This window comes from Dehalococcoidia bacterium, from assembly GCA_040902535.1.
Taxonomy (GTDB): Bacteria; Chloroflexota; Dehalococcoidia; order DSTF01; family JACRBR01; genus JBBDXD01.
This window is the reverse complement of sequence record JBBDXD010000015.1, coordinates 61171-114660: the sequence shown is the minus strand read 5'-3', so window position 1 is coordinate 114660 and position 53490 is coordinate 61171. Positions and strand designations below refer to the sequence as shown.

The 53490-nt window shown below is 66.3% G+C and carries 53 protein-coding genes; 22 read left to right on the top strand and 31 right to left on the bottom strand.

Annotated elements, in window-relative coordinates:
- Positions 1-103: 103 nt before the first annotated feature.
- The 3 genes from WEB52_07690 to coaE all read right to left on the bottom strand — a co-directional run bounded on the left by WEB52_07690 (position 104) and on the right by coaE (position 2379).
- Entirely contained in the window at positions 104-739 is a 636-nt protein-coding gene (locus tag WEB52_07690; protein ID MEX2226313.1) for a peptidylprolyl isomerase, read from the bottom strand.
- A gap of 123 nt (positions 740-862) precedes the next feature.
- Positions 863-1768 carry a CbbQ/NirQ/NorQ/GpvN family protein gene (locus WEB52_07685; GenBank protein MEX2226312.1) on the bottom strand — a complete coding sequence of 302 codons (906 nt, stop codon included), beginning with the start codon at positions 1766-1768 and terminating at the stop codon, positions 863-865.
- Positions 1765-2379, bottom strand: coding sequence for a dephospho-CoA kinase (gene coaE / locus WEB52_07680; protein MEX2226311.1), 615 nt, complete (start codon positions 2377-2379; stop codon positions 1765-1767). The genes WEB52_07685 and coaE overlap by 4 nt, the downstream gene beginning before the upstream one ends.
- A 145-nt stretch (positions 2380-2524) precedes the next feature.
- Here coaE and WEB52_07675 point away from each other — a divergent pair, with 145 nt between their 5' ends.
- Positions 2525-3844 (top strand): adenylate/guanylate cyclase domain-containing protein, encoded by a 1320-nt coding sequence (locus WEB52_07675; protein ID MEX2226310.1) that lies wholly within the window; start codon positions 2525-2527, stop codon positions 3842-3844.
- Positions 3845-3943: 99 nt separating this feature from the next.
- Positions 3944-4681, top strand: coding sequence for a glucose 1-dehydrogenase (locus WEB52_07670; protein MEX2226309.1), 738 nt, complete (start codon positions 3944-3946; stop codon positions 4679-4681).
- 110 nt (positions 4682-4791) lie between these two features.
- Here the strand turns inward: WEB52_07670 and WEB52_07665 are convergent, their stop codons facing one another.
- Complete coding sequence (locus tag WEB52_07665) at positions 4792-5079, bottom strand: DUF378 domain-containing protein (protein MEX2226308.1); 288 nt, start codon at positions 5077-5079, stop codon at positions 4792-4794.
- 234 nt (positions 5080-5313) lie between these two features.
- Between WEB52_07665 and WEB52_07660 the strand changes: the two genes are divergently transcribed.
- The 4 genes from WEB52_07660 (at position 5314) to WEB52_07645 (ending at position 8705) form a co-directional block, all read left to right on the top strand.
- Entirely contained in the window at positions 5314-6252 is a 939-nt protein-coding gene (locus WEB52_07660) for an ABC transporter ATP-binding protein (GenBank protein MEX2226307.1), read from the top strand.
- Entirely contained in the window at positions 6239-7087 is an 849-nt protein-coding gene (locus WEB52_07655) for an ABC transporter permease subunit (protein MEX2226306.1), read from the top strand. Before WEB52_07660 ends, WEB52_07655 begins: the two co-directional genes overlap by 14 nt.
- A gap of 31 nt (positions 7088-7118) precedes the next feature.
- On the top strand, positions 7119-8141 hold the full coding sequence (locus WEB52_07650) for a kelch repeat-containing protein (protein ID MEX2226305.1): 1023 nt from the start codon (positions 7119-7121) through the stop codon (positions 8139-8141).
- A gap of 243 nt (positions 8142-8384) precedes the next feature.
- A complete protein-coding gene (locus tag WEB52_07645) occupies positions 8385-8705 on the top strand; it encodes a hypothetical protein (protein MEX2226304.1) in 321 nt (106 codons plus the stop codon).
- A gap of 507 nt (positions 8706-9212) precedes the next feature.
- Here the strand turns inward: WEB52_07645 and dnaE are convergent.
- A complete protein-coding gene (gene dnaE / locus WEB52_07640; protein ID MEX2226303.1) occupies positions 9213-12953 on the bottom strand; it encodes a DNA polymerase III subunit alpha in 3741 nt (1246 codons plus the stop codon).
- Between the two features lie 119 nt (positions 12954-13072).
- Between dnaE and WEB52_07635 the strand changes: the two genes are divergently transcribed.
- Positions 13073-13666 (top strand): hypothetical protein, encoded by a 594-nt coding sequence (locus WEB52_07635; GenBank protein ID MEX2226302.1) that lies wholly within the window; start codon positions 13073-13075, stop codon positions 13664-13666.
- Here WEB52_07635 and WEB52_07630 read toward each other — a convergent pair.
- Positions 13601-15451 carry a glycoside hydrolase family 15 protein gene (locus tag WEB52_07630; protein ID MEX2226301.1) on the bottom strand — a complete coding sequence of 617 codons (1851 nt, stop codon included), beginning with the start codon at positions 15449-15451 and terminating at the stop codon, positions 13601-13603. The genes WEB52_07635 and WEB52_07630 overlap by 66 nt on opposite strands.
- A gap of 86 nt (positions 15452-15537) precedes the next feature.
- Positions 15538-18150, bottom strand: a complete 2613-nt coding sequence (locus WEB52_07625) for an O-antigen ligase family protein (protein ID MEX2226300.1) — start codon at positions 18148-18150, stop codon at positions 15538-15540.
- 85 nt (positions 18151-18235) lie between these two features.
- Here WEB52_07625 and WEB52_07620 point away from each other — a divergent pair, with 85 nt between their 5' ends.
- The 5 genes from WEB52_07620 to WEB52_07600 all read left to right on the top strand — a co-directional run bounded on the left by WEB52_07620 (position 18236) and on the right by WEB52_07600 (position 23530).
- Positions 18236-18763: a DUF192 domain-containing protein gene (locus WEB52_07620; protein MEX2226299.1), complete on the top strand. Its 528-nt coding sequence runs from the start codon at positions 18236-18238 to the stop codon at positions 18761-18763.
- Between the two features lie 87 nt (positions 18764-18850).
- Positions 18851-19279, top strand: coding sequence for a pyridoxamine 5'-phosphate oxidase family protein (locus tag WEB52_07615; GenBank protein MEX2226298.1), 429 nt, complete (start codon positions 18851-18853; stop codon positions 19277-19279).
- Between the two features lie 531 nt (positions 19280-19810).
- Positions 19811-21514: an ABC transporter substrate-binding protein gene (locus tag WEB52_07610; protein ID MEX2226297.1), complete on the top strand. Its 1704-nt coding sequence runs from the start codon at positions 19811-19813 to the stop codon at positions 21512-21514.
- Positions 21515-21590: 76 nt separating this feature from the next.
- Positions 21591-22571 (top strand): ABC transporter permease, encoded by a 981-nt coding sequence (locus tag WEB52_07605; GenBank protein ID MEX2226296.1) that lies wholly within the window; start codon positions 21591-21593, stop codon positions 22569-22571.
- Positions 22571-23530 (top strand): ABC transporter permease, encoded by a 960-nt coding sequence (locus WEB52_07600; protein ID MEX2226295.1) that lies wholly within the window; start codon positions 22571-22573, stop codon positions 23528-23530. The genes WEB52_07605 and WEB52_07600 overlap by 1 nt, the downstream gene beginning before the upstream one ends.
- A gap of 332 nt (positions 23531-23862) precedes the next feature.
- On the opposite strand, the gene WEB52_07595 is transcribed toward WEB52_07600, so the two are convergent.
- Positions 23863-25251 (bottom strand): FAD-binding oxidoreductase, encoded by a 1389-nt coding sequence (locus WEB52_07595; GenBank protein ID MEX2226294.1) that lies wholly within the window; start codon positions 25249-25251, stop codon positions 23863-23865.
- A gap of 281 nt (positions 25252-25532) precedes the next feature.
- On the opposite strand from WEB52_07595, the gene WEB52_07590 reads away from it, so the two are divergent.
- Positions 25533-27071: a GMC family oxidoreductase N-terminal domain-containing protein gene (locus WEB52_07590; GenBank protein MEX2226293.1), complete on the top strand. Its 1539-nt coding sequence runs from the start codon at positions 25533-25535 to the stop codon at positions 27069-27071.
- Positions 27072-27135: 64 nt separating this feature from the next.
- Here WEB52_07590 and WEB52_07585 read toward each other — a convergent pair whose 3' ends face one another.
- The 12 genes from WEB52_07585 to WEB52_07530 all read right to left on the bottom strand — a co-directional run bounded on the left by WEB52_07585 (position 27136) and on the right by WEB52_07530 (position 34597).
- The gene (locus WEB52_07585) at positions 27136-27615 is read right to left on the bottom strand and encodes a DUF3291 domain-containing protein (protein ID MEX2226292.1); all 480 of its coding nucleotides are present in this window, start codon (positions 27613-27615) and stop codon (positions 27136-27138) included.
- 56 nt (positions 27616-27671) lie between these two features.
- Complete coding sequence (locus tag WEB52_07580) at positions 27672-28559, bottom strand: hypothetical protein (GenBank protein ID MEX2226291.1); 888 nt, start codon at positions 28557-28559, stop codon at positions 27672-27674.
- 261 nt (positions 28560-28820) lie between these two features.
- Complete coding sequence (locus WEB52_07575; GenBank protein ID MEX2226290.1) at positions 28821-29039, bottom strand: hypothetical protein; 219 nt, start codon at positions 29037-29039, stop codon at positions 28821-28823.
- A gap of 389 nt (positions 29040-29428) precedes the next feature.
- The gene (locus WEB52_07570) at positions 29429-29752 is read right to left on the bottom strand and encodes a hypothetical protein (GenBank protein MEX2226289.1); all 324 of its coding nucleotides are present in this window, start codon (positions 29750-29752) and stop codon (positions 29429-29431) included.
- A gap of 364 nt (positions 29753-30116) precedes the next feature.
- The gene (locus WEB52_07565; protein MEX2226288.1) at positions 30117-30809 is read right to left on the bottom strand and encodes a YafY family protein; all 693 of its coding nucleotides are present in this window, start codon (positions 30807-30809) and stop codon (positions 30117-30119) included.
- A gap of 97 nt (positions 30810-30906) precedes the next feature.
- A complete protein-coding gene (locus tag WEB52_07560) occupies positions 30907-31170 on the bottom strand; it encodes a hypothetical protein (protein MEX2226287.1) in 264 nt (87 codons plus the stop codon).
- Between the two features lie 43 nt (positions 31171-31213).
- Positions 31214-31588, bottom strand: coding sequence for a VOC family protein (locus WEB52_07555; GenBank protein ID MEX2226286.1), 375 nt, complete (start codon positions 31586-31588; stop codon positions 31214-31216).
- Between the two features lie 37 nt (positions 31589-31625).
- On the bottom strand, positions 31626-32000 hold the full coding sequence (locus WEB52_07550) for a VOC family protein (protein ID MEX2226285.1): 375 nt from the start codon (positions 31998-32000) through the stop codon (positions 31626-31628).
- Positions 32001-32136: 136 nt separating this feature from the next.
- On the bottom strand, positions 32137-32955 hold the full coding sequence (locus WEB52_07545; protein MEX2226284.1) for a dolichyl-phosphate beta-glucosyltransferase: 819 nt from the start codon (positions 32953-32955) through the stop codon (positions 32137-32139).
- On the bottom strand, positions 32952-33611 hold the full coding sequence (locus WEB52_07540; protein ID MEX2226283.1) for a hypothetical protein: 660 nt from the start codon (positions 33609-33611) through the stop codon (positions 32952-32954). Before WEB52_07540 ends, WEB52_07545 begins: the two co-directional genes overlap by 4 nt.
- A gap of 115 nt (positions 33612-33726) precedes the next feature.
- On the bottom strand, positions 33727-34221 hold the full coding sequence (locus WEB52_07535; GenBank protein ID MEX2226282.1) for a YajQ family cyclic di-GMP-binding protein: 495 nt from the start codon (positions 34219-34221) through the stop codon (positions 33727-33729).
- A gap of 181 nt (positions 34222-34402) precedes the next feature.
- Positions 34403-34597: a hypothetical protein gene (locus WEB52_07530; protein ID MEX2226281.1), complete on the bottom strand. Its 195-nt coding sequence runs from the start codon at positions 34595-34597 to the stop codon at positions 34403-34405.
- A 212-nt stretch (positions 34598-34809) separates the two neighbouring features.
- Between WEB52_07530 and WEB52_07525 the strand changes: the two genes are divergently transcribed.
- Positions 34810-35226 carry a secondary thiamine-phosphate synthase enzyme YjbQ gene (locus WEB52_07525; GenBank protein ID MEX2226280.1) on the top strand — a complete coding sequence of 139 codons (417 nt, stop codon included), beginning with the start codon at positions 34810-34812 and terminating at the stop codon, positions 35224-35226.
- The gene (locus WEB52_07520; GenBank protein MEX2226279.1) at positions 35223-35894 is read left to right on the top strand and encodes an N-acyl homoserine lactonase family protein; all 672 of its coding nucleotides are present in this window, start codon (positions 35223-35225) and stop codon (positions 35892-35894) included. Before WEB52_07525 ends, WEB52_07520 begins: the two co-directional genes overlap by 4 nt.
- On the opposite strand, the gene WEB52_07515 is transcribed toward WEB52_07520, so the two are convergent.
- From WEB52_07515 to WEB52_07495, 5 genes are all read right to left on the bottom strand, one after another.
- Complete coding sequence (locus tag WEB52_07515; protein MEX2226278.1) at positions 35889-36842, bottom strand: NUDIX hydrolase; 954 nt, start codon at positions 36840-36842, stop codon at positions 35889-35891. The two genes, WEB52_07520 and WEB52_07515, sit on opposite strands and share 6 nt — an antisense overlap.
- Before the next feature lie 61 nt (positions 36843-36903).
- Entirely contained in the window at positions 36904-37065 is a 162-nt protein-coding gene (locus WEB52_07510; protein MEX2226277.1) for a hypothetical protein, read from the bottom strand.
- A 327-nt stretch (positions 37066-37392) separates the two neighbouring features.
- Positions 37393-38013, bottom strand: coding sequence for a pyridoxamine 5'-phosphate oxidase family protein (locus WEB52_07505; protein ID MEX2226276.1), 621 nt, complete (start codon positions 38011-38013; stop codon positions 37393-37395).
- Positions 38014-38204: 191 nt separating this feature from the next.
- Positions 38205-38660, bottom strand: coding sequence for a DinB family protein (locus WEB52_07500; GenBank protein ID MEX2226275.1), 456 nt, complete (start codon positions 38658-38660; stop codon positions 38205-38207).
- Positions 38661-38665: 5 nt separating this feature from the next.
- The gene (locus WEB52_07495; protein ID MEX2226274.1) at positions 38666-39115 is read right to left on the bottom strand and encodes a pyridoxamine 5'-phosphate oxidase family protein; all 450 of its coding nucleotides are present in this window, start codon (positions 39113-39115) and stop codon (positions 38666-38668) included.
- A gap of 515 nt (positions 39116-39630) precedes the next feature.
- Here WEB52_07495 and WEB52_07490 point away from each other — a divergent pair.
- The 5 genes from WEB52_07490 (at position 39631) to WEB52_07470 (ending at position 43774) form a co-directional block, all read left to right on the top strand.
- Positions 39631-40392 (top strand): type II CAAX endopeptidase family protein, encoded by a 762-nt coding sequence (locus WEB52_07490; protein MEX2226273.1) that lies wholly within the window; start codon positions 39631-39633, stop codon positions 40390-40392.
- Positions 40389-41186, top strand: a complete 798-nt coding sequence (gene trpA / locus WEB52_07485; GenBank protein MEX2226272.1) for a tryptophan synthase subunit alpha — start codon at positions 40389-40391, stop codon at positions 41184-41186. The genes WEB52_07490 and trpA overlap by 4 nt, the downstream gene beginning before the upstream one ends.
- A 131-nt stretch (positions 41187-41317) precedes the next feature.
- Positions 41318-41686 (top strand): chorismate mutase, encoded by a 369-nt coding sequence (gene aroH, locus WEB52_07480; GenBank protein ID MEX2226271.1) that lies wholly within the window; start codon positions 41318-41320, stop codon positions 41684-41686.
- A gap of 47 nt (positions 41687-41733) precedes the next feature.
- On the top strand, positions 41734-42777 hold the full coding sequence (aroF, locus tag WEB52_07475; protein ID MEX2226270.1) for a 3-deoxy-7-phosphoheptulonate synthase: 1044 nt from the start codon (positions 41734-41736) through the stop codon (positions 42775-42777).
- Between the two features lie 217 nt (positions 42778-42994).
- On the top strand, positions 42995-43774 hold the full coding sequence (locus WEB52_07470; GenBank protein MEX2226269.1) for a hypothetical protein: 780 nt from the start codon (positions 42995-42997) through the stop codon (positions 43772-43774).
- Between the two features lie 241 nt (positions 43775-44015).
- Here WEB52_07470 and WEB52_07465 read toward each other — a convergent pair whose 3' ends face one another.
- Positions 44016-44924 carry an alpha/beta hydrolase gene (locus WEB52_07465; protein ID MEX2226268.1) on the bottom strand — a complete coding sequence of 303 codons (909 nt, stop codon included), beginning with the start codon at positions 44922-44924 and terminating at the stop codon, positions 44016-44018.
- A 130-nt stretch (positions 44925-45054) separates the two neighbouring features.
- On the opposite strand from WEB52_07465, the gene WEB52_07460 reads away from it, so the two are divergent.
- Positions 45055-47079 (top strand): hypothetical protein, encoded by a 2025-nt coding sequence (locus WEB52_07460; protein MEX2226267.1) that lies wholly within the window; start codon positions 45055-45057, stop codon positions 47077-47079.
- 191 nt (positions 47080-47270) lie between these two features.
- Here the strand turns inward: WEB52_07460 and WEB52_07455 are convergent, their stop codons facing one another.
- From WEB52_07455 to WEB52_07435, 5 genes are all read right to left on the bottom strand, one after another.
- Positions 47271-49166, bottom strand: coding sequence for a nucleoside-diphosphate sugar epimerase/dehydratase (locus WEB52_07455; protein MEX2226266.1), 1896 nt, complete (start codon positions 49164-49166; stop codon positions 47271-47273).
- A 149-nt stretch (positions 49167-49315) separates the two neighbouring features.
- Positions 49316-49906: a sugar transferase gene (locus WEB52_07450; protein ID MEX2226265.1), complete on the bottom strand. Its 591-nt coding sequence runs from the start codon at positions 49904-49906 to the stop codon at positions 49316-49318.
- A gap of 7 nt (positions 49907-49913) precedes the next feature.
- Positions 49914-51074, bottom strand: a complete 1161-nt coding sequence (locus WEB52_07445) for a DegT/DnrJ/EryC1/StrS aminotransferase family protein (protein MEX2226264.1) — start codon at positions 51072-51074, stop codon at positions 49914-49916.
- Entirely contained in the window at positions 51071-51406 is a 336-nt protein-coding gene (locus WEB52_07440; GenBank protein MEX2226263.1) for a hypothetical protein, read from the bottom strand. Before WEB52_07440 ends, WEB52_07445 begins: the two co-directional genes overlap by 4 nt.
- Positions 51407-51478: 72 nt before the next feature.
- Positions 51479-52522 carry a glycosyltransferase family 2 protein gene (locus WEB52_07435; GenBank protein MEX2226262.1) on the bottom strand — a complete coding sequence of 348 codons (1044 nt, stop codon included), beginning with the start codon at positions 52520-52522 and terminating at the stop codon, positions 51479-51481.
- 320 nt (positions 52523-52842) lie between these two features.
- On the opposite strand from WEB52_07435, the gene WEB52_07430 reads away from it, so the two are divergent.
- Entirely contained in the window at positions 52843-53214 is a 372-nt protein-coding gene (locus tag WEB52_07430; GenBank protein ID MEX2226261.1) for a GYD domain-containing protein, read from the top strand.
- Positions 53215-53490: the final 276 nt, after the last annotated feature.

The following is a 53490-nucleotide window of genomic DNA, read 5'->3' as shown; positions in this document are numbered from 1 at the left end:
TGAAAGCCCGCGCTCAAAAATCAAACCCTCTGCGCCTCTGTGCCTCTGTGGTTCCATCACCCCCCATCCGACCTCCGGCGTCCGACCTCCGACTTCCCAAAAACTACCGTTCCTCGATCTCGATCGAGTTGATCACCGTGCCCGGTGCCCGCGCCGTCGCCGGATCGCGCGGCATGATCTTGTCCAATACATCGCGCCCCTCGACGAGCTGCCCGAAGACCGTGTAGCCGCCGTTCAGGTCCGGCTGCGGCGCATAGCAGATGAACCACTGGCTGCCGGCCGAGTTCGGCGCTGCCGTCTTCGCCATGCCCAGCGTCCCGTCTTCGAACGTCCGCGCGTTCACTTCGTCCGGGACGTTGTATCCGGGACCGCCGCTGCCCGTGCCCGTCGGGTCGCCCGCCTGTGCGACGAACCCGGGGATCACGCGATGAAACGTCACCCCTTCGTAGAAGCCCTCGCGCGCAAGAAACACGAAGCTGTTGACGTGCCGCGGCGCGTCCTTCGGGTACAACTCCAGCTTCATGTCGCCGCCGTCGGTCTTGATCGTCGCGAAGTACTGCTTGTCGGCGTCGATCGTCATCGGCGGTTCGGCGGAGTACATGGCCGTCTCCTGTGTCGGCGCCGCGGCCCGTGTCGACCCGGGCGTAGCGTCCGTACTGCCGGTGTTTCCGTAGTCATCGTCGTCGCCGCCCCCGCACGCGATCATCGCGGCGGCGAGCATGGCGAGCACAACCAACATCCTCACGTTCAACTCCCTCTGATTACGCCTGTAACCGGACTCTCGGTGCCGAAAGAGGCCCCCGCGTCCATCGATGTCGCCTGACGTGTTTGCTGTTTGCCGTGTGCTGTTTCCCGGCCGCCGCTACTCGAAAATCGAACTCGCCACTTCTTCGATGCTGCGCTGCACGTCGACGTCATCGGTCAACGCCCACACGACGCCCACCTGGCAGGCGCGACGCGGCGGGATGCCCTTCTGGATCAGCTTGCCCGTGTAGACGAGCAACCGTGTGCTCACGCCCTCCGCCAGCCCGTGCTCGCGCAGGTTGCGCACCTTCTCGCCGAGCTTCGCCAGGTCGTTCGCGATCTCCTCGGCGACGCCGCTCTCGTGCGCGATGATCTTCGCTTCCAGCTCTTTGCGCGGATGCGTGAACTCCAGCGAAATGAAACGCTGGCGCGTGCTGTGCTTCAGGTCCTTGAGCGCGCTCTGGTACCCCGGGTTGTACGAGATCACCAGCAGGAACCCCTCGCGCGCCTCGATCAGCTGCCCCCGCTTCTCGATCGGCAGCATGCGGCGGTGGTCCGTCAACGGGTGGATCAGCACCGTCGTGTCTTTGCGCGCCTCGACGACTTCGTCCAGGTAGCAGATCGCGCCCGCCTTCACCGCGCGCGTCAGCGGACCATCGATCCAGCGCGTCGATTCGCCCTCCAGCAGGTACCGCCCGACGAGGTCGCTCGCCGTCAGGTCCTCGTGACAGGCGACCGTCACCAGCGGCAGCGCTTGCGTCGCGCCTTCGTTCTGGCTCTTGTCCCCCTTGACGATCGTCAGCGGCCGCCCGAGCTTCCACGCCATGTACTCGACGAAGCGCGTCTTGCCGCACCCGGTCGGACCCTTCAGCAGCACCGGGACGCGAGACTCGAAGGCCGCCGTGAACAGGTCGACCTCGTCGCCCGTCGGCACGTAGTACGGCTCCTGGTGCGGGTGGTACTCCTCGATCGCGTACTCGCGATAGTGCTCCGACTCCGACTCTTCCAGGCCCTTGATCGTCATGCCTTCCTCCCGGCCGCCGCGGCAAGCTTCTCCCATTCCGCAGCCACGCGCTGCTCCAGGTCCTCCAGCGTGCCGCTGTTTTCGATGATTACCTGCGCGTGCCGTGCCCGCTCGTCGTTCGTCAGTTGCGCCGCGATGCGCTGCTCCGCCTGCTCGGCGCTCAGGCCGTTGCGGCTCATCATGCGCGCCTTCGCGACGTCAGGCGACACTGTTACGAGCCACACCCGGTCCACGATCGGCACCCAGTCCGCCTCGATAAGCACCGCCGCCTCCAGCACGACGACAGGTACGCTTTCTTCGCGCAGGCGCTGCAGGCGGCCCTCCATCGTCGTCCGCATCCACGGCCAGACGATGCCTTCCAGCCGCTTGCGACGCTCCGGATCGCCGAAGACCTTGCCGCCGAGCGCCTTGCGGTCGATCTCGCCGTCTGCCCCGACGATGTCGCTCCCGAAGGCCTCCACGACCGCCGCATGGCACGCGCTGCCCGGCGCGTACGCCTCGTGCCCCACCCTGTCGGCGTCGATCACCAGCGCCCCGCGCTCCGCGAGCATCCGGCTCACGGCGGATTTGCCGCTGGCGATGCCTCCCGTAAGTCCGATGACGGTGGTCACAACAATCTCCCCGAGGAAACGAACGCGCCGGGTGTTCCGGCGCCTGCGACATTATGGCTTCCTGAATCTGGACGTACAAATGCCGGCGGACGCCGGATGGTGGCCGTCCGGCAGGCGCGATCTCGACCTGATCTAAGCTATGCGGATGGATGGCGAATTGCGCTACTGCACCAGCGCCGACGGCACCCGCATCGCCTACATGGTCTTCAGCGACCACCCCGGCATCCCGATCATACAGGTCACGTCCTGGGTGTTCCCGATCGCGCACGCTTCGTTCCAGGATTCCGTGGGTGCCTGGTACGAGCGCCCTGGATCGACGTTTCGACTCATCTCGTACGACCGCCGTGGGGTCGGTGCGTCACAGCGCGACCGCGTGCATGATTTCTCGCTCGAAGCGCAGACGTCTGATCTCGCCGCCGTCGTGGACCATCTCGCGCTCGACGAGTTTTTCCTCATCGGTTTCATGGATGGCACCGCCGCTGCCACGGCCTACGCCGCCACCCATCCCTCGCGCGTCCGCCGTCTGATCCTCAATTCGCCGTTGCCTCGCGGAGCCGACCCGTGGGAGCCCGAGACGCTGCGCGCGCTTCTCCAACTCGTTCCCGCGAGCTGGCCTATGGCTGCCCGCATGATCGGCGAGCTGCTCTGGTCACATGAGGCGAACGATTCGCGTAGAGCAAACGTCCGTTCCCTCGTCTCCAGTTGCTCTCCAGACGTCGCCTCGGCGTACCTTCAGTTCTGGGCCGGCTACGACGTCACGGCGTATCTTCCAAAGGTGCAGGCGCCCACACTCGTGGTCACCGTCGGTGTGAATGAACGGACGGTCGCGGGCGCCCGCAATACCGCTGCCCTCATGCTCGACGCTCGGTGCATCGATCTGGATACTCACGCAAAGGCAGTCGACGCGGTTCTCCGCTTCCTCAAGGATGAGCAACCGCTGCGCCTACCGTCATCTTCGAGAGCCGCATTGTCCGGTACAGCCGTCATTCTCTTCACCGATGTCGCCGGAAGCACTTCGCTCACAGAACGGATGGGTGATGCGGCGTTTCGCCTCGCCGCCAGCGCCCTTGACGAACGCATGCGCGCCGCCATCTGGGAATGCGGCGGTACACCCGTCGAAGGCAAGGTGCTCGGCGATGGCCTCATGGCGGTCTTCACCTCGGCCGCGCAGGCCATCGGCGCCGCTCGTCGCTGCGTCGCACTGAGCGCCGAGTCCGAGCTGCGTCTGCACGTCGGCATCCATGCCGGCGATGTCATCCACGAGAAAAACAACGTGTACGGCGGCGCGGTGAACATTGCGTCTCGCATATGTGAACTGTGTGAGCCCGGCGAGATCATGGTTTCTCAGACGATCCGCGACCTCGCAAGAACGTCGGCGAGCGTGACGTTTCATGACCGCGGTGAGCAGCTTCTCAAGGGCATCACCGACCCCATCCGCGTCTTTGTCGTGGTCCCCGGAGATTGAGCCCGGCGCGCCCGATGCGCGTTATGCGACTGCGCTCATCGTGGCGAGTCGCGCCTTCGCGTGTCATCCTCCAGAGACCAGTAAGAACGGAGTACGAACATGAACGATAGGCTCGCCGGCAAGGTCGCACTCGTCACCGGCGGCGGTTCCGGGATCGGCCGCGCGATCTGCTTGCGCTTCGCATCGGAAGGCGCCCGAGTCGCCGTCTCCGACATCAACGAGGACGCCGCGAAGGACGTCGCCGCCGCGGCCGCCGACGTCGGCGGCGCCGCGATCGCCGACCGCACCGATACGTCGGACGAAGCGCAGGTGAAAGCCGCGCTCCAGCACACCATCGACGAGTTCGGCACGATCGACATCCTGGTGAACAACGCCGGCGTCGGCGGCGGCGTGCCGTGGGACAAGATGATCGCGATCAACCTCAGTGGCGTCTACTACGGCCTCCTCCACGGCGCCGAGGCGATGGCCGCGCGCGGCGGCGGCTCGATCGTCAACATGTCGTCGATGCTCGGGCTGATCTCGATCCCCATGCCGCCCGCCGATGGCTATACCGCCGCAAAGCACGGCGTCGTCGGACTGACGAAGCACTTCGCGACGAACTACGGCCTGCGCGGCGTCCGCGTCAACTGCATCAACCCCGGCTGGATCAAGACCGCCATGACGGATCCGCTCGCCACGGCGCCAGAGTTCATGACCTACATGGAGCAGCACGCCGCCCTCGGCCGCATGGGCAAGCCCGAAGAGGTGGCCAACGTCGCGCTCTTCCTCGCCTCCGACGAAGCGTCATTCGTCACCGGCGCCTCCTTCGTCGTAGACGGCGGCTGGACGGCGCGGTAGCGACTCGTCGTCGTCCGCATGCCGTCGCGCCCTCGAACGACGACGGTCCAACACAACAAAGGAGGAGGACGCATCGCGCCCTCCTCTCGTGCATGTGACTGCCGTGTTGATTAAGCGGCGCGGCGACGGCCCGCCGGCCCCTCGACCTCGCGCTCGCGCTGCTCCTTCGTCGTCATTGCTTCCATGCGCAGCAGCCCCAATAGCGTGTAGATCGCCGAAGCGCCTACGATGATGTAGACCGCACGGCTTGCCCAATTAGTCGTGCCAAACTCCTCCCCGAAGATCTGCGCGACGAGGTCGTACTCGAACAGTCCGACGAGCCCCCAGTTAAGCCCACCGACGATCAGGACGACCGCCGCCAACCACTCCAGGGGATTCAAATGCGGTGTGTTGAACATGCTTGCCTTCTCCTTCGCATTCCTGGCGGGGAAAAATTCTTGTTCGATCCAACCCTAGCAGCGCCTGACGTCGCCCGGTGGCATTGCGCGCTTCCGTGAGTCATTCGATACATACGTGTAGCCGCCGCTCGCACACCACTATGCGTCTCCGCCGCCAACGTCAGGCGTTCAGAACGCGCATTCGAGGGCTGTCAGGCACGTCGCATGCACCGGGCCATCCCCTATAGTTTCCGCATGGATCCGACGCCGGCCATCGAGTTCCGCGGCCTCGTCAAGGACTACGGCCGCGCCCGCGCGCTCGATGGCATTGACCTGCGCATCGGACCCGGGCGCATCTTCGGGTTCCTCGGGCCCAACGGCGCCGGCAAGACCACCGCTATCCGCATCCTGCTCGACTTGATCCGCCCGACAGCGGGCAGCGCTTCGGTGCTCGGCTTCGACTGCCAGCGCCAGTCGATCGACGTGCGTGAGCGCACCGGCTATCTGCCCGGCGACCTCCGCCTTTACGACGCCATGCGCGGCGAAGAGTTCCTCGACCTCATCGACTCGTTTCGCCCCCGCAAGCGCGATGCGGCGTTCCGTCGCGCACTCTGCCAGCGGCTGGGCCTCGACGTCTCGCGGCCGATCCGCGCCCTGTCGAAGGGCAACAGGCAGAAGCTCGGCCTCGTCCAGGCATTGATGCACCGCCCCGAACTGCTCGTGCTCGATGAGCCGACCGGCGGCCTCGACCCGCTCGTCCAGGAGAACGTCGGCGAACTGCTCCAAGACGTCGTGCGCGATGAACGCACCGTCTTCTTCTCGTCGCACATCCTCTCGGAGGTCGAGCGCCTTAGCCAGTCCGTGGCCATCATCCGCGAAGGCCGCATCGTCGCCGTCGAAGACATCGCCCGGCTGAAGAGCCGCTCCGTGCACGTGCTCGAAGTGACGTTCGCGCAGCCGCCGCCCCCGGGCGCCTTCGCGCTGCCCGGCGTGAAAGAGTTGCACCGCGACGGCGCTATCATGCACTTGCAGGCCCGCGATGGCATCGACGCGCTGTTGAAGGCCATGGCGCGCTACACCGTCGTCGACCTGCGCACGGAGCAGCCGAGCCTGGAAGACATCTTCATGGCCTACTACGCCGGTGGCGCCCCTGAGCATGACGTCGAAGAGGAGTCCGCCTATGCGAGCGCGTAGCCTCTTCGTGAAAACGCTCCGCGATCAGCGTTGGCAGGTGCTCGGCTATGGCGCTACGCTCTTCGCGATGGCCGCGCTCATCGTGCGCATCTGGCCGTCCTATCGCACATCGCTCGAGGTGATCGACCTGCCGCCCGCAATCGAGGCGTTTCTCGGCACGGACCTCTGGATCGGCACCGCGCCCGGCTTCATCAGCGCCGAGTACTTTAGCTGGATCCCGATCCTCCTCATCGCCTTCGCGGTCGTGCAGGGCACCGGCGCCGTCGCCGGCGAAGAGAGCAGCGGCACCATCGACATCCTGCTGGCGCAGCCGTTGCCGCGGAGCGAGATGCTCGCCGTGAAGGCCGCCGCGACGGTGCTCGGCGCCACGGCGATCGCGATGATGGGCTTCCTCGGCTTCGCCGTCACCGTCCCCGTCACCGATATCGCCGTCAGCGTCGGCGAGACGTTTGTCGCGTCGGCGAATCTGCTGCCGATCACGCTCGTGTTCTACGCGCTTTCGCTCTGGCTCGGCGCCGTCGCGCCCTCGCGCAGCATCGCCGCCGGCATCGCGATAGGACTGGTGACGCTCGCCTACTTCTCGAACACCATCGCCGCCGGCGTCGACGCGCTCGACTGGATGAGGTACGCCTCGCCGTTCTACTACTACGGCGCCGGCCTGCCCCTCGTCGACGGGATCAACTGGCTGCACGCCGGGTCGCTGCTGGGCGTCGCGGCGGGGTTCTTCGTGCTGACGCTGCGCACCTTCGCCGCGCGCGACGTCACGATCGGCGGCGCCGCCGAACTCGATGTCGCCGCTGTCCTGCGCCGCATCGCCACCATGCGCGCCGGGTAGCCGTTCGGTGCGATTGATCGTGGAGAAACCCATGCGATTCGGCACATGTTTGGTCCTGATCGCCGTGCTCACCTTGGCATCGTCCGTCGCATGCGACGGCGGCGATAACGGCATTCAAGTCGCTACTTCGTCGCCGGCTGCATCGTCGGCAACGGTGGACGGCGCTGCGACAACAACTCCCGACGGCGCCGGCGCATGGTCGGACGGCGCACCAATGCCCACCCCGCGCGCCGAGGTCGCCTCCGCCGTCATCGATGGCAAGATCTACGTCGTCGGCGGCTTCCTGGCGAACGGAAGCAACTCAAACGTCGTCGAGGCACACGATCCCGCGACCGACGCCTGGTCACCCGTCGCGCCGATGCCCGAGACGCTCGACCATCCGATGACTGCCGCCGCGGACGGCAAACTCTACGTGATCGGCGGCTGGCGCACTTTCGGCCAAGAAGCGTCGGCGGCGGCATACGCATACGACCCCGCGTCCGACGCCTGGTCGACCGTCAGCGACATGCCGCTCGCGCGCGCCGCCGGCGCCGCTGTCGAAGCAAGCGGCGTCATCTACGTCGTCGGCGGAGTCGGCGAAGAGCCGGACGTCGCGCTCGCCTACGACGTCGCGCAAGACGCCTGGCGCCGCCTCGCCGCGATGCCGCGCCCGCGCGAGCACCTCGCCGCCGCCGCCGTCGACGGCATGGTCTACGTCATAGGCGGCCGCTGGAGCGATACCGGCAACGTCGCCGATGCCACGGTCTACGATCCCGCGTCGGATACGTGGACCCAACTGGCGCCCATGCCCACCGCCCGCGGCGGCCTCACCGCGGCCACGCTCGATGGCCGCGTGTACGTGACGGGCGGCGAGTCGTTCGGCGGCGGCAGCCGCACGTTCGAGGAGCACGAGGTCTACGATCCGGCGGCGAACGCATGGACCATGCTGCCGCCGCTCCCAACGTCGCGCCACGGACTGGCGTCCCAAGGCGTCGACGGGCGGCTCTACGTGATCGCCGGCGGCGAGACCCCCGGCCTCTCCGTCAGCGGCTTCGTCGAAGTCTTCGCGCCGTAGGGCTCGCCGGCCTCACATCTCCATCTGAGCGCGGGCTTTCAGCCCGCGTTCGCCGCTGCGACGCCTACCCGAGCGCGGGCTTTCAGCCCGCGTTCTCTCCAGCGACCCACATTCTCTCCTGCTGCTACGCCCTTTGACGGAGACGCGCGCTCAGTCGATATGCGCCTCAACATCGAACCAAACGTCCGATTCCAACGCCACCCGCCTCGGCGAGAATAAGCCATACCAACAAGGAGATGAGACATGAACGCGACACGATATTTCGAACCAGCCACACAGACCCGCAGCGCACCGATCGTCCAACTGCGCCCGCAGACGCACATCCACCGGCTCCGCAGGGCATCTTTTGCGCAGATGCTGGACCGCAGTCTGTCGCTCGACGATGTATGCGACCTCATCGCCGCCGCCGGCGCGCTCACCGCCGTCGACATCGCCGGCGGCCTCGACGTGCCGGTGTACCTCGCCGCCAACTCCGTCCGCGTCATGGCCGCCGATGGCCACCTGCGAGAAGACGAGTTCGGCCGCTACCGCCTGGCAGGAGAATGCGCACGCATCGCTTCATAGCGCGCGCCGAAGGAGAAATGAGATGGTACAGACAATTGAGCGCAGGAACCCGACTACATCTGGCATCTTCCAGTTGCTGGCCACATGCGGGCCCTTGACGTTGAGCGAGATCGCGGTGTGGCTCGGAGTTGCGCAGTCCGCCGCCGGCGACTACACCCGGGGTCTCCTAGCCCACGGTTCCCTGCACCGCGACGAGTTCGGGCGCGTAGCGAACTGGTGTGCGTGGCCGCGCATCGGGATCTAGCGAAAGTCATTCTGAGCGCAGCTAACAATCCCGTCGTGCAACGCACCCATCCCTGCCGCACGTCATTCAGAGCGAAGCGAAGAATCTCCCAGCACGTTAAACGACCTCGCGCACGCCCACCCGCCGAACGCGCCGTCGCAGCGAACAACCCGTCGTGCAACGCACCGGTCGCTGCCGCACGTCATTCAGAGCGAAGCGAAGAATCTCCCACCACGTCAAACGACTTGCGCACGCCCACCCGCCGAACGCACGTCGTGCCCGCACTACACCTCGAGCGGCTTCACCCCATGCGTGCGCGCGCCGTTCGAAGCCGCCGCCGCCGCCGGGCGCGAAATCTCGTCCGCACCGCCGCCTTCGCCAAGCAGCGCCACGCCGGCGCTCCGCAATTCCTCGCAGGCCCGCGCCGGCGGCATCGACAACTCGATGCGGTCGCCGTCCTTCGCGTGAATGAACAACCGCACGACGTCTTCGCCCGGGTACTCGCCGATCAGCGCGATCAAGCCGTCCAGGCGCTTCGTGTCGGCGTCGCCGTCCTCCGATTCGTGCATGTAAAAGCGCAACACCGTCCGAGCCTCCGCCGGCGCGCCGTTCGATGGTGCCGGCAGCGCGCGTGACGGCGGCGGTTCCAGCGCCGGCGTCGCTCCGCCGTTGCCGGGCGCGCCCACTTCTTGCCCGTTGCCGTGCTCGCCGTTCGGCGCCGGCAATCGCGGCGGCTCCTCGTGCTGGATGCGCACCACGCCCACCCCCGCCGATGTCCGGACGGCGTCCGTCAGCCAGTGCGGGATCTCGAAGTGCTCGTGGCTGATCGAGCCGTCGGCCGTCTGCACCAGCGCCAGTTGCTGCACCGCGATCTGCAGCCGGTCGCCGCGTTCGCGCACGCGCAGCAGCATCAGCAGAATGTTGCCCGGCGTCCACATGTCGCGCGTCGTCTCGTACACGTCCGGCCATACCGTCACTTCCTGGCTGCCCGAAAGGTCTTCGACGGTCACCGCCAGGAACTGCTTGCCCGCCTTCGTCAGCCGCGTCCGCACATCGTTGACCATGCCCGCTACGACCACCTCGCGGCCGTCCATCTCGCCCGTCACTTCGCTGATCATCGCCGACGTGTGTTTCGTGAGCTTCAGCGCCGCGCTCGAGAACGGGTGCTCGGAGACATACACGCCGAGCAGTTCGCGCTCCCACGAAAGCATCTCCGCCTTCGAGACATCCGACTCGACAAGCTCCAGCGCCGGCAGCGGCGTCGAGACGGAATCGCCGAACATGTCGAACATCGTCGACTGCCCGGACTCCTTCAGCTTCGCCTCCCGTTGCGCCAGCGAGACGATGCGGTCCAGGTTCATCAGCAGCGTGCCGCGCACGCCGAGCGAGTCGAGCGCGCCGCACTTCACCAGCGACTCCAGCGCGCGACGGTTGAGATTGCGCAGGTCTACGCGCTTCGTGAAGTCTTCGATCGAACTGAACGCGCCGCCCTCGTCACGCGCCTGCACGATCATCTCCGCCGCGCCGCCGCCGACGTTCTTCACCGTCGCCAGCCCGAAGCGGATCACCGGCCCGCCGTCTTCCTGCTTCAGTTCGAAGTTGACGCCGCTCAGGTTCAAATCCGGCGGCTTCACCGTGATGCCGATGCGCACGCACTCCGCCACAGCCTCGGCGATCCGTTCGTGCGCGCCGGCGCTGCTCAGCACCGCCGTCATGTACTCGTGCGGATAGTTCGCCTTCAGGTACGCCGTCTGGTACGCGATCGTGCCATAGACGGCCGAGTGCGCGCGGTTGAAGGCGTAACCCGCGAACGGCTCGATCAGCTCGAAGACCGCGTGCGCCTCGTCCTTGCTGTACCCGTTCTCGACCGCCCGCGCGATGAACTTCTCGCCCTCCGCCTGCATCAGCTCGCGCACCTTCTTCGACATCGCCTTCCGGATCGCGTCTGCGTCCTTCAGCGAGTAGCCCGCGAACTTCTGCAGTACGATCAGCACCTGGTCCTGGTAGACGATGACGCCGTACGTCTCGTCGAGCACCTCCGCCAGGTCGGCGTGCGGGTACTTGACCAGCGATCGGTCGTGCTTCGACTTGCAGTACGCGCCGATGTGCTGCATCGGCCCCGGGCGGTAGAGCGCGACAAGCGCCATCAGCTCCGAGACGGTGTCCGGCCGCAATTCCTGGATCGAACGCCGCATGCCCGGCGACTCGAGCTGGAACACCCCGAACGTGTCGCCGCGCCCAAGCATCTCGAACGTCTTCGCATCCCCGTCCGGAAGTTGCTGCAGGTCCGGCCGCACGCCCTTCTCGCGTTCGATGATGTCGATCGCCCGCCCCAGGATCGTCAGGTTGGCGAGCCCCAGGAAGTCCATCTTCAGCAGGCCGATCTCCGCCACCTGCGCCATCGCGAACTGCGTCGTCGGGATCGACGACTCGTCGCCGCGCGTCGGGCGCTGCAACGGCACGTGATCCATCAGCGGCTCGCGCGAGATCACCACACCCGCCGCGTGCGTCGAAGCGTGCCGCGCGACGCCTTCCATGCGCCGCGCCGTATCGACGAGCCGGCTCACCTGCGGGTCCGTCTCGTACAGGCTCGCCAGATCGGGGCTCTCTTCGAGCGCGCGTTCGAGCGTCATGTGCAGCGCGTTCGGCACGACGCGCGCCACGCGGTCGACATCGCCATAACCCATGCCGAGCGCCCGCCCGACGTCGCGGATCGCCGCCTTTGCGCCCATCGTCCCGAACGTGATGATCTGCGCCACGCGGTCGTGCCCGTATTTTGCAGCGACGTACTTGATCACTTCATCACGCCGATCGTCCGGAATATCCAGGTCGACGTCCGGCGGCTCCTTGCGGTCGACGTGCAGGAACCGCTCGAACACAAGCTTGTTCGCAAGCGGATCGATGAACGTGACGTCCAGCGCGTACAGGATGATGCTCGCCGCCGCCGATCCCCGCACCCCGAGCATGATCTGCTCGCCCTTGCAGTACTCCGCGATGTCGTGCACGACGAGAAAGTAGTTCGTGAAGCCCGTCTTCTCCACGACGTCCAACTCGTACTGCAGTCGCTCGCGTACCTCATCCGACGCAAACGCGTACTTGCGGTTCAGACCGTCTCGGGCCAAATCCGTCAGGTGCTGGTGCGCCGTCTTGCCCTTCGGCACCTCCGGCTCGGGCAGGTGCAGCCGCCCGAACTCCATCTCCAGGTTGCACTGGTCCGCGACAAGCTGCGTGTTGGTGACCGCCTCCGGGATCTCCGGGAACAGCGCCAGCATCTCGTCCTCGGACTTCACGTAGTACGACTGGTCGTGCATCTTCAACGGGCGCTTCGCGTCGTCGACCGTGCTGTTCGTGCCGATGCACAGCAAGATGTCGTGGATCGATGCGTCCTCGGGCGCCGTGTAGTGCGAGTCGTTCGTCGCCACCAGCGGGATCTTCGTCTTCGTCGACAGCTCGATGAGCCCGTTCAGCACGCGGTCGCACTCCGCGTTGATCTCGGGCTCGTCGTGCCGCATCACCTCCAGGTAGAAATCGTCGAACACGTCGCCGAAGAAGCCCGCAAGCTTGCGCGCATCCTCGTGGCGCTCCTCGGCCAGCAGCCGGTGCATCTCCCCCGAAGCGCAGCCGCTCAGCGCGATCAGCCCCTTGCCGTGCTCGGCGAGCAACTCTTTGTCCATGCGCGGCCTGTAATAGAAGCCCTCCAGGTGCGAGCGCGTCGAAAGCTTGATCAGGTTGCGATAACCCGCGTCGTCCTTCGCCAGCAGCGTCAGGTGAAAGTAGTTGTTGGCGCGTGAGTCGGACTTCTTCAGCCGCGAATCCGGCGCGATATACGCCTCGATGCCGATGATCGGCTTGATGTCGCGCGCCCGCGCTTCCTTGTAGAAGTCGATGGCGCCGTACAGCGCGCCGTGGTCCGTCATCGCGACCGAGCGCTGGCCGAGCGCCTTCACCCGATCCATCACGTCCGGGATGCGGCTCAAGCCATCGAGCAGGCTGTACTCGGTGTGAAGGTGAAGGTGCGTAAACATATGTTCGAGTGTAATCGCATGGTAGCAGACGGTCTTCGGCGGCGGAGCAGCCTTATGTTCCGTCGCCCGCAATCACCGAAAATCGTGCGGCGCGCCCGCGTCCCGCCTAGACTGATCCTATGCCGCACAACGATGACGATGGCGTCCGCCGCACCCGCGACCAACTCGTCTGGAGCTTCGTCGCGACGCTGTTCCTCACCGCCGCGCTGCGCATCGCCCAGGCCTCCGGTTTCACCCGCATCGATATCCCCCTGATCGTCGGCACCATGTTCACGCCGCAGCGTGACCGCGCTAAGGTCGTCGGCTCCGTCGTCCACGCGCTCAACGGTTGGCTGCTCGGCAGCATCTACGTGTTCACGTTCCACTCCCTGCGTCGCTCGAGCTGGCTGATCGGCGGCATGATCGGCTTCGTGCACGGGCTCTTCGTCCTCGTGACGGTGTTGCCTCTGCTGCCCGGCGTGCACCCGCGCATGGCGTCCGACTTCACGGGCCCCCAGCCGACGAGCGGACTCGAGCCGCCGGGCTTCATGGCGCTCAACTACGGCCGTCGCACGCCCATCGTCACGTTGATCGCGCACGTCATCTATGGCGCCATCATCGGCCACTTCTACGAACTCGGCCGCGACCAACACGGCGAGGGGAAAAAGCTACTTGGACACCGGCCAGGGTCGCCCGTGAGCGACCTCGCCGCGCTCGGCTCGCGAGATCGCTAGCACCGCCGTGATCTGCGCGATGTGGCTCAGCCCTTGCGGAAAGTTGCCCAGCGTCGTGCCGGTGCGCGCGTCGTACTCTTCCGAGAGCAGCCGCACGTCGTTCGCAGCACGCATGGCGTTCTCATACGCTGCACGCGCTTCGTCGATGCGCCCCGCCGCCGCGAGCGCCGCGACGAGCCAGAACTCGCACGCCAGGAACCCGCCCTCTTCGCCCTTCAGGCCATCTTGCGCGGTGTACCGTCGCAGCAAACCGTCGACGGTAAGCTGCTCCCGGATCGCATCGATCGTGGACGTCATCCGCGGATCCGCCCCGTCGATGAATCCCACCAGCGGTAGCTTTAGCACGGCGGCATCGAGCCCTTCGCCGTCGAGGATCTGCGTGAACGCGCCGGCCTGCTCGTTGTAGCCGCGCTTCATCACCAGGTCGCGGATCTCGTGCGCTTCTCGCTCCCACTTGGCGACGTCACCCTTGATCCTGCCCTCGCGCACCAGCATGCAGGCGTGCGTCAGCCCGTCCCACGCCATCACCTTCGAATGCACGTAGTGGCGCGGCTCGACGCGCTGCTCCCAGATGCCGTTGTCCGGTTCCCGCCAGATCTCCGCGACGTAATCGGCAATGCTCGACACGAACGCCGCCTCATCGCGGTCGATCCTGCCGTCCATCGATGATAGATACACGTGGCACGCCTCGATCAGCTCGCCGTAGACGTCGAGCTGCCGTTGCTTCGAAGCAAGGTTGCCGATGCGCACCGGGCGCGAACCGCGATACCCCTCGAACTCCTTCAGTTCGCGCTCCGGCACGTGCGCCTCGCCATACGCGGTGTACAGCGGATCGAGCTTCGGCGCTGTCAGGTGCGTCGCGTGCAGCAGCCAGCCGAGGTACGCCTCCACTTCGTCATCGAACCCGATCGCCAGGAACTCCCGCGCCGTCAACGCGGAGTCGCGGATCCAGCAGTACCGGTAATCCCAGTTGCGCTCGCCGCCGATCTCCTCCGGTAACGAAGTCGTCGGCGCCGCCACGATCGCTCCCGACGGCGCGTACGTCAGGAGCTTCAGCACGAGCGCGCTGCGCAGCAGGTCGTTACGGTACGGACCGTCGTACGTGCACCGCCCAGACCACGCTTCCCAGTACAGGAGCGTCTGCTTGTACGCTTCGTCCGCATAATTATCGGATAGCACGACCGCGGGCTCGCCGAGCGAGTACGCGATCGAGAAGCGCAGCCGCTCCCCCGGCACCACGTCGAAGCGCCCGCGCGCATCACGGCGCGACGCATCCAGCCGCACGTCGCTGCGCAGGTGCATCACGTTGCGCCCGCGCTCCGCCGTGATGTCATACGCCGTGCGCGCCCGCAGTTGGATCGACCCGCTGCTGTACGACGGCCGCGGCACGTAGTCGATGCGCATCGGTACGCGACCGCCGTCGCACTCCACGAACCGAAACACCGCCCGCAGCGGCTCCAGCGCATGCGCCTTTGCGTCTTCCGTCTGCGCCGGCATGAAGTCAACCAGCCGCACCGCGCCTGCTTCCGTCGTGAACGTCGTCTCGAGGATGTTGGTGTCGTCGATGTACCTGCGGCGAGACTCGTACGGCATGTCCGGCGCGATCCGCCAGTAGCCGCCACGGTCCCAGTCCAACAACCGCCCGAACACCGACGGGCTCGCCGGGTAGGGCAGGCACATCCAGTCGATCGATCCATCCAGCGAAACGAGCGCAGATGCCCGCGAGTCGCCGATCAGGGCGTATTCGCCGATGTCCGGGTAGCGCTGGGCGCCCGTTCGGGTCACCCACTCATTCTACGTGCCTGCGCGCACGCCCGTAGAGACGGCCGTCGCGCCCTGCGGCACGATCCCGCGCGGCACGCGGTCGGCCCCTAATTGGCGGCGGTCCAGCGGGCGAGGGTTTGTTCCATCTCTGTGTAGAGGCGGGGGACGGCGAAGCGCCAATCGCCATCGATCATGGCGGCGACGGGGGAGAGGCGCTGGTATCGCACGCGGTAGTAGAGCACGGAGATGAGGTCGTTGCGGACGCTGCTGCTGGAACTGAAGAGCAGATCCTCGAGGTCGTCGCGCAGTGATGCCGGCACTTCGCCCTCGGGGTAGGTCTCGCCGAGGAGCATGACCGACTCGGCCTGCTCGAGTTCGACGCCGCGGACCCACTGGCGTTTCGCTTCCTCGATGTTGCCAGCGGCGGCGTACCAACGGCCGAGTTCGGTGCGCGCGGACCCGAAATCGGGCTGGCGGTTGACGGCGAACTGCAGATGCTCGAGCGCTTCCTGCGGTTTGTCCTGGGCGGCGAGGATCGTCGCGAGGGCGACACGGACGGTGAGGTCGTTCGGCGATGCGAGGGCGAGCAGCTTGCAGCCGTCTTCGAGGTCGTCGAGATCTTCGGCGGGCGCCGACGGGTCGCTGCGCATCTTTTCGGCGGCGAGGGTGCCGCTGGCGCATGGATTGAGCCCGATGATCGATGCCGCGAGGATCTCGTCGATGTGGGTGCGGCGGAAGTCGGAGCCTTCCCAGAACTCCGAGCCGGCGAGGCTGGCATCCATGCTGAGCACCTGGGCGTAGGTTTCGACCGCCTCTTCTTCGTAGCCCAGATCCTCGTAGACCTCGGCGACGGCGAGGACCGGCGTGACGTGGTTGGCGGCAAGGCGCGTGATCTGCGCTTCGCGGGCGGCGTCTTCGTCGCGGCCGGCGAGCTGATAGGCGCGGGCGAGGTTGGCGCGGGCGATGTCGCTGCGCGGGTCGATCTCGGCGGCGCGTTCGAGGTGGACGATCGCCGGTCCGAGCAGTTCTTGGTCGCAGCGAAAGAGCTGCAGACAGAAGTTCGCCTGCGCGCGGCCGAGATCGAGTTGGTAGACCATCATCGAAGAGTCGGCGTTGACCGCGTCCTGTAGATGAGGGATGGCCTCGCTGAAGCGGCCGTTGTTCGCGGCGTCGGCGCCGAGCCAGTGATCGTGGTGCGCGGTATCGAAGCGGTACCAGCCGATAAAGGGCACCATTATTAAAAGGAGAAGAGATGCGCGTGCGACGAGCATGGCGTATCGCGGCCAAGGATCGGGAACGGTGAACCGTAGCCTAGCTACTGCGGTCTGATCGGATTCGAGCGTTTCAATTTGCGGGCGTTCGCGGTAGTTGCGGACGATGATCGCGGCGACAAGCGCGAGCGCGATCGCGGGCGCCTTCCAGATGTTTCCCGCGTCGAGCTGATTGTGGACGGTGAAGCCGATCAGCGCGCCGGCGCAGGCGACCGCCAGCGCGCGTTGATCGAGGGAACCTTCGCGCCAGGTCTTCGCGAGCATGATGACGATCGCCAGCGCCATGCCGAGCAGCGCGAGCAGGCCGAGGATGCCGGCGTCGTTGGCGAGCTGGAGGAAGCCGTTGTGCGCGTGCTGCGTATGGACGAGGAAGCGGCCGCTGTACTGCGGGTAGAGCAGTCCGAACGTGTGCGGGCCGGATCCGAAGAGCGGATTGTCGGCGAACATTTCGAGGCCGGATTCCCAGGCGTCTTCGCGGGGCGAGAGGGAACTGCGGAAGAGCCAGCCGGGGCGCGTCGTCGAACTGGAGAGGAAGGCGAGGGTGCCGCCGACGGCGAGTATCGCAGCGCCGCCAAGCGTGGCGATCGCGGTGGGGCTGATATCGCGCGGGACTGCGTTGGTCCACGACGCCTCGAAGCCCTGGCGCTCACGCTGATCGGCGCGCACCGTCAGCCAGATGCCGACCACGGTGAAGCCGACGCCGGCGAAGACGCCGAGCCAGCCGCCGCGCGACAGGGTCAGGAAAATCGCCATGGCGGCGAGCGCAAGCGTTGCGGCGGAGACGATGCGTTCGGCGAGCGCGGCGCCGCGCAAGGCGCCGTGGGCGATGAAGGGCATCATCAGCACGAGGACCATCGCGAGGACGTTCGGGTGGTCGCTGACATCGTGGACGCGGGGGACGGTGGGCGGAAAGATGTTGCCGGCATCGAGCCCTTCGACGTCGCGGACGAGGCGCAGGTAATCGGCGTAGTCGTTGCCGACGACCCACAGCGCGTACAGCGAAAGCGCGGCGGCGACGAGGATGACGGCGCGTCGGAGTTGCCTGGCGCTCAGAAACGGGAGATCGGCGAGCGCATAGAAGACGATGACCGCGGCGCCGAGTTGCAGCGTCGCTTCGAGGCTTAGTCGCCAATCGATCGAGGTCACGGTGGCGATGGCGTAGGCGGCGATGAAGCCGAGCACCGGAATATCGAGCGGGCTGCCGCCGGGGAGCCTGCGGGCGACCGCGAGGTAGACGACGTAGACGATCGCGGCGCCGGCGTAGACCAGGTGATTCGTCAGCGTGCGGGGGAAGACATCGAACGTGAGGGCGGGCATGCCGGTGAAGAGGAAGTAGCCGACGAAGGCGCCAGCGAGGAGCATCGCGGCGGCGCTCAAGACGGCGTCGCGGGCGATCGGCGAACGCCGGGCGCGCGCGGGTGCAATGCGCGTCTCCGCGAGATCGCTCACAGGGGATCGTGCTGGTGGGGCGCGTGACGTGCCGCCATCGATCTCTCCGCCGGTCGCAAAACCGGCGAATTGTATCATGCGTCCGATGCGGACGATCGTCGCGATGCTGTTGCTCTTTACATGCGCCGTCGTTGCTTGCGACGGCGATGATGACGGCGGCGCGCCGACGAGGACGACTGCTGATGCCGCGTCGCCGCCGGCGGGTGGTGCAACGTCACCGCCAGGCGATGGCCTGCCGATCATTGACCTGCGGTACGACGGCGGGACGCTCCGCGTCGAGGTGGCGACGGCGCCGGACGACCGCGCGCAGGGCCTCGGCGAGCGGGATGCGCTTGCAGACGACGCGGGCATGCTGTTTGACCTGGGCGAATCGCGAGTGCCGGGGTTCTGGATGAAGGGCATGCGCTTCGCGATCGACATGGTGTGGATCGGCGAGGACAAGACGATCGCGGGTGTGGCGTTGGACGTGCAGCCGCAGCCGGGGGTGGCGGATGCGGAGTTGCGTCGTTATTCGCCTGACGTGCCGGTGCGGTATGTGCTGGAGATCAAAAGCGGCGCGTCGCTTCGGCTGGGGTTGGGGGCGGGGGAGCGGGTGGAGTTTGAGTTGCCGTGATCTGGTTGGAGAGTTGGAGGCTGGACGTTGGCGTGGGTTGTCCGCAGACGGCGCAGATGGAACGGATGAAGTGGATCGGGACGCGGCGTGACGGTTGAGTTGACCGACGAGATGGTGAGCGCGTTGAGCAGTGCGTTTGACGATCACGCTCCGTGCATCGTCGGGACGGCGTCGGGGAGTGGCGCGCCGGACGTGTCGTATCGCGGGAGCGTGTTCGCGTTCGACCGCGAGCATCTGGCGTTCTGGGAGCGCGCGAAGGGCGAGACGCTGCGCAACATCGAGGAGAATTCAAACGTCGTGGTGTTGTATCGCAACTCTGCGACGCGGCAGGGTTGGCGGTTCTACGGGGTGGCGCAGATCCTGAAAGACGGCGAGCTCCGACAACAGATCATGGAGCGGGTGCATCCGCTCGAGTTAGCGCAGGACCCCGATCGCACGGGCTATGCGGTGTTGATGCGCATCGACCGGGTGCGTGCGCGAAGCGAGACGATCATGGAGCGGGGCGAGGAGCGTTGAGTCTTTCTGGTCTCGAATGTCGCGTAGGGTTTGTGTCATTCCCGCGTCGCAATTTGCGTTACTCAATATGCACACTGACCAGCCGAAAGACTGACCGACCAACTGCTGGTTGAGCGCGTGTGCGACGAGAGAGATTCTTCGCTTCGCTCTGAATGACGGGATGGTGCGCTCTGAATGACGGGATAGTGCGCGCTGAACGGCAGGATGGTGAATTGTGTCGTTCCTGCGTCGCAAGTCGCGTTATGTCGTGACGCTTCGAGGATGTCCGTATTCGGATGCGATGGCGCGTTTAGATCTCAGGATGCGTTTCAGACGCTTTTGATACGCAGCAGCGTAGGGCTTATGCAGGGGCGCGAGCGTATTCCGATCAAGTGGGCCCAACACTCGTACTTGCGGGGTACGAATCGTAGTAGAATCGAACGGTAGGGAGAGATCGGGCTTTCACCGGGAGGGAGTGCTTCTATGCCCAAGGCGACCTCTTACTGGGACAAGTTCACACGGAGCCAGGTCAGCAGGCGACGAGCGCTGCAGATGGCTACGGTCGGAGGCGCATCCGCCGGCGCCATCTGGCTGGTGGGTTGTGGCGGAGACGATGATGACGACGGCGGCAACGGCGAAGCATCGCCGGGCGCTGGCAACGGCGATGAAGGGGCGCCGGTAGCGGGCGGGACGTTCCGCGGCACGATCTCGTCGGTGCTGGGGAAAGATCCGCACAAGGCGGCGACGTTCCTGGTGCACGCGTTGGGGTCGTACTCGTACAGCCGCTTGATGCGATTCAAGACGGTGGTCGGCGAGTTGCCGGAGGAGGAGTACTACACGACGGAGCCGGAACTGGCGAACAACGTCGAGAATCCGGACGAACTGACGTACACGTTCACGATCCATCCTGACGCGACGTTCCACAACGTGCCGCCGGTGAACGGACGGCAGGTGACGGCGGACGACGTCGTGTACTCGTTCAACCGCTATCGCGAGATCTCGCCGAACAAGGCGAACCTGGCGATGGTGGACACCGTCGAGGCTTCGGCGGACAAGACGCAGGTGACGTTCAAGTTGAGCCGGCCGTTCGGGCTGTTCTTGAACCGCATGGCATCGTTCCAGGACCTGTGGGTCATGCCGCAGGAGTTCATCGAGGCGAGCGAAACGGCGAGCGAAGACAGCATGCTCGGCTCGGGGCCGTTCATGTGGGACCGGTTCGAGCCGGGCGTCGTGATCGCGTGGAAGAAGAACCCGACGTACTTCGAGAAGGACGCGAGCGGCGCGGCGCTGCCGTACCTGGACAACATCAACCTGGCGATCATCACCGACCAGAACCAGGTGTTGTCGCAGTTCGCGGCGAAGCAGCTTGACTCGATCAGCGTGCCACCGCAGCTCTTGGACTCAGTGCGGAGCCAGGCTTCGGACGCGGTGTTCGACCAGTCGCTGCGCAACATTTTGAGCTTCATGTACTTCGAGCCGGCGAGTTACCTGGCGGACAAGCCGCCGTTCAACGACGTGCGCGTGCGACGCGCGATGTCGATGGCGATCAACCGCGACGGTCTGCTGAACCGCATCTCAGCCGAGGGCGGCGAGTGGCCGAACATCATCAACGCGGGGTTCGGCCGGAGCTGGTGGTTGAACCCGCAGGGCGACGACATCGGCGATTCGGGGCAGTACTACGCGTACAACCTCTCGGAAGCACGTGCGATGTTCGAGGCGGCGGGCGTGCCGGAGATCACGACGAACATGCACTACAGCAGCACCGTGTACACGACGGTGGTGCCGTACTACGACATCGTCCGGGGGTCGCTGCCGGCGGCGCTGGCGGAAGCCGGCGTGACGGTGAACCCGGTCGGCGAGGACTACGCGATCTACATCAGCAAGACGTTTGGCCGCGGCGAGTTCGAGGGCATGACATTTGGGCTGGAGTCGGTATTCAGCGACGTCGCGGCGTACTGGACGAACATGTTCTTCCCGCGCGATGCGGGCGGCGGACGCAACCACTCGAGCGTCAGCGACCAGACGATGGTGGACCGGATCAACGCGATGCTGGAGCTCCAGGACGTGGACGAGTTGCGCGAGGCGAACTTCGACCTGCAGCGATACGCATCTGAGCAGATGTACTACGTGCCGGTGGTGACGCCGGTGGAGTTCGGGGCGCGGCAGACGCGGTTGAAGGGCAACCAGAACACGACGGGGCCGACGACATACGCCGTCGGCACCGAGGATCAGATGCTGAACTGGCTCGAGGTCTAGAGCCGCGATCTTGAGGGTTTCGTAGTTTCGGAGGGGGTGCCCCGGGCACCCCCTTCGGAGTTACACTCGCACTAGGATGCGCCAATACGTTTTCAAGCGGCTGCTCCTGGCGATACCGACGCTGATCGGCGTATCGATCCTCGTCTTCTTCATGCTGCGGATCCTTCCCGGCGACGTGGTGCAGCAGGTGGCGGGGGACAACGAGGTCACGCCGGAACTCCGGGCGCGCATCGAAGCGGACCTGGGGCTCGACCAACCGGCGTACCAGGAATACTTCGAATGGCTGGGCGGCGTGGTAACGCTGGATTTCGGACGGTCGCTCCGTGACCGCACGCCGATCAACGACCGGCTGAACGACGCGCTGCCGACGACGATCGAGATGGCGGGGTTGGCGCTGATCATCTCGCTAATCATCGCGCTGCCCGTCGGCATCATCTCGGCGATCCGGCAGGACAAGATCATCGACTACATCGCGAGGAGCGTGGCGATCGGCGCGCTGGCAGTGCCGACGTTCTGGCTCGCGACGATGATCATCGTGTTTTCGTCCAACTGGTATAGCTGGGCGACGCCGTTGCCGCAGGAGTACCGGCATTTCTGGGATGATCCGTGGGCCAATTTACAGTACATGATCTTCCCGTTCGGCAACCTGATACCGCTGGGGCCTTCGGTGGTGCTGGGTATCAGCCTGTCGGGCACGGTGATGCGTCTGACGCGCACGCAGATGCTGGAAGTACTGCGGCAGGACTATGTGCGGACGGCGTGGGCGAAGGGGTTACACGAGCGGAACATCATCGTGGGGCACGCGCTGAAGAACGCGCTCATCCCGGTGGTGACGGTAATCGGGCTGCAGATCCCGATCCTGGTCGGCGGCAGCGTGGTCGTCGAGAGCATTTACAACGTGCCGGGCATCGGTCAGTGGTTCTTCGCCTCGATGATCGCGCGTGATTACACGGTGGTGCAGGCGATCGCGCTGCTCACGGCGGTAGCCGTCGTGCTTTCGAACCTGTTGGTGGACATCACCTATGCATATCTCGACCCGCGGATCAGGTACAGCTGATGGCTACAGCGATCCAGACGCGGACGATCGACGAAGTACTGCGCGAACCGGCGCCCGGTGGGCCGACGGGGTGGATCCGGAACGCGTGGAATTTTTGCCGGCGCAAGCCGCTGGGCGGACTGGGTGCGTTGATCGTCGTGGCGATGCTGTTCGCGGCGGTCTTCGTCGACGGATCGCTGCTCGGGATCGACGGACCGCTGCTCGCGCCGCAGCACTACGACGACCAGACGTTCGGCGAGGAAAACCTGGACCCGTCGGGGGATCACTTCCTGGGAACGGACCAATTCGGGCGTGACATCTTCAGCCGCATCCTCTACGGCGCCAGGATCTCGGTGATCATCGGCCTCGGTGTCGTGCTGATCGCGGGCGTTGGATCGCTGGCGATCGGGACGGTTTCCGGCTATTTCAGCGGCTGGGCTGACACGATCATCCAGCGCATCGTCGACATCTTCCTGGCGATCCCGCCGCTGATCCTGCTGATTTACGGGCTCTCGGTGTTTGCGGGCACGGCGGGGCCCTATACGCGCATGTTCTGGATCATCACGATCGTTGGGATCGTGCTGACGGCCTCATCGATCCGTGTGATCAGGTCGGCGGCGATCGCCACGGCGAACAACCCATACGTCGACGCGGCGCGGACGTTGGGCGCAACGGACGCGCGGGTCGTGTTCCGCCATATTGTGCCGAACGTCATCCCGGTGGTGATCGTGCTTTCGAGCGTGCAGCTCGGCACGGCAATCCTGGCGGAGGCGGCGATCTCCTTCCTGGGGCTGGGCATCCCTGAGCCGTTCCCTTCGTGGGGGACGATGCTGAGCATCAACGGCGCTTCGCAGTTCCGCGCGTATCCGCTGCAGGCGGTATGGCCGGGGCTGGCGGTCGCGATCGCGGTGTGGGGGTTCAACATGTTCGGGGACGCGTTGCGGGACGTGTTGGATCCGCGGCTGCGGGGGTCGAGGTAGGGGCGGGCGAGTTGTAAGTTTTAAGTCTTCAGTTTTCAGTGGGCGCGAGATGATTCGCGCGCTGTTTTTTTGTCTCGTGAGTGTGCGTGACGGGGGACTCACCCCCCGGCCCCCTCTCCGTCGGGCGGAGAGGGGAGCTTGGGCGAGTGATTGTCTGTTTGGGGTGCGACGTTGGTTCGTGGGTTGATGGTTGTCGTGCTGAGAGATTCTTCGCTTCGCTCTGAATGACGGCGGGTGTGAATGACGGGGCGAACATGAACGGCGCGAGAGTTACGTCTCGCGCCGTTCGTGTTTACGGACTTAACACTGATTACTTACCACTTACAACTCGTCTACGGCCTGATGTTCTGGTTGAAGTGGAAGATGTTTTGCGGGTCGTACTTGCGCTTGAGTTCGACGAGGCGGGCGTAGGTCTCAGGGTTGTAGGCTTCGCGCGTGCGGTTTTCGCCTTCGTTGCCGAGGAAGTTGGAGTAGACGCCGCGAGAGAGCGGGCGCAGGTGCTCCGCGATGGCGTCGGCCCACTGGTCGTGCGCTGGGCCGTCCGCCGGATCGACGTACATGCCGAGCACGGTGACCATGAAGCCGGCATCGCGGTGGCTGAACGCGGTGGCGCCGGCGGGGACGCGCGCGAGCTGGCCGCCGAGCGGGCGGAACTGCACGGCGGTGAGCGGGCCGGGCGCCTGGCGGCCAAGTTCGAGCGAGCGCTCGATGAATTCGTCGCTCACCTCGTCGGTGAACTCGGAGCGGATGGCGATGCGGTGCGGCTTTGTCGCTTCTTCGGTGAACATGTAGATCGCCGGGTACGGCATGACGTCGACGAGGTCGGCGATCGGCTCGGCGAGCGCACGCAGCGGCGCCACGACGTCCGGGCCCTTTTCGACGTCGCCCGCGTAGACGGTGATAATGATCAGCGAAAGCTCGCCGACCTTGTCTTCGGGGATGAACGGTGCCGGCGGCGCGCCCATGACCATCGTGATGGTGGTGAGTTCGTCGGGGGCGTGGCGGGCGTAGTCCAGGTAGCCGCGCAGCACTTCGGGCGTGGCAGGCAGCACGAGGGCGCCGCCGTAGATCATCGCCAGGCGCTCGAGACGGAACTCGAAGGCGGTGACGATGCCGAAGTTGCCGCCGCCGCCGCGGAGCGCCCAGAACAGGTCGGCGTTTTGCGTTTCGGTCGCGCGGACGATCTCGCCTTCGGCGGTGACGACTTCGGCGGCGAGCAGGTGGTCGATCGTGAGGCCGTGCTTGCGGACGAGCCAGCCGATGCCGCCGCCGAGCGTGAGGCCTCCGAGCCCGACCGTCGATGCGTCGCCGGTCGTGAGGGCGAAGCCGAGTTCGGCGGCCGCGGGCGCGAAGTCGCCGGTGGTGACGGCCGGCTGCACCCAGACGGTCTCGTTCTTCGGGTCGATGCGGAAGTTCTTGAGGCCGGACATGTCGATGACGACGGCGTCATCGACGACGCCGGCGCCGATGACGCTGTGACCGCCGCTGCGGACGGCGATCTCCATGCCCTGCGCGCGTGCGAAGCGCACGGCCTCGGCGACGTCCGGTGCGTCGGCGACGCGGACGATGATGCCGGGGCGGCGGTCGACGAGGGTGAAGACGGTGCGGGCGGCGTCGTATGCGTCGTCTTCGGGAAGGATGACGTCGCCGGCGATGCGCGCGGCGAACGCCTTGACGGCGGGGTCCTGCGTGCTGGTAAGGGGTCGTTGTGCGATAGCCATGTCGGTTGTCTCTTTCTTTTTTCTGCTGGCTCTATCTGGTTGCGGAGTTCCGAGCGGTGTGGAGTCCGCTCGTCACTCCATGGCTAGTTGTACGGCGCGCAGCGGGTGCGCCGAATCGGGCAAGGGCAGGGTACGGATGGGGGACGTTGGGCAGACGCCGCGGCTCGGTCGAAGGGCGGAGGTTGGGATGTTGGAGGCGGGACGCGGGAAGCGGGAGGCGGGAAGTCGGAGATCGGGAGGTGGGATCGAGAGTGATCGACATCGCCGGTATACTCGCGGCCATGGCGGAGACGTATGACTACGATCTGATCGTCGTTGGGGCGGGGGCGGGGGGAAGCGTCGTGGCGGCGCGCCTCAGCGAGGATCCTTCGATCCGCGTGTTGCTGATCGAGGCGGGGCCGGATTATCCGAACGTCGAGGCGTTGCCGGAAGACCTGCGCAACGTCAATCACGGTTCGTTCACCGACCACGACTGGCGGCTTCGTTATACGCCGACATCGACGAGCCGGCCGGATCAGCCGTTCGCGCGCGGGCGCGTCACCGGCGGCTCTTCGGCGGTAAATACGGCGATCGCGCTGCGCGGCGTGCCTGCGGACTACGACGAGTGGGTGCGCGCGGGATGCGCGCGGTGGGGGTGGCAGGACGTGTTGCCGGCGTTCATCCGGCTCGAGTGCGACCTGGACTTCGGTGGTGCGCCGTATCACGGGGATGCGGGGCCGTTGCCGATCCGGCGGCACACGCGCGACGAGTTGGTGCCGTACCAGGCGGCGTACCTGGATGCGTGCGCGGAGTTGGGGTATCCGGCGTGCGGCGACCACAACGATCCGGATGACACGGGCTACGCGCCGCATCCGATGAACAAGCAGGGGACGCTGCGCATCAGCACGGCGATCGCGTATTTGGGGCCGGCGCGGGGACGCGCAAATCTGCGGATCATGGCGGACACGTCGGTGCGGCGCGTGGTGTTCGAACACGGCGAGGCGCGCGGCGTCGAAGTGCGGACGCAGGGCGGGGCGATGGCGACGATCAGCGCGCGGCACGTCGTGCTCGCGGGAGGCGCGATCCACACGCCGGCGATGCTGGTGCGGTCGGGCATCGGACCGCGCGACGTGCTCGAGCGGTTGGGGATCGCGGAGACGCACGTCAGCGAGGGCGTCGGGCGCAACCTGATGGACCATCCGGCGATCGGGCCGACGCTGGTACCGAAGGAGGGCGTCGCCGACTGGGACCAGCCGGTGATCCAGACGACGCTGCGCTACACGGCTTCGGGCAGCAGCGACTTCAACGACATGCAACTGGAGCCGTTGTCGTTCATGCACATCCCGGGCGGGCGGCTGCTGATGGGATTGGCGGCGTGCGTGTTCAAGTCGTACTCGCGGGGACGGCTTGAGTTCGACAGCGGCGACATCGACGCGCGGCCGCGGATCGTGATGGACTACTTATCGGACGAGCGGGACTACGAGAAGCTGCGCGACGGCGTGATGCGCGCGATGGACCTGGTACACACGCGGGCCGTCGGTGCGGTGTCAGAGGGTGTGCGGCGGCCGACGGAGCAAGAGCTATCGGACAGCGCGGTGCTGGAGACGTGGATCCGCCGCAATTCGAGCACGGGCGCGCATCCTTCGTGCACGGCGCGGATGGGGCCGGACGACGATCCGTTAGCGGTGTGCGACGAACGAGGGGTGGTGCGCGGGGTGCGGGGGCTGCGCATCGCGGATGCTTCGCTGATGCCGGTCGTGCCGAGCGCAAATACGAACGTGCCGACGATCATGATCGGCGAGCGCATCGGGGAGTGGGTGCGCGGGGAGCTGGGGCGGTAACGCCGTACGGACGTGTTTTCGGCGTCGGAGATGTGCAGCATCCGGGACGCCGGACGACGTGACGCTACGGCGCGAGGTTTTCCGCCGCTTCACCCGCGGGCGCGGCGAATCGCTGCTTGAACGTGAACGCGTGCGGCGTCGCGCCGTGCGTGTTGAGGTGCAGCAGGCGCTCTTCGCCCTCTGCGATGGTCGGGATGTGGCCTGCGGGCACCCACCACAGCACGAGATACTGCCATTCGACGTGCTCGAACCACTTGCGGCGCTTGCGGTACACCTCGACGTGGTCGCTGTGGTAGGTGAAATCGAACAGCGCTTCGACGGAATCCCAGACGGTGAAGTTGAGGATGATCGACTCGTCATCGCGAGGGCGGATCGACGTCGAGTTGCCCTCTTCGGTCTGATGGCGCCAGACGAAGCCGGGCGCCGCATCGCCGAGGTGGTTGACACGGTCGATCGCCGACACGAAGTCCGCGAGCAGCGGATCGGTGAGCGGCTTGCGCAGCTTCGCCAGATTGTATTGCGCCAGGTGCCAGCCTTCGCTCATGGCGGAAGTCTACAAGTCGCGGCGCGGGGCCTGCGCGCATGGTGACGGCGCCTGACTCATCGGCGGGCCGCGGCACGGAACGCACCACCGGCGCCCAATAGCAGCACGCCCGATGCCACCAGGCCGAGGCTTAGCAGAGAGGGTGCGGGCGGGCGAGCGCCGGCACCGACGTCGGGGAGCCTGATCTGTCCGACACGACGAGCACCGCCCAGCACGCCGGACGTGCGCGTCGGGGCCGCTGCTGCGCGCTGCGACGACGAGGGAGGCGTCGAGGCGGAGGCGGCGATCCCGGACGGCGGTGTGGGCGTGTCCTGGGCGGGCGCGAGCAGCGTCGGCGTGTGCGTGGGGATCGGCGGTTGCGTGACGAGCGGTGCGGGCGTATTCGTCGGCGTTCGGGTTTTCGTCGACATGGCCGTTTTCGTCGCGGCCGGCGTCGATGTTGCAGGCAACGTGCCGGCGTACGTGCGAAATGCGAAGTCGCTGACGAGCGCCGATGCGTTGGAGGCGCCCGCGGCGTAGAGATCGATGTCGTGCGGGGTGCCGAGCCATGTAATTTCGAGGCCGTTGCCCGTCGCGAGTTCGATCACGTAGAGCTGGCCGGGCGTCACCGGTATCGGGACGGCGAAGTCCGCGTGCTCATACGACGACATGCCGGCGACGATGCTGCCGCCGCCGATGACGCCGCCCGGCGCGTCGGCGGTGCCCGTGCGGACAAGGACGTCGACCGCGGTCGGGCCGGCCTCGGCGAGCACGCAGACATCGACGGCGACGAGGCCGGGCTGCGAAGGCACGAACTCCTGCCGCTGTCCGCCGCCCTGCGTCAGCGAGGCGGTGAAGTTGAGCACGTTGCAGCCGGCGTTGCCCTGCAGGGCCTGGTCGATGTTGCCGTGGGCTTCGACGCGGGCGGCAGGCGACGCGAGCGCGCAGGCAGCGAAGGCGGCCATGCAGAGTATGCGGGGGGCGGCGGGTAGAAGCCTCACAACGGGGGGAATCGTAGCATTAGGGCGAATCGTGATGCATGCGGGTGTTAAGGGGGTGTGCTTTCGCGTGCGTGGGCTGTGCTGCGGGGTCGACGAATGTCGCCGTGAGGGGATCCTTCGCGTTCGCTCAGGATGATGGTATGCGGGGAGTCGTGTCGCGGTTCGATGCGGTGGCCGTGGCCCGGCGGTGCGTGGCGCCCCGCCCCTCAGCACTTCCAGAGTGTGTTACTGGCGGGAGCTGCGGCCGAAGCGCTCCAGTGATTGCGCGTCCACGGCGCCTGCGCGCAGTGACCGCAATTCCCCCCACTTGGCGCGGCTTTGCGCCTCGAGTCCCTGGATCTCACGGCCGTCCTGTCGCACGCCTGGCTTGCGGAGCGCGCGGACGCGTGCGGCGAGCGCGGCGATCTCCTTGAGCAGAGCTTGTTCGGAAGGGGTCGTTGCCATGTGTTGCTCCGCCAGAGTTGTCGTAGGCGTATGTCGGGAAGCGGTCCTTCCGCGAGTTATTCGGGGTGCGTACTTCGACTTCGACGCCGGTGAGAGTCGTTGCGAGCGGATAGTGTGCATGGTGTTCGTACAGAAAGCCAGCAACGAGGAAGCGTGATTGATTGTAGCACGCGGCTCCTGACGAACGTTCCCATGGCTGGATCAGACGCGATGAAAAACGTCCCTTGCGACCTCACGGGTGAGGTGCGTGTTCCATACCGGTCGCGTCGCGCGTGAGCGACCGTGGATGCGTGATCCGTCGAGTCGTGGAAGCAGGGAGTGGCAACGCAACAGCCCCGATCTGTCGGGGCTGCGTCGGTGATTATGATCTGCCGGGCGGCTGCGGGGATCTAGGCGGCGGTGTTGGCGGCCGCGGCCTCGGGCTCCACGATGGCCGGCTCCTCGCGCGCGATGCTGACGGGATCGGTCGAGCGCCGCTCGAGCTGCGTGAGCGACGGGGTGTTGGAGCTGTACAGCCAGGCGATCGGGCCGGCTGCGACGAGTGTCAAGAAGCCGGCGACCTGGGCGGCGGTGGATTCCGCGACGGCGGCGAGGGGCGATTCCCGGCCGGCCGTGGGCTGCATCCAGCGGCCCCACTCGTCGCGGAAGTACTTGGTCCAGAGGTCTGCGTTGGCGACGGTCGAGTCTTGCGGGTTCACGTGCGTGCTCTCCAAGGTGTCCTTCCCCGGTTCGAGCGCAGTCTAGCCGCGTGGGCGGGACGCGCGGTTAAGCCGGGATTAAAGCGATGTGAACGATTCGCGTCGTAACTTGTGGCGGTACGACGGGGCGCCTCTCAAAACATCGGCGTGTCGCACCGAAACTGATGCTACAGCACAAGCACGCTTGCCGCCAATATCAACGGTGCGAAGAATCCGTAAAAGTGGGATTTTCCCTCGATGACATGGTTGGAAGGACGAACGCTGGAGGCGGGAGCACTACTCCTTCGACAGTCTTCCCCGACAAAATACCTGCCCCATCTGCCCGGACATCCAGCTTCCGGCTTCCAATCTCCCGTGTCCCGATTGGCAGGTAGCCCACTCACGTATGGTGGTGGTCGTCGTCCATGCGGCGGAAATAGTCGTCGAGCGTCTTGCCGGCCTCCTCCAGATAGCGGTCTTCGAGCACGGTCAACTCGTTGATGCGGTCGAGCCGGAAGCTGCGGAAGTCCTCGCGAAGCTCGCACCAGGCGGTGAGTGACCAGGTGCTGCCCCAGAAGAAGAGGCCCAGCGGCCGCACGCAGCGGTCGGTCTGCGGTTGCTCGATGGCGGTGTACAGGAGGTGGACGCGGCGGCGGCTCTCGATGGCGGCGCGCAACTCGCCGAGCCAGGCCATCATGGGGTTGGGGACGTGGAATCCCGGGGCGTAGAGGGGAGTCTGGTTGAGCCTCGTCTTCAGCCGGTCGGGGAGCGCCGCCTCGACGCGCGCGAGAGCTTCGCCGGCGGCCTTGGCGAGGCCTGCGTCTCCCCAACTGGTGACGACGCGGGCCCCGAGCACCATGGCCTCGATCTCGACCTCGCTGAACATGAGCGGCGGCAGGTCGAAGCCGCGCCGGAGCATGTAGCCGACGCCCGCTTCTCCTTCGATCGGGACGCCGGACGACACGAGGTCCCGGATATCGCGATAGACCGTCCGTTCCGAGACCTCCAGCTCGCCCGCCAGTGAGGCGGCGGTGAGCACGCGCTTGCGGCGGAGAAGTTGGATGATCTGGAACAGACGGTCGGCGCGTCGCATATGGTCTGTCAGTCTTTCAGCCGGTCAGTCGAGAGGACCTCACCCCCCGGCCCCCTTCGTCGCGGCGGAGAGGGGGAGTTTGCTTGATTGAGCACGATCACCAGTGAAGCGCGGTGTCGGCGTCGCGAACACACGTGTCCGCGAATTCGCGGCGTGGCGTAGGCGATGCGATCCGCGCCGATGCTGTTCGTGCGCCGGCGTGACGGTCGAGCGTCATGCCGAGGCGCACCAGCGTCGATGCGGCGACGCTGCGGATGCCACCGCGATGATGCTGGATCGCATCGATGCGGTGCACGCTCACGCGCTGGAGTTCGTGCTCCTGCAGTTCGTTGATCATCTCGAGGACCTGTGGGCTTGCCATCATCATGTCGTTCCTGTTCCGCCTTCCTGTGCGGGTTGCACGCTTACTTCGCCGGCGCGGGCTGCGGGCGATACTCGATCAGTTGGAGGTAGTTGCCGTCGGGATCGAGGAACGTTGAGATCAGCCCGCCCCACGTCTCGCGGCCGCGGCTGCGGATGAACTCAACTCCCTGGGCGGTGAGTCGCTGTTCTTCGGCCTGGAGATCATCGACGGAGAAGTTCAGCAGCCAGCGCGATGGTTCGCCGGCTTTGCCACGCGTGTCGCTGTGGCCATCGAAGCCCAGGGTCATCGTGCCGAGGTCGAACGCAAATTCACTCAGACCGGGCTTAGGCGTCAGTCCGACGACGTCGCGGTAAAACGCGATCAGTCGCGCGGGATCGTCGCTCGTGATGTTCACGAAGACTTCGTTTACCTTCATGTCGTCCTTACTCCGTTTTCCTGTGCGGGTTGCACGCTTACTTCGCCGGCGCGGGCTGCGGGCGATACTCGATGAGCTGCGCGTAGTTGCCGTCCGGATCGACGAACGTGGAGATCACGCCGCCCCAGAACTCCTTGCCCTGGTTGCGTATGAACTTCACGCCCTGATCTTCGAGGCGCTTCTGCTCCGCATCGATACTCTCGACGAAGAGGTTGGGCAGCCAGCGCGTCGGCTCCTTGGCGGGGCCGCGGGTGCCGCTGTGGCCGTCGATGCCGAGGGTGGCGCCGCCCATGTCGAGCGACCATTCGCCCATCTCCGGTTTCGGCGTCAGCCCGACGATGTCGCGGTAGAACGCAAACAAGCGCTCCGGGTCTTCGCTGGTGATGTTGAGGAAGAAGCTGTCGACCTTCATGTGTGTCCGTCCTTCGGTGAAGCCCCGCGCCTCCTGTCGGTGCGAGAGAGACACTGTACGACAGGGCTACTGACAGCATAGTGGCAGGAAGTCGAACGGGGAATTACGTCTCCTGACAGTCCGTAGACAGGATATGTCAGGAGTCTGTCGGGGTGGGGACGGCGGGCGGCGCGGCGACGTTGCCGTAGAGGAAGCGCAGCTTCACGAGGTCGCGCAGCACCTCCCACGCTTGTTTCGGGCGCATACGGAGACGTGAGCCTTCGACGTGCTGCCAGGTGACCGGCACGGAGACGATCGGGTAACCAAGCTTGCGGGCGATGTGGAGCACCTCAGCGTCGAAGATCCAGCCCTCCAGGCGCTGGCGCTCGAAGACAGCCCGCGCGGCGTCGTGGCGGAACCCCTTCATCGGGCATTGCGTGTCCTCGATGTCGCGCAGCACGCCGATTGCCTTGCGCATGGTGGTGAAGATGCGGCCAGCCGTGCGGCGCTGCGTCGGCTGCGACTCGCGCATGTCGGAGCCGTCCGGTTGGATGCGGCTGCCGGCGACGACGGGGTGACCTTCTTCGAGGCAGGCGAGGAGTCGCAGAGAGTCCTCGGGCGGCGTCGCGAGGTCGGCGTCCATGAAGAACACATACTCGCCGCGGGCCGCCAGGCAACCGGTGCGGATCGCGGCGCCCTTGCCCTCGTTGTGTTCGTGCTGCACCAACCGCAATGTCACGTTCGATGGCAATCCCGCGTCCTCACGCGCGCGCACGATCCGGGGCGTGCGATCGCGGCTGCCGTCATCGGCGACGACGATTTCGGCGGCGAAGCGTTGCTGCGCCAGAAACGCGATGACGCGATCGAGGCTCGCGGGGAGGCGCGCCTCTTCGTTGAACGCGGGCATGACGTAGGACGCGAAGGGCCGCGATTCGACGCGCTGCGTCTCGACGGCGGCGGGGTGCGTCGCGATCACGATGCGTCCGCCTCGTCATCGACCGGTCTGCGGCGGCGCACGACTTCGGGCGCGACGAGTGGCTTGCCGGTCATGTCCGCGATCGCCTCGGCGACCTCGCGCACGTCGGCGAGTCCCTCGCGGACCATCGAGCGCGCGACGATGATGTCGCCGATTTTCAAACGCTTGCCGCTCACCTTCATAAGGACGATTTCGAACTGCGCGAGGTCTTCGCGTTCGCCCTGCCAGCGCTGGCCGCCGGTGGTCTCTTCGATGCGGATCTCGTCGATCTTCCAGAAGGGCACGAGTTCCGTCGTACCGACACCCATGCCGAGGAATCCCTGCTGCCAGACACCGGACTGCTTGTCCTTCTCGAATACAACGTTGGCCCCGGCAATCGTATACACGAATCCGATGCCCGCAAGGGGGATGGCGAGGACTGCATACACCAGCAGCACCACGACGAGGAAGAACGGGAGGCTGCCGAGCCACAGGATGATAGCTACGAAGGCCGCCACGCCGGACATCAGGCCGAGCAGCGGCAGCAGCGCCGCAGCGAGCGCCGGGCGCACGTTGATGCGATGCGGCTCGATGAACGCGACGCGGCGATTCAGGTAGACGATGCGCTTGCCAGAGCGCGCCTCCGGTGACGGTAAGGACGGCGTTTCCGAGGACACGCTCGATTATAGGTGCGGGTTGGTTTAGGCGGCTGGTCGCTGGCCGCTGGCCGCTGGTCGCTGGTCGCTGGTCGCTCGTGGTGAGTCAGTCTGGTGATCGTGGTTAGGTGCGGCCTCAGGTGCGGTAGTTGCCGAACTCCAATTCGACATCGTAGTCCTGACTTTTCAAGAGCTGGATGACCGACTGCAACTCATCGCGCGAGGGGCCGGAGATGCGGACGGCATCGCCCTGGATCTGCGACTGGATTTTCTTCAGCTTCTGGTCCTTCAGCAGCTTGACGATGGCGCGGGCAGTGTCCTGCGACAGCCCCTGCTTGAGCATGACGTTCTGGCGCACCGTGCCGCCGCCCGCTGGCTCGACGTTCTCGCGATGAAGGTTCTTGACGGGCACCTTGCGGCTGATCATGCGCTCGCGCAGCACGTTCCACATCTGGTCGAGGTAGAAGTCATCGGACGCGTGCAGGGTCAATGTGCCCGCTTTGCGATCGTAGTCGATCTCCGCTTTTTGGCCTTTGAAGTCGTACCGCTGCGAGATCTCCTTGCGAGCCTGGTTGACAGCGTTATCGACCTCTTGCAGGTCGACGCCGGTGGTGACATCGAACGATTCCATCTTCGGCATGGCGGGCCTCCTCGTCTGGCGAAAGACTACGGGGAGGGGACAGCAAACAGCAAAGAGCAACGGGGGAGGGGCGGCAAACAGCAAAGAGCGACGGGGGAGGGGCGGCAAACAGCAAAGAGCAAACAGCAAAGGACACCGAGTAGACGACGGGGAGCCAAATGACAAAAGTTGCCTAGGGCTTGGGCGGGGAGAAGCTGATGACGCGGCCGTTGACGTAGACTTGCTCGCCGTAACGGACGACGGCGATCTCTGCGCCGTCGTCATCGAAGAGGTGCACGCCATCGGGCTGGGGCATCATGCGGCGGACGCCGAGGAACGTCCTGCCGCCGCCGCCGACGGGCTTCAAGGCACCGGACTCATCGGGCATAGCGGGATCGTAGGGGGAGGTGGTGGGGAGTGGCAAACAGCAGACAGCCGACAGCAAACAGCAAAGGGTAGAAGGCAATGACGTTGCTCGGTGGTGATCGTACGGGTGCACGCTTTCTGGGTTGGGATCGTGGGGCGGACGCCGTGCCGTCGGCGACGGGGGTGGAGGAGTGGGGGCGGGCGGCTGTGGTTCAATAGGCACAGGAGGCGGCGATGCAGACCAAACTCGACAAGATCACGGTCCATACGCGCGGCATCGGCCATTTCGTCGAGATCACGGCGGAGGTTGCGGAGGCGATCACGCGGTCCGGCGTGCGGGAGGGGATTGCGCTGGTGCGCAGCCGGCACACGACGGCGGCGATCATGTGCAACGAGCCGGACCCGCGCCTGCACATCGACATGAAGGACGCGGTGTACGCGACGTTTCCGACTGATCGCATGTACCGGCACATCGAAGAGGGGGCGGAGAACGCCGTGGCGCACCTGGCGACGTCGATGCTGTTCGGCGAGTCGACGTGGGTGCCGGTGCGCAACGGACGCATCGATGTCGGGACGTGGCAGCACCTGTACCTCGTCGAGCTATACGAATCGCGGCTGCGCGAAGTAGACGTGGCGATCCTGGGCGAATGAGCGCAAGCGGCGTCATTGCCGTACACCTGGCGGATGTCACCTATCCGCCGCAGCACCCGCGCACGGGCACCGGGCCGGTGTTGGCGTTCGCGATCCGCACGGACGGCGGCGTCGTGCTCGTCGATACGGGCATCGGGCCGGCGCATCGGCTGATCGACCGCGTGTACGCGCCGACGCGCTTCTCGGTCGACGAGGCGCTCGCGGCGCATGGCATCGCGCGGAGCGACGTGACGGCGATCGTCAACACGCACCTGCACTTCGACCATTGCGGCGGCAACGCGCTGTTTGCGGACGTGCCGGCGTACGTGCAGTCCGACGAGTACACGGCAGCGCTCGAACCGGGATACACTGTGGCGGAGTGGATCGCGTTCGAAGCGGCGCGCTTCCAGATGGTGAGCGGTGACGCGGAGATCGCGCCCGGCGTGCGGGTGGTGGCGACGCCGGGCCACACGCCGGGGCATCAGTCCGTGATCGTGGACACGGAAGACGGCGCGATCGTGATCGCCGGGCAGGCCGTCGAGACTGCGGATGAGTTTCGGGATGCCATCGCGCATCCGGAAGGTCACGCGGATGTCGCGTCGAATGTAGGGAAGCTGGTGGATCTGGCGCCACGTCGCGTGTACTTCAGTCACGATCACGCGTACTGGGAGCCGCGAGCCGCGTTATAGGGTGGGCGCCATCATCTGCGCAGCCAGCTGGCAGTTGCGGCGCACGCCGCGAAACCAACTCTCCCATTGCGGCATTGCCGATTCGACTTGGGCGCTGCAGTAGCGCGACGCGTACTCCGCCGGATCGATCCATCGATATGCGCTGTGCTCGTTGCTGAGCACGACATCGCCGGCCGGCGCGTCCGCGAAGTACGCGGCGTGGAAGGCATCGAGGCCGTTTTCCGCGCGGTAGCTCCAGATGCGGAGCAGGCGCGGGTCTTCGACGCGCAGGCCGGACTCTTCGAACGTCTCGCGCACGGCGGCGTCGGCGGGATCTTCGCCCGGCTCGACGATGCCGCCGGGCAGGTACCACACGCCGTCGCCCAGGCCGCCGTTGCGTTTGAGGATGAGCATCTTGCCGTCGCGGATCACGTACATCTCCGCCGTGAGACGCAGTACACGCAGTTGCCGGTCGAGGAACTGATGGTCGCGCCAGTCGATGTAGATCTCGATCTCATGCCGGACCCGGCGCATGATCGTCGCGACGCGCGCGTCGCGCTCATCCATGGCGGCGATGTATTCGTCCTTGAAGTAGCGGTCCAGGTATTCGCGCGCGTCGATCCAGCGCGCGGCGGAGTGCTCGTCGCTGAGCACGACGTCGCCGTCCGGGCAGTCACACGCGAAGACGACATCGACCGTGGGTGTGCTGTAGAAGGGCATCAACTGCGTGTTGACGAGCGTGAGCGGACCGGCGGGCACCAGCCCGGTCTCTTCGAGCAGTTCGCGGCACGCGGCGGCGGCAAGGTCGTCTTCGCCATCATCGACGGCGCCGCCGGGGAGGTACCAGCCGCCGGTCATGTCGCCCATGGCGCGCTTGAGGATCAGGATCTTGCCGTCGCGCTGAGCGTAGACGCCGGTGGAGGCGCGAAACGCACCTGCTTGCGGGTACACGATCTCGTTGTCGGCCATCGCGCGAGTATAGCGAGCGGGGCGGAACGTCGGCGCTTCAACCTGCGGGAAGCGCGCAGTCTTATTCGCCGGAGGCGACGATTTTCGGGCCTCTGCGCCGCTCCGCCTCCTCGATCTTGCGGCGCCGCCACGGGACGACGACGAGGTCGTCGAGCATGACGAGCAGCACCGCGATGCCGCCGAGCGCCACGCCACTCATGTAGCGACGCGTTTCGCGTTCCACGCCGGCATTGTTGCTGCGCGATTGCGAGCCGGCAAGAAGTCGCGCGGGCGTTGTTGCGTGCGTGTGTGGAGGGAGGCGATCCCGATGGATCTGTTGCGCGGCGGCGGAGAATCGGCAGGAATGGCAGTCGCCGGCTCGGTGTGCGCGAGAGGCAGGTGTCGCCGTGACGGGATCCTTCGCGTGCGCTCAGGATGACGTTATGCGGCGGGCCGGTGTGCGGGTCGAGATTGTCGTGTCGGGAGATGCTTCGCTTCGCTCTGAATGACCGCGTTCGGCGCGTTTTGCGCGGGGTCATCGCGGGCGCGACTTCTCCCGCTTAGCGCCCGGTCAGCGGTCGACGACCTCGCGATCCTGGGCGCGCGCGGGATCTTGCTCCGGCAGGACGTCGGCGACCCAGTCGCCCTTCTTCCATGCGGGCACCGGTGTGTCGCAGGCGTCCTTCGGCACGAAACGCGAGCGTTCGACGAGCTGGTACTTGTGGATGTAGCGCGGGCAGTTCGGGAACACTTCGCGCGGCGTCACGCGGACGATGAACTGCGCCTCCGGATATTCGGCCATCAACGGATCGTTGGGATCGATGGAAGCCTCGCCGTTGACGCGCATCCGGTGCTGCTCTTCGAAGTTGATGAAGAGCATGCCGATCTGGCGCGTCTCGGCGAGATTGCCCATCGACAGGTACATGCCGTTGCCGTCGTAGTTGGGGAACGCGAGCGTGTGCGCATCGACGACACGCACGAAGCCGGGCTCGCCGCCCTTGTAGGAGCAGTTGGCGTGGCCATCGGCATCGACGGTGGCGAGGAAGAACATGTCGAGCACTTCGATGAAGGCCTTGTCGTGCGGGTCGAAGTGGTCTTTGACGATCGCTTCTCCGAGGCGGTCGGCGAGGCGGCGCGTATCGAAGCGTTCCTGAAGGGCGCGATTGCCTTCGTGGTACATGGTGTCGGTCATGGCGGCCTCCGAACGTTGTTCAGTGATCGAACGGTAGGGCGGGGGTGGATGGGATGTCAACGGGATCTGGAGGCTGGAGGCTGAAGGCTGGTCGCTGGTTGCTGGTCGCTGGTTGCTGGTTGCTGGTCGCTGGTTGCTGGTCGCTGGTTGCTGGTCGCTGGTTGCTGGTCGCTGGTCGCGGGTCGCCTGGGTCAGGATGGGCGGCGGCTGAACTCTTCGATTTCGCGGCGATGAGCGGCCATGTGGTCGGAGCCGTCGCTTTGCATGATGCGCTGCGCCGTCCTGCCTTGCTCGAATCGCTCTTCTGGCAGCGCTTCCGCCGCATCGATGAGTGCGGCGAACGCGGCGCGCAGCTCGTCGATGACGGCGGCTGCGGTCTTCGTGCGCGCTTCGGCGGCGTAGCCCGGGTTGCGCTCTTCGCCCGTGCCGTACTCCTCGCCTTCGGGCAACGGACGTTCTCCGCGCGCGAGCCGCTGCAGGATACGCGTGTCGAGCAGGGCCCAACCCGTGATGTGCGCGATGACCTCGCGCACGCTCCATTCGCCGATGCCGGGGATGGTGAGCGCCGCTTCGTCCAGCCCGCCGGTGGCCGCCAGGAGCAGCGCAAGCTCGTTGCGCACGGCGTCGATCTGTTGGCGCTTGTCCATGCCGGTCAGCCTTTCGCTATCCACTTCCGGCGCTCGGCGTACGTGCCGGGTTGCCCGGCGTTCACCCAGTACGCCGTATGCGCCTCCTCGATATCGTATTCGAACAGGCAGTCTTCGACGCGCACGTAATGAGCGTGTTCAGACGCGCGCTGCTTGAACGCCGCGTCGGTGATGAGCGAGGCGTGGCAACGGACGGAGAACTCGTCGTCGTCCTCGCCGGGGAGCATGTGGATGACGCAGCGCCCGTCGCGCAACTGGTCCTTAACCTTGGGAGACGAGGGCGGGGTGCAGACGAAGAGGCGTCCTTCGATGATGAATGGACAGACGGGGTGCAGTCGTGGGGCGCCGTTGCGGCGGATCGTTGCGAGATACGCCAGGTTGTGCTTTTCGAGCAGCGTGCGTCCTACGGCTGCGATGTCGGGCGCGGCGGTTTCGAATGCTGCCCAGGTTGCCATGTGCCTGCTCCTTCGACGTTACCAGACGAGCGCGGGCTTTCAGCCCGCGCGGTATAGCGCACCGCGTCTCACCCGCCACGAGAAGCGAGGCGACAGCCGGTCCCCGCTGTTGACGCCGATAAGCACACTCCAGGGACGTGGATCATACGACAGTGGTGCTGACAACGTTGTGGTCGGAGTCTTCGGTCGTCGGGCGTCCGTCGTCTGGAGGTTGGTGGCGGGCAGGCTCTGTGCGTGCGCTTGTCGGCGAGAACAGCCGGGGGCGGCTGTTCTCCACGCTTCGCGTGGCGAGTAGGCGTGTCGTGCGCTGTGCCGCGAGGGCTGAAAGCCCGCGCTCGATGGCGTGTGCGTTGTGGCGGGAGTCATCGGTCGTGAGTGGTCGGGAGGTTGGTGGCGGGCTGGCGCCGTGCGGGCGATTGACGATGTGAACAGCCGAGGGCGGCTGTTCTCCACGCTTCGCGTGGCGGGTGAGGCGTGCCGTGCGCGCCAAACGCACGTCGGCCATACTGCGGCGAATGGAGATTGCCGCCGAACCCCCGGTGGGCCGCCCGGATGCGCCGGTTATGCATGGCCAGCGCATCGACTGGACGCCGAAGGATGTGCTGTTCGGCGCACTCTGGTTCATCTTCCTGTTCCTGCTGGCGCCGCTGCCGTTCGTGCTGCCGCTGCTCGCGGTGTGGGACTCGGATTCCAGCGAGATTTTCGTCGCTTCGCTGATCGTGAGCGCGTTTTCGCAGGTCGGGCTGGTCGTGGTGGCGGTGCGCTTCACGATGCACAAGTACGGCGGCTCGTGGGAGCGGCTGGGGTTCCACCGTCCCTCCGTGGGGACATTTGGATGGGCGGCGGCGGCGATCTTCGGCGCGCTCCTCTGGTCGGCGGCCTACGGCGGCGTCATCGAGTGGTTCGATATCGACGCGTTGCGGGCGACGTGCGACGAGCAGATACCGGCAGACGTGCAAAACGATGTGGTGCTGTTGACGTTGACGAGCATCTTCGTCGTGACGTTTGCGCCCGTGTGCGAGGAGACGTTCTTCCGCGGGTTCGTGTTTCCGGGGCTAACGAAGTGGGGTGTGCCGGTGGCCGTCGCCGTCAGCGCGGGGCTGTTCGGGATCGCCCATGCGAATTACAAGGCGCTTGTTCCGATCCTGGGCATCGGCATGGTGTTCGCACTCGCCTATCTCAAGTCGGGAAACATCCTGACGACGGTGATCGCCCACTTCGCGTTCAACTGCATATCCGTGACGACGCTCTGGGCCGGGGACTGCGAACCGTCATGAGCCGTATCGAAGAGATGTTCGCGGGGGCGAAGGGCCGGGTTGCGTTCATGCCGTTCGCGACGGCGGGGCACCCGGACCTCGAATCCAGCATTGACATCGTCAAGGCGATGGTGGCGGGGGGTGCGGACGCGATTGAGCTGGGGATCCCGTTCAGCGACCCGCTGGCGGACGGGCCCTCGGTGCAGCGGTCGTCGTTCGTGGCGTTGCAGAACGGGACGACGCCGGCAGACGTGGTTGACGTCGTCCGCAGGCTGCGGGCGGACGGGGTTGCCGTGCCGCTGATCCTTATGGGATACTTCAACACTTTCCTCGCCTGTGGCGAGGAAGCGTTTATCTCGGACGCGGCTGCGGCCGGCGCCGACGGGTTCATCATCGTGGACCTGCCGCCGGAGGAGTCGGACGGGGTGCTGGCGATCTGCCGGAAGCTGGGCGCAGACCTGATCTTCCTGGTGGCGCCGACCTCGGACGGGACGCGGATCGAGCAGGTACTGAAGCGCGCATCCGGCTTCGTTTACTGCGTGGGTGTAGTGGGCGTGACGGGTGCGAGGAGCGAATTGGCGGCGGAGCTGCCGGCGTTCCTGCAGCGGTTGCGGTCGAAGACCGAGTTGCCGCTGGCGGTAGGATTTGGGATATCGAGGCGCGAGCACGTCGTGGCGCTGCAAGGTCTTGCGGACGCGGCGATCGTGGGAGCAGCCCTGGTAGACACAGTAGAGTCATCGCCTCGTGAAGAACGTGTGGAGCGAGTTCGCAGGTATGTTGAGGTGCTCACCGGCCGTATGGAGGCTAACGCGTAACGCCATCGTGGGTCTGATCGTGGACTCCGATGGCCGCGCGTGGTATCCCGCGGCCGGCGTCTTTGAGCGTGGATAAGCGTCCCGGCGGGACAGCCACGGAAGAGACGGCACCGGGGAGTACGAACGAGGCGATGCGGCTGCGTGGGATTCGCGGCGCGACTACGGTCGAGGCCAACACGAAAGAAGCGATTCTCCAGGCATCAAGCGAACTCCTCAGCGCCATCATCCAGGCCAACGAGATCAGCGTCGACGATGTCGCGAGCGCGTGGTTCACGACCACTCCCGACCTGAACGCAGAGTTCCCCGCCGTGGCGGCCCGCGACATGGGCTGGGCGCACGTCGCGCTCATGTGCGGTCACGAAATGTACGTCCCGGGCAGCCTGCCCATGTGCCTTCGGATCTTGATCCACGTGAACACGACGAAGGCGCAGGACGAAGTGAAGTTCGTGTACTTGCGGGGAGCGACGGCGCTGCGAAAAGACATCGCGGACGCCGGCTGAGCAACACCGACGATTACACCCCTAAGAGGGGCTGAGGAGGCGCAACGATGATGGTAATCATGAGGCCCGGTCACACCGGGCAACAGTTCGAAGACGTGATGAAACGGATCGAGGAGGCCGGCATGACCGGGCACCCGATCGTCGGAGTGGAGCGCACGGTGATCGGCGTCGTCGGCACCGAGCGCATGCACCCTGAGCTGGCAGACGACATCGAGACGATGGAGGGCGTCGAGGCGACGGTACGGATCAGTTCGCCGTACAAGCTTTCGAGCCGCGAGCTGCACCCGGTGGACACAATAGTCGACGTGCGCGGCGTCAAGATCGGCGAAGGCACGGTGACGGTGATGGCAGGGCCGTGCGCGATCGAGAGCGAAGAGCAGGTGATGGCGACGGCGCGCGCGGTGAAGGCGGCCGGCGCATCGGTGCTGCGGGGCGGCGCGTTCAAGCCACGGACATCGCCGTACGGCTTCCGGGGGCTCGAGGAGCAGGGGCTGAAGTTCTTGCGCCAGGCGAGCGACGAGACCGGGCTGCCCGTCGTGACGGAAGTGATGTCGGAATCGACGGTAGAAGTCGTCGCGAAGTACGCCGACATCCTGCAGATCGGGACGCGCAACGCGCAGAACTTCTTCCTGCTGGAAGAGGCGGCGCTGACGGGCAAGCCGGTGCTGCTCAAGCGCGGCATGTCATCGTCGGTGCAGGATTGGCTGCTCGCGGCTGAGTACATCCTGAATAAGGGCAACAAGGACCTGATCCTCTGCGAGCGCGGCATCCGCACGTTCGAGACGGCGACGCGCAACACGATGGACATCAACGCCATCCCGCTGGTGAAGGAGATGAGCCACCTGCCGATCATCGCCGACCCGAGCCATGGGACCGGCAAGGCGAAGCTCGTGCTGCCGGTGGGGCTGGGGATGGTCGCGGCGGGGGCGGACGGCCTGATCCTGGAGGTACACCCGAGCCCGGAGCACGCGCTCTGCGACGGCGCGCAGTCGCTGACGTTCGAGCAGTTCGGCGTGGTGATGGGCAAGACGGCGGCGATTGCGCACGCGATTGGTAAGCGCATCGAGAGCGAAGTGGCTGTGGGGGTTTAGGCGAGGACGGGAACCACAGAGGCACAGAGTTTTTTGTTGGGAAGCGCGGGCCGGGTGGCCCGCGTTTCTCACTATCCCGGCCGCGGGCGGCGTTTTCGGGGGAACGTCGACGAATCTCCACGCGCTTCGCTGATGCGCTTGGCGCCGGTTTGCACCACAACCCATGGATGGTGCAATCTCCCCTTGATAGCTGACCGAGTGAAAGCTGATTGTCATCATGCCGACCCCGCTTGTCTCGCTGTCCGTCCTCGTCATCCTGCTTGCCGCCGCAGTTGCGGCGTGTGATTCCGGTGATAAGGAGCGCATCGACGGGCAGAATGATGCGGCGGCGACGCGCGAGGCGAGCGTCGACTCGACCCGTGAGCCGCGCGGCGACGACGACGAGGCGACTGCCCGGCCCGCTGAGGATGGCGGCGGCGCCGTGGAGATCAGTGTCTTCGACCTGCGCGTCGGTGACTGCATTGCCCAGCGCGAAGGCGCGCCTTCGGGGGAAGACGGCGGCGTCGAGATGGTGCGCGTCGCGCCGTGCAACCACGCGGAGGTGAGCGGCGCCGTCACGGAGCTGTTCCTGGTCGAGGATCCCGTCGATCCGGAAAGTGCCTTTCCGGGCGAGGCGTTTCTCGAGGCCATGGCGGATGAGCGCTGCGATCGCGGCAAGCCGTTCACGTACCTGATCCCGCTTGCCGAAAGCTGGAGCAGCGGCGACCGGACGATCGTCTGCGTAGACGACTACACGGCGGTGTACGTGCTGGGCGGCTGCGTCGACGAGAGCGACCGGGCGATCGCGTGCGGGCACGAGGACGCGTTGCGCGTCGTGACGGCGCTGATCGACGTCAGCGACGAGTTCGATGCGAGCGCCGAGTATCCGGGCGTGGACTACTTCGACGAAGTGTTCGCGGACGAATGTCGCAGCGACGACGATTACTACCTGTATCCGACGGCCCGGTCATGGTCAGCGGGCGACCGGGAGGTCGTGTGTACGCGGCCGATGGAGTGATGTGCTCGCCGGCGGTTCGCCCCGCCCCTTGCGCGCGGGAGCATCCGCGCGCGGACGCAGCTGAAGCTACGTCCCTACGTTCCGCTATTGGGATGATGGTGTGCGCGGCGGCGGGTGCGGGCGTGACGAGATCCTTCGCATTCGCTCAGGATGACGGTATGCGGAGCGCGGTGTGCGGGGCGGCGGGCGTGCGTATAAGCAACGAGGGCGCAGCTAAAGCTACGCAGCCACATTTCCGGTATCAGGGTGATGGTGTGCGAGGCGGCGCGTTCGGCGGGGCTTGCAAGCCGGCTATGACCCGCAGGATCTCGTCGACGTGGTCGAGGACCATGAAGTGCCCTTCGCCGGGGTAAAAGCTCGAGATCACGTCCGGTAGCGCGACGATCTCCTGTCGCACGTGGCGCATCGGGACGATGCGGTCGTCCTCGCCGTGCCACCAGTGTACGCGGGCGCGCACATCTTCGAGTTCGAAGCCCCAGGGCTGCGTGTAGAGCCGCAGATCTTCGTCGAGCGCGCGCGTGCCCTGCGCGAATGCGTGGCGCAGGTTCTCGGCGAAGCCCTCGCGCAGGTCGCGGCGCTTCCAGAGCGCGCGATCGCGCTTTGAGAAGACGATGCTGCGCGCCGCCAGCGCCATCGTCAGGCGCGGATTACGTCGCACACCCCGTGCGACGAACGCGAAGTAGCCGCGGACGAAGAAGCGCGTGTGATGCGACCACCAGGCGAGCGCTTTGCGGTGCCACGGCGCACGCTTCGTGACCTGCGGCGGCTCGCCGCTGATCACCAGCGTGGCGACGAGGCGCCCGGGCATCGAGAGGGCGCAGGCGAGGGCGTACGGTCCGCCGCCGGAGAGGCCGGCGACGGCGAAGCGCTCGATCTGAAGCGCCGTTGCCACCTGCGCGACGTCGTCCGCCCACTGTTCGAGCGTGCGGCGGCGCTTGAACGTCGAGCGGCCGTATCCGGGCCGGTCGAGCGCGATGAGGCGCACAGCGTGGCGGCGGGCGGCGTCGTCGTACAGGGCGCCCTCGCGACGAGACCCGGGCCAGCCATGGAAGTAGAACGTCGGCATGCCGTAGGGGTCGCCGAACTCGGCGTAGGCGATGGTGCGGCCATCGGCGAGGGTGATGTCGCCTTCGTGGCGCGGCTGCTTCATGCCGACAGCTTACGCCGCTTTTGCGTCCTCGGCATCGGTCGCCTGGGACGTACGCACCGCCGGAATCGCGTCTGGTCCCCGTCGCTCGCGCGTCAGGCAAGGTCATCGGCGCATCTGGCATCATGCGGTCATGAAATTGCATTCCCCGGCGCTGCTCGTGCTCGTTGCCGTAGTTACGGCGTCGTTGCTGGCGGGTTGCGGCGATGATGCGCCCAGTGCGCCTCCGACGGCTGCGCCATCGCGGTTGCCCGTGATGCTGGAAGCGGATGTGCGTATCACGGCGACGGCGGACGGGAGCGACGTCCGCGAGGAGCCTGCCACGGAGGCGGACATCTTCGTCCAACGGGCCGTGTCGCCGGACGGTGCCCTCCGGCTCGCCATCGGCGACGGCGATGTGCGCATCGAGCAGACGGACGGCGGCGACGCGATCGTGATCGACGGCGTACGGGCCGATGCCACCGCGGGACTGAACGCGATCTGGTCGCCGCGCAGCGACCGTGCCCTGTTCGATGTCGCTTCGGACGGTGCGTCAGCGTTGTATCTCGTCAGCGCCGACGGCTCGGGGCCGGTCGACGTTGGCGCGGGGCTGACCGGCGAGGCGTTCCCGCTGGCGTGGTCGGACGACGGTTCGCGCCTCGCGTTCGGCGTGTTCGGAGGCGATGAAACGGCGCCGCTAAGCACGCTGTACGTCGCGGACGCCGACGGCGCGCAACGCATCGAGGTTGGCGCCTTCACGTTCCCGCAGGGCGACGGCGGCTGGGACCGGCCGCGCTTCTCGCCCGATAACCACCGCATCGTGGCGTTCTCGCCTGAGCCGGGACTCTCGCTGCGCATCTTCAATCTTGGCGGCGGGGAGGCTAACGACATTGGCGCCGGCGGTGTTAGGAAATTTTCGTGGTCGCCGGACGGGAGATCGCTGGCGTTCAGCCGCTTCGACCCGCAGGACCAGCGGTTGGCGATCTTCGCGTGGAACAACGGCAGCGGCGCGATGCGCGAACTCGCCGACGGCGATTGGCCGCGATGGTCCCCTGCGGGCGATCGCATTGCGTTCAAGCGGACGCTGCGTGACGGTATCGCATCGCAGGTTTACACGATGCGCAGCGACGGTTCCGGTGAGGTCGCCGTGGGACCGCCGGGGCGCTACAGCTTCGAAGAATTGACGTGGTCGGAGGGCGGCGCTGAGCTTTCGTTCACGCGGCCGGCGTTCAGCGCGTCGCAACTCTATCGCGTCGACCTGGCGGCAGGCCGCGCCGAGGCGGTGGGTGAGACGATCGGCGAGGCCGGCAATCCGCCTCGCAGCGTGTCGATCTCGCCGGACGGAGACGCGGCGGTCTACCTGCTGGACGCGTTTTCGCCGGGTGGCACGTGGCAGCTCGTCGACTTTTCGACGGGCGCTTCGACGCCGCTGGTTGCGAACGGTTTTCCCTTCGCAGATGTGCATTGGGCCGCGGATGGGCCGCGCGTTGCACTGGGCGGCGCGTCGGCTTCGGTCACGGAGCCCGGCGGTTCCGAGGCGCGGTCGCTCAAGACGGGCAACGCGCATAAAGTCGTGTTTTCGCCGGACGGGGCGCGCGTCGCGGTGCTGATGGTGGAGACGCTGATGATCGCCAGCGTGGAGGGCCCGGAACGCGACGTGGTGTACGAAGGTGAGGCTGAGCGCGACATCGTGCAGGACGTGGACTGGGCGCCGGACGGCGCACGCATCACGTTCACCGTGACGCATCAAGACGCATCCGGCGGTCGCGCGTCGACTTCGGCGTACGTCGCTGCGCTCGGTGGAGACGTGCGTGAGATCAGCTCGGTGGATCTCTATGGCGGGCTTGCGTACTGGTCGCCGGACGGCGAGACGCTCGCGCAGGTGCGCAAGGCGACGTTCACGGACCCGTACGAAGCCTGGTTGATGGACGCCGACGGCGCGAACGCGCGGAAGCTGGCGAGCGGCGCCGGCTACTGCTGCGAGCAGCTTCACTGGTCGCCGGACGGCGCGCGCATCGCGGTGTCGAGCGATCTGAGCAGCGTGGCGTTGATCGAGGTGGCGACCGGGGTTGTGACGACGGCGATCACGACGGGCGGCGGTTGCAGCGTCGCGATCGCGGGGTGGTCGGACGACGGCTCGGCGTTGTATGCCTATCCGGCGTGTACTGCGGGGATCTGATCGCCGGCGGTGTGCGCGACGCGACTGTGCGCGGGGATTCTTCGCTTCGCTTAGGATGACGGGTGTGCGGGGAGTTGGCGTGCGGGGTGGCGACTGTCTGCTGGGAGATTCTTCGCTTCGCTCTGAATGACGTCGCGTGCGCTCTGAGGGACGGGTGTGCGGGGACTTGCGGGACGCGAGACGGGCTGCTGTCAGGCGCCGGGATCGGCGCTCGTTTCGGCGTCGACGGCGGGGGCGGCGGGCTGTCCTGTGTCGCGCAAGTCGATGCGGGCGAGTGCGTGCAGCCGCGCCGCGATCTCTTCGCGGCTGCGCGGCATGTTGTGCGCGAGTTCGTTGACCTTGCTCACCAACTCATCGCGCGAGACGGCGGGGCGCTGCTGCATGAGCGAGATCTTCGGGTGATGCGTCGGCGCCAGCTTTTCGGTCGGGCTGACCAGCTCTTCGTGCAGCTTTTCGCCGGGGCGCAGGCCGGTGTAGACGATCTTGATGTCGCGTCCCGGCTCGTGGCCCTTCAGGCGGATCATCTTTTCGGCGAGGTCGGCGGTGCGGATCGGTTCGCCCATGTCCAGGATGAAGATCTGGGCCTGCTCCGCGAATGCCGACGCCTGGATCACCAGCGCCGCCGCCTCTTCGACGGCCATCTGGTAGCGCGTCGTCTCCGGATGCGTCAGCAGCACGGGGCCGCCGCGGTCGATCTGGCGGAGGAAGAGCGGCACGACGCTGCCGCGGCTGCCCATCACGTTGCCGAAGCGCACGGCGGCGAAGGCAGTCGCGCTGTCCTGGCCGATCGCTGTGATCAGCAACTCGCCGATACGTTTGGTGGCGCCGTAGACGTTGTCCGGGCTCACCGCCTTGTCGGTCGAGATGAAGACGAGTTTGGTGGCCTGCGCATCGTTGGCGGCCATGCACACGTTGAGCGTGCCGGCGACGTTCACGCGCATGGCGGCGTCCGGGTGGTCTTCCATCACGGGGATGTGCTTGTAGGCGGCGGCGTGGAAGACGATATCGGGGTGGGCCATGGCGAAGACGGCATCGACCTGGGAACGGTCGGAGACGTCGCAGAGCCAGATGCGCATCTTCGAGCCGTTCGCTTCGGACTCGAGGTCGCGCTGCAGGTCGTAGAGCCCCGTCTCATTGACATCGACGAGGTGAAGTGTCGAAGGGCCGTACGACAGGACCTGGCGCGCGATCTCCGACGCGATAAAGCCGGCGGCACCGGTGATCAGCACCGACTTACCGCGCAGGTAGGCGGCGCACATCTCCGCATCGATTTCGACCTGCTCGCGTCCCAGCAGGTCGTCGACGGTGACTTCGCGCAACTGCGACGCCTGCGACTCGTTGCGGACGAGTTCGCGCAGGCCGGGCATCGTGCGCATCGGCAGTCCGACGGACTGGACGATACCGACGATGTCGCGGATCACCGACCCGGGCGCTGACGGCATCGCCAGCGCCACGACGTCGACGCGCTTGCGGGCGCAGATCTCGGGGAGGTCATAGCGGTCGCCGAGCACGGTGACGGAGTGGATGCGCACACCGCGGAGGCGCCGGTCGTCGTCCACGTAGCCGATCGGCCGGTACTGCCAACGCGGGTTCTGCAGGAATTCGCGCGCCAGCAACTGGCCCGTGTGCCCGGCGCCGACGATCAAGACGTTCTTGACGCCGGCGTCGTAGCCGCCGAAGGGGTTGCGCGATGCCCAGAGCCGCGGCCAGAACTTGATCCCGCCCATCGCGAGCAACATGAGCGCCGGCGCGACGACATTCACGGTGAGCGGGATATGGCGCGGATTGAGGAACGCGTTGATGGCGAAGACGAAGATCGACACGACGCCGATCGACAGCGCCAGGTTGAACGCATCGACGATGCCGGCGTACTTCCAAGACGTGCGATAGATGCGGAAGAAGAAGTTGCCGATGATGTGGATGGCGGCGAGAAACGGCGATACGACGAAGAAGAAGTCGATCGACTCGGACGGGACGTTGCCGTCGAAGCGGAGCGCGAGGGCGGCCGCGTAGGCGGCGAAGACGACGGCCGCATCGAGCGCGATATCGGGCAGCGAGCGGGCGACGTTGCGGAGCGAGGTGCTCATGAGCCGCCGGGGGCTCGTGAACTGAGCCGGCAGAGGATTGCAGGTAGTGCGGGTAGCCGTTCGTTCGGCCGGTCGTCCGTGGCGTGCCTCCCTGCCCACCGTGGGCGCACCTGGTGCAGCCTTCGAACCGTTTCCAACCCGACCTCGGGTCAGCGCGCGCCTTTGCGCGTCAGGACCGCCGGCAACGTCATCGCGAGGATCTGCAGGTCGCGGATCAACGAGTGGTTGTCGACGTAATCAAGATCGTAGTTCATGGTTTCTTCGTACGTCAAATCCGCGCGTCCGTTGATTTGCGCCAGTCCCGTGATGCCCGGCTTGACATCGTGGCGGCGGTGATACTCCTGCGGGTACTGGCGGACGAGTTCGGGGATCTCCGGGCGCGGGCCGACGAGCCGCATATCGCCCCGTAGCACGTTCCAGAAGTTCGGCAACTCATCGAGGCTCGTCGCGCGGAGGAGGCGGCCGGCGCGGGTCAAGCGGGAACTGGGCGTCGTGAAGACGAACGTGCGGAAGTGCTCCGGATCGAGCTTTGGCGTCTCGTAAGGCTTGTGGCCGTCGTGGGACATCGAGCGGTACTTGTAGAAGCGGAAGACCTTGCCTCGCAGCCCGATCCGGTCCTGGGCGAAGATGACCGGCCCGCGCGAGTCGATCTTGATCGCCGCGGCGATCAGCGGGTACGTGACCACGAACAGGCACAGCCCGATAACACCGACGACGATGTCGAACGCGCGATCCAGCATGCTTCTCTTAGCTGCGTTGCTCTCGAACGATGTCTTCAACCGCGGTCGCCACCCTGTCCACTTCCGATTCCGTCATGCGAGTGTACAGCGGCAGCGAGATCATGGTCTCGAACGCGCCATCGGCGACGGGGAAGTCGCCGGGCGCCCATCCGTACCGCTCCCGATAATACGGGTGATGGTGGATGGGGATAAAGTGCACGGACGCGCCGATGCCACGCTCCTTCAACTGCACGATGAACTGATCGCGGCCGATGCGCAGGCGCTCCGGTCGCACGCGGATCACGTAGAGATGCCACGCGTGCGTCGTGCCGCTGCGCTCGATGGGCCGGGCGATCTCCGATAGAGGCGCGAAGCGCTCGTTGAAGCGCCCGGCGAGCGTGCGGCGCTTCGCCTGGAACTCATCGATGCGGGCGAACTGGGCATGGCCGAGCGCGGCCTGAAAGTCGCTCATGGCGTAGTTGTAGCCGGCGGCGAGCACACGGTACGCCCACGAGCCGCGCTGCGTGTAGCGGTCCCAGGCGTCGTTGCTCATGCCGTGCAGTGCGAGCAGGCAGGCACGGTCGGCGAGCGCGTCGTCGTCCGTGGTGAGCATGCCGCCGCGTCCGGAGGTGACGTTTTTCGTCGGGTAGAAGCTGAACACCGTCGCATCGCCGAAGGCGCCGATGTTGCGGCCGCCGATCTGCGTGCCGATGGCATGCGCCGCATCTTCGATGACGCGCAGGTTGTGCTGCTTCGCGAGCGCAGCGATCTCCTCCATGCGGCAGGCGGAACCGCCATGGTGCACGGGCATGATCGCCTTTGTGCGAGCGGTGATCGCCCGTTCGATAGCGGCGGGGTCGATGCAGTAGTCATCGGCGCAAATATCGGCGAGGACGGGCGTAGCGCCGGTGTGGATGATCACGTTCACCGTGGCGGCGAACGTCGTGGGGGTCGTGATCACTTCGTCGCCATCGCCGATGTCGCTGCAGATCAGTGCCAGGTGCATGCCCGCAGTCGCCGAGTCGAGCGCAATCGCGTGCTTCGTGCCGGCGTAACGCGCGAAGTCCTCCTCGAACGCGCGGACGCGCGGACCGGGCGCCAGCCAGCTCGATCGCAGCACGTCGACGACGGCATGGATCTCGGCTTCGGAGATATCGGGCAGGTTATACGGGAGGAAGTCTTCGCTCATTCGCTGATCACGCGGACGCCGTCATCGCCGACGGGCACGTTTGCGAAGCGGAAAACGTCGGCCACGTTGATGCCTTCATCGAGCGTGGCCTCGAAGGTGCGCGAGTCGATGCCGAAGGCGGCCTGGGCGTTGAAGTCGTCTTCGAAGCGCACGGTGATCTGGCGCCCGCTCTGGCGCACAGAATCGATCGCAGCGGCGTTGCGGATCATCTGTTCGAGCGTAATGGGCGGATTGGTCGTCGCCTCGTCCGTGTCGAGCACGGCACAGACGGCCGCGGCGGCGACAGCGACGACGGCCGCGATGAGCAGATAGCTGATACGCGTGAGGATCATGCGTCCCTCCTGCGCCCGGCGAGGCGTGCCCGACCCATGGTAGCGGAAGCAGCGACGACGGCGAGTTGGGCGCTAGTCCGCCGGGCGCGTGACGTGCGTGCTCGCCGACGCGTCTCCCGCCGCGCGCTCGCCGGTAAGGTAGCGTCGGACGACGTTTGCGACGCCGGCGAGAAATCCGATCCCGTAGGCGATGTGGATGCTCGCAAACACGAGTGGCAGCACCGGCAGGTGTTGCAGCCCGCGCCGAAACGCCGCAAGCAACGACGCGCAGGCGGTGGCGAGTGCGTAAGCGCCAACGAGACGTCGCAGCGGGGTAGCCCGGCCGCGCAGAACGAGCACCGAGGCAACGGCGAGCGCACCGACGAATGCTGCTGGCGCGAGCTGACGGGGCTGCGCCTGCGCAGGGTGCAGCCGCAGGACCTCCGGTTTCGCGCGGCCGTACGAAAAGTACTGGCGCCAGAGCCCGCGCAAGTTATCGCGCACGGTGTATGTCGCGCGCAGTTCGGGCAGCATGAGGATGACACCGCCGGCATCGCGCAGACGGTAGTTGAACTCGTCGTCTTCGCCGGCATCGATATCCTCGCGGAAGCCTCCGAGAATGTCGAAGACGCGACGGCGGCAGGCGCCGAACGCGACGGTATCGACGGGGCCGGCGGAGCCGCCGGTGCGAAACGCCGCGCCGCCGGCGCCGAAGCGTGATGACATCGCCGCGGCGATGGCGCGACCGGCGTAGGTGTCGCCTTCGCTGTGCAGGACGCCGCCGACGCAGTCCGCACCGGAGGCGTCGAGCGCGTGGACGGCGCGCCTCAGGTAGTCGGGCGCGAGCGTGGCGTGACCGTCGATGCGGACGATGATGTCACCGCGCGCGAGGCGGAGGCCGATGTTCATGGCGGCAGCGGCCGTGCGCGCGGGATTATCGATGAGGCGCGTGTCGAGCGTCGACTCGGCGGCGAAGCGCGTGATGATTTCGCGCGTGCGGTCGTCGGAGCGGCCATCGACAACGAGCACCTCGATGCGCTCGCGGGGGTAGTCCTGGCGGGCGAGGCTGTAGAGGCAGCGTTCTATGTAGCGCTCCTCGTTGCGGACCGGCGCGATGACGGTGACGAAGGGCTCCATGCCGCGAACGTAGCATTTGCTCGTGGCTGGTCGCTAGTCGCTGGTTGCTGGTTGCTGGTTGGTGGTTGGCACGGCGGACCTCACCCCCCGGCCCCCTCTCCGTCGGGCGGAGAGGGGGAGTTTTGTTTTTGCGCGCGAAGCGGCTGCGATGCGTGTTGCGGGGCAGGGTCGCCGCGAGGAGATCCTTCGCGCGCTTCGCTTGCTCTGGATGACGGGTTTTGTGGCTTGGCCGCTCGCAGCCTTCTTGACGTGCCGCATGGGGGGCGGGCGTATGCTTGCCTCCACCAACGACCAACCAGCAGCGACCAGGAGACCAGCACATGGCCACATACATCGTCCTCTACAAGTTCACCGCCGACGGCGCGAAGACGATCCGGGAGAGCGTCAAGCGCACTGGGCGGATCCGGCAAGACAACGCGCGCCGTGGCTTCAAGGTGATGGACGTATTCTGGACGCAGGGCCCGTACGACATGGTGGCGATCGTCGATGCGCCGACCGAAGAGGCGATGATGGGCGCGATGATGAACGTGGTGTCGGCGGGCAACGTGTCGAGCACGACGATGCGCGCGTTCGATGCGCCGGCGATGTCGCGCATCCTCGCAACGGTGCCGTCGCTGGAGGACGAGCGGGCGCCGGCGAAGAAGTCCGCCGCGAAGGGCGCAAGAGCGCCAAAGAAGGCGTCGGGCCGCTGAGTCGCCGCGCCGAACACTGCGTCCTGCAACGCATCGATCCGCGTCCCCGTCATTCAGAGCGCAGCGAAGAATCTCCCAGCACGACAACCATGAGCGCACGCGAAGGATCCCGCCGTGCAACGCACCACTCACCACCACGCCGTCATTCAGAGCGCAGCGAAGAATCTCCCAGCACGACAACCCTGAGCGCACGCGAAGGATCCCGCCATGCAACGCACCGATCACCACCACGCCGTCATTCAGAGCGCAGCGAAGAATCTCCCAGCACGACAACCC

Coding starts and splice junctions, on each gene's coding strand:
- WEB52_07690 (MEX2226313.1), bottom strand. CDS start 739: ATGTTGGTTGTGCTCGCCATGCTCGCCGCCGCGATGATCGCGTGCGGG.
- WEB52_07685 (MEX2226312.1), bottom strand. CDS start 1,768: ATGACGATCAAGGGCCTGGAAGAGTCGGAGTCGGAGCACTATCGCGAG.
- WEB52_07675 (MEX2226310.1), top strand. CDS start 2,525: ATGGATGGCGAATTGCGCTACTGCACCAGCGCCGACGGCACCCGCATC.
- WEB52_07670 (MEX2226309.1), top strand. CDS start 3,944: ATGAACGATAGGCTCGCCGGCAAGGTCGCACTCGTCACCGGCGGCGGT.
- WEB52_07665 (MEX2226308.1), bottom strand. CDS start 5,079: ATGTTCAACACACCGCATTTGAATCCCCTGGAGTGGTTGGCGGCGGTC.
- WEB52_07660 (MEX2226307.1), top strand. CDS start 5,314: ATGGATCCGACGCCGGCCATCGAGTTCCGCGGCCTCGTCAAGGACTAC.
- WEB52_07655 (MEX2226306.1), top strand. CDS start 6,239: ATGCGAGCGCGTAGCCTCTTCGTGAAAACGCTCCGCGATCAGCGTTGG.
- WEB52_07650 (MEX2226305.1), top strand. CDS start 7,119: ATGCGATTCGGCACATGTTTGGTCCTGATCGCCGTGCTCACCTTGGCA.
- WEB52_07645 (MEX2226304.1), top strand. CDS start 8,385: ATGAACGCGACACGATATTTCGAACCAGCCACACAGACCCGCAGCGCA.
- dnaE (MEX2226303.1), bottom strand. CDS start 12,953: ATGTTTACGCACCTTCACCTTCACACCGAGTACAGCCTGCTCGATGGC.
- WEB52_07635 (MEX2226302.1), top strand. CDS start 13,073: ATGCCGCACAACGATGACGATGGCGTCCGCCGCACCCGCGACCAACTC.
- WEB52_07620 (MEX2226299.1), top strand. CDS start 18,236: ATGCGGACGATCGTCGCGATGCTGTTGCTCTTTACATGCGCCGTCGTT.
- WEB52_07610 (MEX2226297.1), top strand. CDS start 19,811: ATGGCTACGGTCGGAGGCGCATCCGCCGGCGCCATCTGGCTGGTGGGT.
- WEB52_07605 (MEX2226296.1), top strand. CDS start 21,591: ATGCGCCAATACGTTTTCAAGCGGCTGCTCCTGGCGATACCGACGCTG.
- WEB52_07600 (MEX2226295.1), top strand. CDS start 22,571: ATGGCTACAGCGATCCAGACGCGGACGATCGACGAAGTACTGCGCGAA.
- WEB52_07595 (MEX2226294.1), bottom strand. CDS start 25,251: ATGGCTATCGCACAACGACCCCTTACCAGCACGCAGGACCCCGCCGTC.
- WEB52_07590 (MEX2226293.1), top strand. CDS start 25,533: ATGGCGGAGACGTATGACTACGATCTGATCGTCGTTGGGGCGGGGGCG.
- WEB52_07585 (MEX2226292.1), bottom strand. CDS start 27,615: ATGAGCGAAGGCTGGCACCTGGCGCAATACAATCTGGCGAAGCTGCGC.
- WEB52_07580 (MEX2226291.1), bottom strand. CDS start 28,559: ATGGCCGCCTTCGCTGCCTGCGCGCTCGCGTCGCCTGCCGCCCGCGTC.
- WEB52_07575 (MEX2226290.1), bottom strand. CDS start 29,039: ATGGCAACGACCCCTTCCGAACAAGCTCTGCTCAAGGAGATCGCCGCG.
- WEB52_07565 (MEX2226288.1), bottom strand. CDS start 30,809: ATGCGACGCGCCGACCGTCTGTTCCAGATCATCCAACTTCTCCGCCGC.
- WEB52_07560 (MEX2226287.1), bottom strand. CDS start 31,170: ATGGCAAGCCCACAGGTCCTCGAGATGATCAACGAACTGCAGGAGCAC.
- WEB52_07555 (MEX2226286.1), bottom strand. CDS start 31,588: ATGAAGGTAAACGAAGTCTTCGTGAACATCACGAGCGACGATCCCGCG.
- WEB52_07550 (MEX2226285.1), bottom strand. CDS start 32,000: ATGAAGGTCGACAGCTTCTTCCTCAACATCACCAGCGAAGACCCGGAG.
- WEB52_07535 (MEX2226282.1), bottom strand. CDS start 34,221: ATGGAATCGTTCGATGTCACCACCGGCGTCGACCTGCAAGAGGTCGAT.
- WEB52_07530 (MEX2226281.1), bottom strand. CDS start 34,597: ATGCCCGATGAGTCCGGTGCCTTGAAGCCCGTCGGCGGCGGCGGCAGG.
- WEB52_07525 (MEX2226280.1), top strand. CDS start 34,810: ATGCAGACCAAACTCGACAAGATCACGGTCCATACGCGCGGCATCGGC.
- WEB52_07520 (MEX2226279.1), top strand. CDS start 35,223: ATGAGCGCAAGCGGCGTCATTGCCGTACACCTGGCGGATGTCACCTAT.
- WEB52_07515 (MEX2226278.1), bottom strand. CDS start 36,842: ATGGCCGACAACGAGATCGTGTACCCGCAAGCAGGTGCGTTTCGCGCC.
- WEB52_07505 (MEX2226276.1), bottom strand. CDS start 38,013: ATGACCGACACCATGTACCACGAAGGCAATCGCGCCCTTCAGGAACGC.
- WEB52_07500 (MEX2226275.1), bottom strand. CDS start 38,660: ATGGACAAGCGCCAACAGATCGACGCCGTGCGCAACGAGCTTGCGCTG.
- WEB52_07495 (MEX2226274.1), bottom strand. CDS start 39,115: ATGGCAACCTGGGCAGCATTCGAAACCGCCGCGCCCGACATCGCAGCC.
- WEB52_07490 (MEX2226273.1), top strand. CDS start 39,631: ATGGAGATTGCCGCCGAACCCCCGGTGGGCCGCCCGGATGCGCCGGTT.
- trpA (MEX2226272.1), top strand. CDS start 40,389: ATGAGCCGTATCGAAGAGATGTTCGCGGGGGCGAAGGGCCGGGTTGCG.
- aroH (MEX2226271.1), top strand. CDS start 41,318: ATGCGGCTGCGTGGGATTCGCGGCGCGACTACGGTCGAGGCCAACACG.
- aroF (MEX2226270.1), top strand. CDS start 41,734: ATGATGGTAATCATGAGGCCCGGTCACACCGGGCAACAGTTCGAAGAC.
- WEB52_07470 (MEX2226269.1), top strand. CDS start 42,995: ATGCCGACCCCGCTTGTCTCGCTGTCCGTCCTCGTCATCCTGCTTGCC.
- WEB52_07465 (MEX2226268.1), bottom strand. CDS start 44,924: ATGAAGCAGCCGCGCCACGAAGGCGACATCACCCTCGCCGATGGCCGC.
- WEB52_07460 (MEX2226267.1), top strand. CDS start 45,055: ATGAAATTGCATTCCCCGGCGCTGCTCGTGCTCGTTGCCGTAGTTACG.
- WEB52_07455 (MEX2226266.1), bottom strand. CDS start 49,166: ATGAGCACCTCGCTCCGCAACGTCGCCCGCTCGCTGCCCGATATCGCG.
- WEB52_07450 (MEX2226265.1), bottom strand. CDS start 49,906: ATGCTGGATCGCGCGTTCGACATCGTCGTCGGTGTTATCGGGCTGTGC.
- WEB52_07445 (MEX2226264.1), bottom strand. CDS start 51,074: ATGAGCGAAGACTTCCTCCCGTATAACCTGCCCGATATCTCCGAAGCC.
- WEB52_07440 (MEX2226263.1), bottom strand. CDS start 51,406: ATGATCCTCACGCGTATCAGCTATCTGCTCATCGCGGCCGTCGTCGCT.
- WEB52_07435 (MEX2226262.1), bottom strand. CDS start 52,522: ATGGAGCCCTTCGTCACCGTCATCGCGCCGGTCCGCAACGAGGAGCGC.
- WEB52_07430 (MEX2226261.1), top strand. CDS start 52,843: ATGGCCACATACATCGTCCTCTACAAGTTCACCGCCGACGGCGCGAAG.